A 57,671-nucleotide genomic window follows, 5' to 3' on the forward strand; every position below is an offset into this window, starting at 1 on the left:
TGAAGCGTCGGCTGGCCGATCACATCTGGAAGGTCATGCTCGCCGACGAACGGAGAGCCCATCCCACACCTTGACAAGACACAGAGGCACCCCCGGGAAACTTCAGCTGTGGTCCTCGCGCCCGCGCCGGACGACGTACCTGCTCCTTTGACATCCTCCCCCTCTTAAAGGAGGGGGATTCCAACCCGGGTGGGTTGAGGTTCACGGGCGCTCGAACGGCCGGTGGCCGCTGTCACCCCTCCGGCACCGGCTGATCGCCGGGGGGGAAACCCGCCCTGTCCTGCCGCGACATTGTTTGCTGCGTTCTCGTCGGCGTTGCAGGTGAACCCGCAGGACACGCAGACGAAGTCGGCTTGGCTCTTGCGCGACTTCTTCTCGATCCACCCGCAGGCGGAGCACCGCAGAGAGGTAAAGGGTGCCGGGACGTCCTCGACCCGGCCTGGGGCCTTGTGCTCCGTGCGTTGCCGCAGCAGGCCCCAGCCCTGAGCGAGGATCGCTCGGTTCAGCCCGGCCTTCTGCCTGACGTTCCTGCCGGGCTGTTCGACCGTCCCCTTCGCGGAGCGGGTCATGTTCTGGATGTTCAGCTTTTCGAATCGCATCAGGTCATAGGTACGGGCGAGCATCGTGCTGGTCTTCTCACACCAGTCCTTACGCCGGTCGGCCTCCCGTGCCCTGAGCCTGGCGACCCTGGCACACTCGGCGGTCCTGGCCTCGCTGCCCCTGGGGGCGCGGGCAGCCCGGCGCTGATGCTTACGGATCTGCGCCCGTTCCTTGACGGTGAGCTGCGGGCAGTTCAGCTTCCGCCCGTCCGAGAGGGCCGCAGTGATTTTCACGCCCCGGTCGATACCGACGGCCTCACCCGTGCCGGGCGCGTCGACCGGGGCGGGGATGACGGTGAACGCGATGTGCCACTGGCCGCTGTGGTAGGTGACACGGAATGTCTTCGCCTTCGGCGGCTCAGAGCCCTTGCCCTTACGGCTGAGCCGGAACCGGACCCAGCCGCAGCCGGGCACCTTCACCTGCGCCCACCGGCGGTTGAGTTTCCGGACGACGACCGAGCGGCCTATGACCTGCCTGCCCCTGGCGTTCAGTCTCGGTGAACCGTCCACCTCGAACTCCGCAATGCGGTTCGTGCCGATGACGCGGAAGCCCTCGTGCACGTACTTTCTGCGCCAGGTCGGCTCGCCGAAGCCCGAAGTGAACATGGCGTTCTTGGCCTTGGTGAAGTCCTTCAGAGCCTGCTGCTGCACATCAGCGTTGCCTGCGCGCAGCCATGCGTTGTCACGCCGGGCCTCGGTGAGCTGGCGGCATTGCTCGGCAAAGCCGGGCGCGGACGTGCGGCCCGGCTTCCAGTGCGCGTGCTGCTCGACGGCGAGGTTCCAGACGTACCGGGCGTGCGCGCAGTGGTCGAGCATGATGCCCGCTTGCTCGCTCGTCGGGTACATCCGAAACCGCGCCATGCCGTGAACGTAGCCCATACGTTCTCCGATCGCGCACGCCATCGATCAACATCACCTGTGTGAGTGGCCATCCCCGGCTTCCGAACCGGTCGGCACCGGCCACATGACCCTCAACCTCCCGTCACCACCGGCTTTTTTGCTCCCGTCACCACCGGCTTTTTTGCGGCCACCCTCAGCGCCATGGCGGCGACGCCGAATCGCCCTGACCGCGATTCGGCTTCCCCTGCCCCGCTCCGCGCGAGCGGGCATCCACCCCGGCCCTGAAGGACCGGGCACCCTGCCCGAAAGCAGGGTGGATCCCGAACGGTCTGATCGTCGGCTGCGAGTCCCTGTACGTGTCGTACGCCCCGGACCGGGCGGGTCTGCTCTTCGCCTTCGCGGCGTTCGGCATGTTCGTGGGCGATGTGACGACGGGCCGTTTCATCCCGCCCGCGGTCCGCGGGCGCCTGGGCATCCCGTTCCTGCTGCTCCTGGCGACGCCCTATCTGCTGTTCGCGCTGCGGCCGGGGGTGGCGGTGGCGGCGGGCGCGGTCGCCCTCGCTTCGATCGGCTTCGGGGCGAGTCTGATCCAGCAGGAACGCCTGATGGCCCTGACCCCGGACGAGTTGAGCGGGCACGCCCTGGGGCTGCACTCCTCGGGCATGCTCACGATGCAGGGGGTGAGCGCGGCGCTGGCGGGGTCGGTCGCCCAACTCACCTCGCCCGCAACGGCGATGACGGTGATGGCGATCACATCGGTCGCCGCGACGCTGCTGTTTTCGGGCCCCCGCCAACGCCAGGAAGTATCCACACCACAACAGAAGCAACCAGAAGTGAACGCCCTCTGAACGCCAAAAAGTTGTACGACCGGAGCCACAACTCCCCCGCGGAGGATGCCGTCGAACGGGGTGACCACACGCGCACAGACCTACGCGCGGACCTCATCGGCCCTCAGGGCCCCGTTGGGCCCATCGGGCCCCGTGGAGGAGAACCAACCATGTTCAGTCGCCGCATCACCGCGCTTCCGAGGGCGCTGGCGCTCGCCACCGCCGCCGTGGCCGTCACCCTCGCCGCCCCCGCGGCACACGCCGCGCCCGCCAAGAGCGCGACCGCGGTCGTCGTAGGCCAGAAGCTGTTCTACACGGCGGCCGCGGGTCAGACGAACCACCTGTCCGTCTCCTGGGCGCTCGGCGCGTTCGACCCGGATTCCCAGCTGAGCGACTTCATCTACACCTTCGACGACACCGTCAAGATCTCCCTCGGCGCGGGCTGTGTCCGCCCGGCCGGCGGCGACGACACCAAGGCCGTCTGCACGGTGACCGAGCCCAACACCTCGGCGTCCGACCTCGACTCCCTGATCGTCGACCTCGGTGACGGCAACGACACCGCGACGACCAGCAACACCAGCGGCGGGTACACGAGGATCTACGGCGGGCCGGGCAACGACACCCTGACCGGCCACGGCGTCGACGTCCTCTACGGCCAGGGCGGCAACGACCGTCTCTCCGGCGGCGGCGGGGTCTACGACGAGGGCGCGAACGGCGGCGCGGGCAACGACACCCTCGTCAACTGCAGCGCCGAGTGCCACGGTGGCGCGGGCAACGACAGCCTGTCGGGCACGAGCGGCGACAACTCGCTGTTCGGCGACGACGGCAACGACAAGCTGTACGGCAACGCGGGCCGCGACCTGCTCCAGGGCGGCCGGGGCGACGACACCCTGTACGGCGGCGCGGGCGACGACAAGCTGTACGGCAACAGCGGCAACGACGTCCTGCACGGAGGCGCCGGCAAGGACTTCCTGTCCGGCGGCCCCGGCCGCAACAAGACGTACCAGAACTGACCCGTTCGCGGGGTGGTCGGGCGGGCGTGCGGAACGCCGGCCCGACAGGCTCTCGGTCTCCCCTGGAGCCGAGAGCCTGACCCTCCCTGAGGTTCAGGCCTTGCCCGTCCCGGACCCCTCGACGGCGCGCAGGGCCTCGATGACGCTGGCCACATGAGCACGGGCGGCCGCCTCGGCGCGCTGCGGATCACGTGCGGCGATGGCCTCGACGAGGGCGAGGTGTTCGCCCAGGGAGACCTGAGGGCGCCCGGACTGCAGGGCCAGCCGGAACTGGTGGCGGACGATCTGCGCGTTCAGACGGGTGAGGAGTTCGGCGGCGGTGTCCTGGCCGGAGATGTCCCGGACGAAGTCGTGCAGTTGGCGGTTGAGCTCGGAGTACTTCAGGGGCTCGGCGGCCTGGACGGCGGCGTGCAACTGCTCGCCGAGTGCGAGGAGTTGCGTGATCTGCGCATCGGTGACCCGTTCGGCGGCCTTGGCCGCGCACAGCCCCTCGAGCACCATGCGGCACTCGTAGATCTCCACCGCCTCGCTCACGGACACGGTCCGGACCCGGGCCCCGCGGTTGCGGATCCGCTCCACAAGGCCGTCGGCGGCGAGATCGACCAGCGCGGCCCGCACGCTGGCCCGGGTGACGTCGAACTGCTCGGCCAACTCGGCCTCGACCAGGCGCTGTCCTGGCACCATGTCACCGGCGAGGATGGCCCCGCGCAGCGCGACGAGGGCCTGCTCCTTGGCCGCGGCGCCGCTGCCTTTGGCACTGCCGGTAGCTGGGGACACGTACGTACTCCTTCGGTCTCGAGCTCCTGGAGCGCCTCGGGCTTCCTCGAGCTCTCCGCTCTCCTGGGAGATGGTTACCGACCGTAGGATGGGTACACAAAATCGTCAACAATCTGGTCCCGACCGTGGGGATCCGGGCCCGGTGACTGCTGGCATCCTGGGGGTGCGGTCGTGGAGCGGATGCGGATCCGCCGGGGAGGGGAGCGTGCCATGGGCGGGGCGGAACGGGAACGGGTCGCTACGGGGCCGGTGGGTCCCGAGCAGATGATCGCGGAGGCGCGGAAGGCGTTCTTCGTGATGTTCGGGTTCCTGGCCCTGGTCTGGCTGGCGCAGCTCGCGAACTTCGCCGACCACTACGCACTCTCGCGGGACTACGGAGTGGTGTCCGGCGACATCGGCACGCTGCCCGACATCCTCACCGCACCCTTCCTGCACTGGAACTGGGCACACATCGAGAGCAACTCGGGACCGCTGTTCGTCTTCGGATTCCTCGCCGCCTACCGAGGGGTGGTCCGCTTCCTCGGGCTGAGCCTGCTCATCGTGGTGACCAGCGGCCTCACGGTCTGGTTCCTCGAGCGGGGTGACGTGGACACGGTCGGCGCCAGCGGCCTGATCTTCGGGTACTTCGGCTATGTCGTGGTGCGCGGGCTCTTCGACCGGCATCTGATCGACACCCTGATCGGTGTCGTCATGGCGGCCTCCTTCGCCTACATGCTCACCGTGGCGGTGCCCGGGACGCCGGGGGTGAGCTGGCTGGGACACCTCGGGGGCCTGATCGGCGGCCTGGTCGGGGCCTGGCTCTTCCGGGACCGACGCCCCCGGCCCGCCAAGGACACCCACGCCGGCGGCGGCACCGGCCTGACCACCCGCGGCACCCTTCAGCCCCGCCCCGACAACCCCCGCGCCGACCTCCACAAGGAACTCGGCGACCTGGGCCTGCTCTAACGCCCAGGGTCGGTGAAGCAGGTGCACGCCTTTGTGTACCTGCGTTGGTGGCGTGTGCGGCCTGGATCACACCGATAGACCCGTATCGCACGGTGGACAGTGGGTACGCGCCATCCGTGGGCCTCGGCGGCGCCGTCATCCAACCCCGAAGGGTGCATATCCGGCAACCTTGTGATTTGACCGTCGGGCACGTGATCGGGGGCTTCCGCGGCCTGTCCGAAAAAGAAGGACGACCCTGGAACGGGGGACGCATGACCCAGGCGGACGATCGCAGGGGACTGGCCGGCGTGGCCACGAGACAGGGGCTCGAGGGGGCGCTCGTAGAGGAAGCGCCGTTGCCGCAGGCGGCCCCCGGGCCACGGGTGATCCCGGCCAGACGGGGCGCCCGCGCGGACCGGCTCGCCGCGTTGGACGGGCTGCGATTCCTGGCGGCGCTGTCGGTGGTCCTCTTCCATTTCGTCGGCCAGACCCCCGGGGCGATGGTCGTCGTCTGGGGTCGCTCGTACCAGAGCACCTTCCCGCAGGCGCACGCCTACTTCGCCTTCGGACGGCTCGGCGTCGACCTGTTCTTCCTGATCAGTGGCTTCGTCATCTGCATGAGCGCGTGGGGGCGCACCCCGCGTGACTTCTTCATCTCACGCGTCACCCGCCTGTACCCGATGTACTGGATCGCGATCGTCGTGTCGGCGTGCGTCATCTACTTCGTCGACACCCCGTTCGGGCACCCCAACCCACGGGTGCTCTTCGCGAACTTCACGATGTTGCAGACCCCGCTCGGTGTGTCCAACCTGGACCCGGTCTACTGGACGCTCTGGCCGGAACTCTGCTTCTACCTCACGTTCGCGGTCGTGGTGTGGAAGGGCCTCACCCACCAGCGGGTGGTGATCTTCTGCGGGTTGTGGACGGTCGCCGCGGTGCTGGCGCCCAGCGCCCACATCCCGCTGCTCACGCAGATCGTGAACCCGACGTCCGCTCCGTACTTCATCGCGGGCATGGCCTTCTACCTCATGTACCGCTTCCGGCCGTCGCCGCTGCTGTGGGGGATCGTCGCCATGTCGTGGCTGCTGGCGCTGCACTTCCTGCTGGCACCCCACGGCGGCCGCGTCAACTGGGCCACGTGGGCGCCGTGGCGCGGCTGGCTGATCCTCGTGACCACGCTGTTCTTCCTGGCGATGGGCGCCATCGCGCTCGGCGGCACCCGCCGGATCCGCTGGCGCGGGCTGACCGTCGCGGGTGCGATGACCTTCCCGCTGTACCTGTTGCACGACACGATCGGAATGACCGTCGCCCACCACTACGGCGACCGGATCGACCCCTCGGCGCTGGTCGTGGCCACGGTGACCGCTTTGATCGTCCTGTCGTACTTCGTGCACCGCTTCGTCGAGCGGCCGATCGCGCTCGCCATGCGGCGCTCGCTGAACACGGCCGCGTTCGACCTGCAGCCGCCGACGCCGCGCTCTTGACGGGCGGTGGTACGACGGCGCCCCCCGCGCGCCATGAACGTGCTGGCCAAGCAGGCTGTTCCGCCGCAGGTGCTGTTTGGGTAAAGGGTTCGGCATCGAGTGTTCAATGGTCTTGTCCTGTGCATGTCTCACTCGATGGGATGCACGGAGACCACTCCGTGCAACTCAGGACCACCCAGGGGGATTCATGCACATATCCCGGACCGGGCGCGGCGTCGCGGCCTCCACGGCCGCCACCGCCGCCCTCGCCGTCGCCGCGCTGGCGACCGCTCCGCTGGCCGGCGTCACCACCGCCGCGCCTGCCGCCGTACCGCACACCAAGGCCGTCCCGGCCATCGCCGGGCACACCCTGGTCCGCGACGTGGCCAGCCCGCTCTCCAGTGAGCAGTGCCAGGCCAAGTGGCACATCGCCTGTTACAACCCGCTCCAGTACCGCACCGCGTACGACCTCAACGCGCTGTACCGGAAGGGCATCACGGGCAAGGGGCGCACCATCGTCATCGTCGACTCGTACGGCTCCCCGACCGTCCAGCACGATCTCGACGTCTACAGCAAGCAGTTCGGCCTGCGCAGCACCAAGGTCAACGTGGTCAAGTGGGGCAAGGTTCCCGTCTTCGATCCCAAGAACGCCGACATGACCGGCTGGGCGGGGGAGACCACCCTGGACGTCGAGATGGCCCACGCCGTGGCGCCCGACGCCAAGATCGTCCTGGTGGAGACGGCGGTCGCCGAGACCGAGGGCACCACCGGTCTGCCGGAGATGATGGACGCCGAGAAGCACCTGATCGACCACGGCGTCGGCGACGTCATCAGCCAGAGCTTCGGCGCCACCGAGGACACCTTCCCCGGCTTCGACAAGGGCGACTTCTCCAGCATCAAGAAGCTGCGCTACGCCTTCGAGGCCGCGAACCGCAAGCACGTGACCGTCCTCGCCTCCTCCGGTGACGGCGGCGCCACCGACCTGAAGGCGGACGGCAAGACCTACTACGACAAGCGCGTCAACTCCTGGCCCTCCTCGGACCCGCTGGTCACCTCCATCGGCGGCACCCAGCTCCACCTGAACGACAAGGGCCGGCGCGTCAAGCCCGACAGCGTCTACAACGACTACGGCTCGGGCGGCGGCGGCCAGTCCCACGTCTTCTCCCGCCCGGCCTTCCAGTACGGCGTGAAGAACGTCGTGGGCGCCCGCCGCGGCACCCCGGACGTGTCGCTGGCCGCCGCGGTCAACGGCGGTGCCTGGATCTACTCCAGCTTCGACCCGACCGCCACCGGTTGGGACGTCACCGGCGGCACCAGTGAGGCCAGCCCGCTCTTCTCGGGCATCGTCGCCCTCGCCGACCAGGCGGCCGGCCACCGGGTGGGCAACATCAACGAGGCGCTGTACGCCCTCTCCAAGCGTTCCGCCCACCACGACAAGAGCGCCGGCGTCGTCGACGTGAACGACGGCACGAACAACAGCTACGAAGGCGTCACCGGCTACAAGGCCGTCAACGGCTACGACATGGCCACCGGCGTGGGCACCGTCGACGCCCTCCGCTTCGTGCCCGCGCTCGCCCGAGCGAGCCACCGCGGCTGAGTCGCCCCTGCGAGTCGGCCCCTGAGAGGTGCCCCTGAGACGGCCCGGGTTCCACACCCGGGCCGTCCGTCTGTGCATCTGCAGAAATCAAGTCCGTGGATTCAGGCTGAGAGGATCGAAATACTCGAAATCGACGGCAGACTGATTCATGTCCGCTTACACATGTCCTCCTTCGGTATGCCGCCCTCTTCCTCGATTAGCGTGTCGGACAAAAGGCCACGGTCACCCTTGTTACTGTGCGGGCCCCAAGGGCTGCTCATGCAAGGGCCGTCCATACAGGGGCTGTCCATAAAAGATGTCACGCGCCGCCCTGCGGACAAGATTCGCCTTGGTCGAATTCTGGCGCAGTCCGGTCGAGAGGAAACGGACCATGCACGACTATTCTCGTCGCGGCCTGCTCAAGGCGACGGCGGCCGCCGGCGCCGGGGCGGTGGTTCTCCCGGGTGTCGCGGCAGGGGAGGCCCCGGGCGCGAGCGCCGCGACCGAAGAGGCCGAACACGCGAAATGCAAGCCGGCGAAGCTGACCGGCCGCATCGTCCGTCCCGACGACCCCGGGTACGCGAGTGCGAGCCTGGGCTGGGACGAGCTCTTCGCTCACTATCCGCTGGTCATCGTCTTCGCCCAGAACACCCAGGACGTGGTCAACGCGCTGACGTGGGCGCGGCAGAACGACGTCGCGCTGCGGGTGCGCAGCGGCCGCCACAGCCTCGAGGGCTGGTCGAACGTGGACAACGGCATCGTGATCGACATCAGCGAGTTGAAGTCGGTCCACATCGACACCGACTCGCGTATCGCGACGGTCGGCGCCGGACTCAGCCAGTTGGAGGCCGTGACCACCCTCGCGAAGAAGGACCTCGCGGTGACCACCGGGACGGAGGGCACCGTGGGTCTGTCCGGTGCGACGCTCGGCGGCGGATTCGGCTTCCTCACCCGCTACCTCGGCATGGCCTGCGACAGCCTGGTGGGGGCTGAGGTCGTCGTCGCGTCGGGTGCCGAGTGCGCCAAGGTGGTCAAGGCGGACCTGAACCACCACTCGGACCTGCTCTGGGCGCTGCGCGGGGCGGGGAACGGCAACTTCGGGATCGTCACGTCACTCACCTACAAAGCGGCTCGGCTGAAGAGCGTCACTTATGTGCAGGCGACGTGGGCGGGAATCGGGGACCTGCACGGGGTCTTCGACGCATGGCAGCGTACGGCGCCGACCTCCGACAACCGCCTCGGAACCCAGGTCGAGATCCACAAGAACCAGATCCTGCTGTTCGCGGTCCTCGCTGAAGGATCGCCGGAAGAGGCGAACGCGTTGCTGGCCCCGATTCTGTCGGTCGGCAACCCCCAGCTCTCGGTGCAGGTGGGTAACTGGGGCGACGTGTACGCGAAATTCCAGATTCCGACCGGGGACGAGCCCGCGAACTGGAAGTTCTTCTCGCAGTTCACCAGAAAGCCGTTCCCGGAGGAAGCGATCAGCCTGATCGCCTCATTCATGCAGGACGCTCCCACGGATGACAGCAACTTCTTCACCCAGGCCTTCGGCGGGACGGTCAGGAGGAGTCCCCGCGGCGGCGCGGCGTTCCCGCATCGCGACGCGCTCTTCTACTCCGAACCGGGCGCCGGCTGGGGAACGCGTACAGGACAGCCAGGTGTCTGCGACCCTCTCACCCCGCAGGCCCAGGCCTGGATCGCCGAGTTCAGCCAGGCACTGCGGCCGTACGTGAACGGCGCCTACGTTAACGTGCCGAACATCGGAATGCAGGATTGGGAGACCGCCTACTGGGGATCCAACTTCGACCGGCTGCGCAAGATCAAGGCGAAGTACGACCCCCGCAACGTCTTCCAGTACGAGCAGAGCATCCCGCCCGCGTTCTGCTGACCGAACCAACACAAAGGGCCGGCCCGGGAGAGAACCTCTCCCGGGCCGGCCCTTCTCGGGCGTCGTACGTGCCATGTCGCCGCACTGCGTCATCTACCTGTCCGCGGGCGTCCCTTCAGAAGGCGCACTGCCACCAACGATGTGGTGGATCGCCGTACGGCACAGCGTCAGGACGCTCGAGGATCTTCAGATCGAGAGGCTGCACGATGCTGTGGAGCTCGCGCGAGCTCTTCTTGGGGAGAGCACAGATCGCCAGCTCCAGTAGATCCCGTTCGTCCGCCGGTTCGGGGCAGCAGTCCGGGATGCCGCACCGGTCGCTGAACGGGGAAGGGAGTTGATCTCTTGGTGCCCTTGCGATGGCAGCCCACCGGGTGAGCGCCTGCTCGATCAGACCGGGCTGGAGCCGCGTCCGTTCCAGCAGAATGATCCGTGCTTGAGCTGGGCCGGAGAGCCGACCGACCTTCGAGTAGCTTCGATGTGCAGGAAAGTGCCTGTTGTCCGCCCTGAGGCGTGAGGGGCGCCTACGCGGCATAGCCCTTTCGGCTGTGCGTCATGGGCAGCAGTCTGACGCGCGGCTGGATTGGTGCGAAGGTAGCCCGTCGGCGTTGAGCGGGTCCGGCGCGCGCCTGGCGCGAGGCCACACGAAGTGGCGTACGCGGGTCACTCCAGGAATGGCGGGCTCCCCGGTCATGAAGTGATGGCGCCTGCGACCAGCTGTCGTCGGCCGTGACCGACCGCACGATGCGGCACGGCAGCGACAGCCGGTCCTCGCCCAAGGACGCAGGCCCGCCGGACGCAGGCCCGTCAGTGTCCCAGCGAGGGATCGCGACCCCGCACCGCCGGCTGGTAGCGGCGCGGCATCCGCCGTAGAAGCCCGGCCCGCGTCCACTCGGCGGTGGTCGGCAGATCGGAGACACCGACGGCGTCACTGGCGTCGCGTGTCATCCGTATGCCGCAACGGAAACCGATTCACCCGTCCGGCCGACCTGGCGTGCCGTCGGCTGACATGCCGGGAAGCCTAGGATCCGCCACTAGAGAGAGGGGCGTCGCCCACCCCTGTCTGGCATCGGCGAGCCCACGTCATGACCGGAAGGAGACGGGATGCTGCACCGCGGCAGAACCTCCTGGAAGCGCTTTGCCGCCGTCCTCGCGCCGAGTGTCATGGCCGCCGCTGCCCTCGGAGTCGGCATGGCCCAAGGAGCACTGGCCGCGTCGTTCCTCATCTCCGGCCAGAAGTTCCAGGTGGCCCTGGACACGCTGGACGTCCGTGGTCTGAGCATCTACGGCATGGTGGACGTGACCAGGAAGGGCACCCTGGTGCCCGTCTTCGTCACCGGGGCCAGCCGTGCGGAGATCAGCGGGCTGTGCCAGTCCGTGGTGGTTTCGGTCCCGGTTCTGGGCCCGTACACGCTGAGGATCACCGGCGGCGACCGCAGGCGGGTCGAGGCGAAGAACCTGTTCCTCGACGCGACCTCCTTGTCGAGCACGCAGGCGAACTTCGATGACCTCGACATCGGTGTGGCGGCGGGAGCGGTCAGCAAGGGCCCGATCAACCGGGGGGACAGGAACTCCCGGTTCTTCGACCCCAACGGCTTCGCCCAGCAGGCGGATTCGGCCTTCCTGACCGACGTGCACTTCACCACGGTCGCGGTCTCGGCCGCCACGTTCAACGTCCCGGACCTCGATGTGCGGCTCAGACAGGGCCACCACGAGTGCTTCTGACCCATCGTCACGAAACACCCATCCTTCGCGCCCGCTCGCCCCGTACTCCCGCCCGCCGAACATCACGGAAAGCCCACGTGTTCTTCGAACGATTCGGCAGGCGCCAGAACGTGCGCGTCGCCGCCACCGCCGCCCGACGAGGATTCAAGACCTGGCGGGACGAACGCCCCTTCTGGGCAGGCCTGTTCACCTTCACGGCGGGCTTGCCCATCATCTACTTCCCGTACGCGCACCTGAAGTTCGGCGCCATCACGCTGGCACTGTCGACCTCGGCCGGCGCGGGGTCGCTGATCATCGGAGTTCTCCTCGTGGCCCTGGCCATCTCCCTCTGGTTCCACCAGCAGGTGCGCGTGTTCGCGGGGATCGCGGTCATTCTGCTCGCCCTCGTCTCCTTTCCCGTCGCCAACTTCGGAGGCCTCCTCATCGGGTTGACCTCCGGCCTGATCGGCGGATCCCTGGCCTGTGCCTGGATTCCTCCGACGGCCGCCGCCGAGTCGCAGCCCGCAGCGAACCCCGCGTCAACGACCATCCCCGCGGGTGAGGACCACGGTGGCACGTGACGCCCTGACCGGCTGTGCGGCAAGCGGGCCGGAGTCCGATCCCCGCCGTCCGAGCAGTGCGGTGAAGAACCGCCCGGCCGGCCAACTGCTGTGGCCCCTCGCCTGCGCGCTGGCCGTGGCCGGCCTGCCCTTGGTCCTGCAGCTCGCCACACCAGCGGCCTCGAAGGCGTTGCTCGCCCCCGGCGGCATCCGTACGTCCAAGGCACCAGCAGATGCCGGCACGTCGGTCGCCCGACTGCCGGGCCGTCCGGCGAACGTCCCCTGGGTGCTGCGCGCCGACAGACTCGTACTCCACGGCGGTGCCTTCCGCGGCGTGGTCACCGTCCGGACCGCGGCCGGGTCCACGCGGGTGCTGAAGTTCACCGCACGGTCGCTGGACTTCGGCGACCTCGACCTGACGGCGGGCCGCGGCCGGGCGGCGATGCGTCTGCGGACCAAGCCCGCGACCACATCCACGGTCAAAGGCAGGGACGTGGTGACTCTGTACACCCAGAAACTGTCCGGCACGCTCGTCGGACTGGGCGGCGCTCCGCTCCCGGCGGACCGCAGCGTCACCGTCACCCCCGACGCACTGCCCCCGTGGCTCTCCCATCCCGCTGTTCTCACCCGCACCATCACCTTCGAGAACGTGACCGTTTCACAGGTCGCCCAGCTCAGCGGCGACATGTCCATCGCCGGGCCGGCCCTCAGCGCGAGGCCATGAGTCCGGCCGTACCCCTGTCCGGCGATCCCGCCGACGGACCCCTTCCAGCGGGGTCCACCACTCAACCTCTGCCGTCGAGAGCCGCTGCCTCGCCTGTCGCCCATCCGAGCTCCCGGCTGATGTCCAGCGCGCGGGCGTGGTGATCCATCGCCTGCCCGGCGTGCCCCCAGTCCCACCGGACCACTCCAAGGCTGTTCTGCATGGCTGCCTTGCCGTACAGATCGGCCTCGGCCGTGGCCGCGTCCAGTGCCGTCTGCGCAGTGGCCAGCCAGGTCGCCCGAGGCAGATGGAGCCAGAAGTGGCCGAGGAGTACGGAGGTGAGGTGCCAGGCGACAGGGCGCGGTCCGTTCCGGGCGGCAGCTCTGGAAAGAGCCAGGTCCCCGAGGCGGCGCGAGCGGCGTGCAGGTACCAGATCAGGAGCCGTTCCAGCGAGGCGCCACGGTTCGCCTGCGTCTCTTGGACTCATCTCGTGGTGATTGAGGGTGCCGTCGTGTCATGCGGTAGTGACAGGGAGATGGAGTCGCCGCAGGCATCGATCTGTGCCGCTGCATGATGTGTGTCCATGACTGGGACGTTCGTGCGGTCACGGTCGGGGTTGTGCGGTGCCGAGACCAGCGCTTCGCCCTCCTTGACGCAGTAATCGCCGGCGCCTTTCGCACCGCGGGGCGTGTATTGAAGGTCGAATTTCACTCCTGCCCCCTTGTGCAGGGCGACTGGCTTGGGGTGTCCGTGGCCCACGCCCTCCATGCTGTTCGCCTTTCCGTTGTGGACGCTGAATCCCGGGTAACCGGCGAACACGCAGGTCTTGGGCCCCTTGTTGGCAGCGGTCAATAGCGCGTTGCGTCGACTACTGCTTTGCGTGGGGAGCAGGACCAGCGTCCACGTCAAAGAACCGGTTCGGCACTCGGTGGGGTTCGGCGCCTCGGAGGACGTGGCGGATGAAGTGACGGACGGACTCGCCGCGCCACTCGCGGAAGTGGCGGTCCCGTCCTCTCCGGCTGTGTGGCCACAGGCCGTTACGGCCAGGCCCACCATGAGCACACCCAACCCGGCGGTGAGACGTGTGGTCGCTCGCATCGTTCCCCCTGAATGCATGGTCTATCCGTTTGACGAACGGTTGGGCGCCGCGGTCGCAGGCAGCGCCCGGAAAAATCTGTGTACTCAGTACGCGCGAGCCGCCTCGCACGACAGCGACTACCTGGCCGGGGCGCACGTAACCGGCATGGTGCGAGGCGGCTGTTGGGTCCTGCGGAACTGCTGTACGTGTCAAGTGCCCGGGTAGACCAGCGTGTTCTCGGTACCGAGAGACGTGTGAGCAGTATCGGCGTACAGGGTGGTCTCGCCGTCGGACCAACGAACGATCAGGTCGTCGTTGACGCCATTGGGCGTGTAGTTGCCCGCCGTCATGACCAGGTCGTGCTTCCACAGGTCGTTGGGGTCGCGCATGCGGGCCTCGGCGCCGAGGCCCGCGGTCGAGGTGGCCACGTAGGTGTCGAGCTCGCCGTCCACCCAGCGTACGAGAACGTCCCAGTTGGCCTTGCCGCTGAAGTTCCCGCTGGTCAGCAAGGTGGCGTTCTTCCAGGTGTCGTTCGGAGCCAGAAGGCGCTTCTCGGTCCCGAAGGTGCCGGCACCGACATAGGTGTAGAGGGTCAGTTCGCCGTCGACCCAGCGCACCATCAGGTCCGTGGCGTACTTTCCGTTGTGGAACTGTCCGGCCGAGATCTGAATTGCGTTCTTCCAGACGGAGCCGGCGGGCGCCATCCGGACTTCATTGCTCATGCCCGAAGCGCTGACGTCCGGGTAGAGAGTGACCTCGCCGTCGGACCAGCGCACCATGAGGTCGGAAAGATCGGAGCCGGTGAAGTCCCCGCCTGTGATGGTCTCCGCGTGTGTCCAGGTGGAGTTGGGCGCCTGAAGCCGTTTCTCCGGCAGGAACGCGCCCTTGCCGTCACCGGGGTACAAGGTGACTTCGCCGTCGGACCAGACCACGATCATGTCGCTGCGGCGGTTGCCCGTGTAGTCGCCCGAGGCCAGCAGCTTCGCGTGCTGCCACAGCGCCGCTCCTCCGGGGAGCTTCGCCTGGATGCCCTGGTACGGGGGCAGGTTGGACGGAGGCTGCCGGTCGGCTATGGCGTCGGCGAGGAGGTTGGCGGCGTCGGAACCGAACGCCGGGGCGTAGCTGATGTAGTCGACGTTCGCGTCGTTGCCGCCGCCGTTGTAGCCGCCAAGGTTGCCGATGACGTGGCCGGAGCGGGCGTCGTCCTGGTAGTCGGTGATCCACGGGCTGCCGGAAACGCCACCGTAGTAGCCGCCACAGGTCATCGACATCTGACGGAACCCAGGCAACTGCTCCGTGGGTACGGTGCACTTGATGGCCTGTCCGGCTCCGTTGTGGTCCTTGCCCGGATAGCCCACGACCGTGATGTCTTTGTGGTTGTAGCCGGTCGGCCGGGTGAAGGTCAGCCCTCCACCCACGGCGTCCTGGAGCTGCTGGCCGCGCTGATTCGCCGAGACGCGAGCGAACGCGGTGTCCAGATCGGACCAGGGCTTCTTGGTCGACGAATGGCCACTGTCAGGTATGTAGCGGGGGTCGATGAAGGTGCGCTGGATGTGGAAGATGCCGTAGGGCTGCTGGTCGGGTCCCGCGCCTTTGATGAATTTCGGTACGAAGATGTAGTTGTTGCTGTAGCCGAGTCCGCAGTGTGCTGCGGTGAGGATCACGTTCCTGGCCGGGGTATCGATCACGCTGCCGGTGCACGACCAGTTCGTACCGGTGGGGCTGCTGGAGCCGAAGAACGTTCCTACGAGGCGGGTTCCGCCGAACAGGGTGCCGTTCCGAGAGACGTTTCCCGCCGCCGGCATCGCATGTTTGTGGGCGGACGGTGCTGACCGGAGGGCGTTCAGCGGCTGGGCGTTCGCCATGCGCTCTGCGGTCCAGTACTTGGCAGCCTCCTGGGCCTCATGGCCCGCAACTGCCCCCGGAGACGCCGACGGAGACGGAGGCGGGGACGAGGTCGTGGACGGGGATGAGACTGCGGGCGGAGAGACGACCGCGGAGGGGCTCCGCGTGGGCGCTGACGCTGACGCTGACGCGGATGGTCGAGGCGTGTTCGTGGCGGTCGGCGTGGCAGCGTCCGTGGCGGCGGACGGACGCGGTGACGGTGACACAGCCCATGTGGTCGGGGCCGCGGCGCCGAGTACGGCCGCGCACAGCACGGCGACGACTGGCAGGTGTCTTCGATACGACAACGTTCCACTCCTGTGGGCTTCACGGAATCTGAGCACGAAAAATCGGCCTACTGTCCCGAGTGGTTCCGCGGAAAGCCGGCGGTAACGTGAGGGATGGGGTGGCCAGTTGCACACAACGGCATGGGGCAGCACTACGGCCGCCATTCCCTTTGATGTCACGAGGTGGTACTGGTAGCGCGGCTCAGCCGTGCTACCGCCCTGGGAATGTGCCTGTCACGTACATCACGCTCACCGAAACTGGCCCCCACTGCGCAGAGTTGGGTCATATTTCGAGAGGTCTTCAGCGATCTCGCTGACGAGAACCACCTGGGAAAACAGGCAGGTTCGATCAGACTTGGCAGTGGTGTCCCGGCTGGGCCGGACGTTGCACCGCTTCGCACGACAAAGCCCGGATCGATGAAACGGGCGCCGCACCGACGGCTGCCAGTGCACGGTGGCCAGGGCGGTACGCTGGCGACTTCGGCGAAAAGAGCATGGAGATTCCCCCTGAATCATGCCCGCCACCTGGTCGGATGGCAGCAGACCACGCGATGTTGGCATGAGTTCCGCAATCAGGACCAGGGAGTTGAGCAAAGCTTGAGGGCTGGAGGCTGTGTCCTGAGACGTGGAACGCGAGACCCCTCACCCGCGGACACGTACACCTCGGCTCATGCCCCAGTTCGCGAAAGAGGCCGCCGATGCCCCGGTCGCGTCGGTGCCCCGCAGGGAAGCGGTGCAGGGACAGTAAGAGCCGTGACCAGGACGTCGCGTAGCGTTACGTCCCGTCCTGTCCCTGCCCGCACGGGTGATGCCAGCCGGACGATCTGGGCCCGCCGGGACCTGCCCGGTCCCGGCGGGGCGAGTGACCTGGTCGGCTAGCCGTTGACGCAGACGTTGCCCGTCGCCGGGTTGAGCAGTCCGATGACGTTCACGGAGTTGCCGCAAGCGTTGACCGGCATGTCCACCGGTACCTGCACCACATTGCCGGACAGCAGACCGCCCGAGCCCGTCGCGGTGCCCACTGCTGTTGCTCCCTTTTTCTTGACGATCAGGGTCGCGGGGTCCGGGAGATTCAGGCCAACCGTGGTGATCGCTTCGGGGCGGTTCACGTAGGTTCCCGCCTTGTCGGCGGTGACGTTCACCGTGACCGTGCAGGACTTCTCGCCGGCGGCCAGGTCGCCACCGTTCAGAGCGACGGACGTGCCCCCCGCCGTCGCGGACACCGTGCCGTCGCCGCAGGTCGTCGACGCGTTCGCGGTCGAGGCCACCTTCACTCCGGCGGGCAGGTTGTCGGTGAAGCTGAAGTCGTTCTTCGCCGCCAGTTCACTGGTGTTCGTCACCGTCATGGTGAGCGTCGACGTGTCACCCTTGTCCACGGTGGCAGGACTGAACGCCTTGTCCAGTTGCGGAGTCGCATCCAGGATCCGGATGTTGTCGAATGCGTGGTCATTACCGAACCATTCGCCTTGCTCATTGACCATCTTGATGCCCAACTGGCTGTCATTGAACAGTACAGCTCTGTTGCTGGCGAACGCCCCGGCTCTCAATCCGTTTCCTCCGGGATAGGGCTTGGAGTTGGGATCGGCGCAGGGATTGATGGGGGTGGTGAAGGTCGGGATGTCTGACCCGTTGCCGGTCAGATAGAACTTCAGCAGCGGACGAGCTTGGTCGCAATTCACGGCTGCTACATCCACTGCGAAGGTGATGTAGCGGTTCGGCTTCGCGATCGGAATCGGCCGCTCGGTCTGGAACTCCACCCGGTCGGCGCCAGGTGGTACCCAGTTGGTGTAGGCCGCGACCACGTGGTTGGTCGGCGGATTCGTTCCGCCCACCTGTCCCAGCGCATTGGCCATGTTCTTCAGTACCGCCGGGCAGTCAGGCTGATCAGCGCCGGTCTGATCGAGGATGATGCCGTTGCACTGTCCGTGGTCGAGCCATGGGGGGTCGGCTGTGTATGTCTCGTTGAGCGGTGGAGCGCCGACGTAGTCCTCAAGGAAGATCGGAGTCTCGCCTGCGGTTTCGAAGTCTTCGGCGAACACCGTGACCGGGGCCTGCGGGACCCCCGGAGTGCCAGGCGCATGCCGGGCGTTCACACCCAGCGGCATCACCAGGGCCTGGGCTTGAGGGGCCAGCGGAGCACTCGCGATCGCAAGTGCGACCAGGGACACCGGCGCAGTGCGCGTGCGCCAGGAAATCTTAACCGCGGAAATTTCCACCATCTCTTTTCCAATCGCCACGGCGTACCAGCAACAGCGGACATGGGAAGAAATGGCGCAGCCCAGACTATTAGCTATGCACCCCGATGGGCAGGTCGCCGACATTCCAGCACACGCCCTCAAAAGAAGACAACCAGCGAGCGCGGCGACTGCATGTTTCACCGCATTGGTCGCACTCGGACCAAAATCCTGTAGACGTGTATCAGAATTTGATCCGGTGATATGACTCGCGACGGCGGGGCAGGCCCCTCGGTTCGATCCGGGTCCGCTCCGGCTGCTGCTGTCGACTGCTGCGACGGCCGGACAGAGATGCTGGTGTACGCCCTCCGCCCGGCCTCGTTGATGCCGGCCGTGGATGTCAGAAGCCTTCTGACCCTCGCCGGCCGGACGGCCGAAGACTGCAAGGAACGGTCTTCGGCCCTCCGGCTGGGTAATGGCGGCCGTGCCGGCTATGACGACGGGTGGCAGAGGGTGTGGGCCTCCGCGTCACAGCACAGCCTCCAAGGCGGGCTAGTGGTGGCCGAGGTAGCGGTCCAGGTCCCAGCCCCGGCCCCGGTCCCGGTCGTGGCCCCGGTCCCAGCCCCGGTCGTGGCCCCGGCCCCGGTCCCAGCCCCGGCCCCGGTCCCGGTCGTGGCCCCGGTCCCAGCCCCGGTTGTGGCCCCGGTCCCAGCCCCAGCCCCGGTCCCGGTCGCCGAAGTGGCCGTCGCGGTCGTGGTCGCTCCTGTGGCTGTGCGAGTAACCCCTCCCGTTGTCGCGGTCGTGGCCCCCTCCGGCGCCCAGGGCCGGCATGGCGGCCGCGCCGACGAGTGCGCCCGAAGCCACACAGGTGGCGATCAGGCGGACCACCGTACGAGAAACAGACATGAATCTGTCACCTCACGTTCGTGCACACCGACCCTGGTCGGGGTCGGGCGTGCAATCCGAAGTTCCCGGCTCGGTGCCGAGGCCCCACACTGTGGCCCTCCATGGCGACACCAGACCAAGGAATCGATTCGCGTTACAAAGTGCAGATATATCCGTAACTCTCCCTTGTATGGGCCATTGACGTCGGGGAGGGATGTGGGTGTCGGCTCCGTCCTGGCTCGGAATCACGCTGAGAGCAGGAAAATGAGCAGCTGAGGGTCCGTGACACTCTTGGCTGCCTCGCTGCCTCAACTCCTTCGAACGGCCCAATGGCTTCAGTAACAACGGGGAGCCTCTGTTCGGGGGACCGTTGCGGTCCGCGGCGACCCGGTCGATCGGTAACAGGGTGTCGTCGTGATTGGGGGACGCCGTGGTGAAAGCAGCCTTCGCGGCCTGGAGGCCAGGGTCGCCGGTACCTCCACGGCGTTGGCGAGGCAGCCGGACCCGGGTCGACATCCGCTGGACCCCTGGCGCCCGTGTCGTATCCACCGGGTGAGCCGGTCGCCATACCTGAAGGCAAACGGGCACCTACGGCGATCCGTAGGTGCCCTTCTTGCTGTGCCCCCGGCGACCTCGTCCAGGCGCGCCGGAGGCCCGTGCGTGTGAGGGTGCGGAGTCCAGGTCTTGTTCGGCCCAGATGACTTTGCCGCCCGATGTCGTGCGGCAGCCCCATCTGCGGGACAGCTGGGCGACCAGGAAGAGGCCGCGGCCGCTCTCGTCGTTGGCGCGTGCGCGACGTAGACGTGGAGGGCAGTCGTCGGTGTCGAACACCTCGCAGGTCAGGACTTGATGCTGGATCAGGCACAGACGGATCGGGCCGGTGCTGTGGCGGACGGCGTTGGTGACCAGTTCACTGACGATCAGCTTCGTGGAGTCCTCAAGACCTTCCAGGCCCCATTCGGTCAGTCGGCGGGCTGCCAGGTGCCGGGCGCTGGGGACAGCGGTCCGGTCGTTCGGCAGCGTCCAGGAGGCGACCTGGGTGGGGCTGAGTGAGAGCGTCCGTGCCAGGAGCAGGGTGACGTCGTCGGATGGTGCCTGGCCCTGGAAGGTCTCCGTGGCTCGGGTGCACAGGTCTTCCAGGGAGCGACTGGGTTGTGCCAGGGCGGTGCCCAGGCGGCGCATTCCCACGTCGATGTCGTGGTCGCGGGTTTCGACCAGGCCGTCGGTGTACAGGGCGAGGAGACTTCCCTCGGGCAGTTCCAGCTCCACGGCCTCGAACGGGACCCCCAGCCCGATGCCGAGCGGGGTTCCGGTGGGAAGGTCGGGGAAGGTGACCCGGCCCTGCGGGTCGATGATCGCGGGCGGGGGATGCCCGGCCCGCGCCATGGTGCACCGGCGGGTGACCGGGTCGTAGACGGCGTACAGACAGGTGGCGCCTACGACCGTGGGGGTCTGGTCCGCGGCGTCGGCGTCTTGCTCGGCCAGTCGCTGGAACGTGTCATCGAGATGGGCCAGCAGTTCGTCGGGAGGCAGCTCCAAGTCGGCGAGCGTGCGTACGGCGGTGCGGAGCCTGCCCATGGTCGCGGCGGCGTTGATGCCGTGTCCGACGACATCACCGACGACGAGGGCCACCCGGGCGCCGGACAGCGGGATCACGTCGAACCAGTCGCCTCCGACGCCGGCTTCCGCGTCGGCCGGCAGGTAGCGCCAGGCCGCCTCGACCGCCGCGCCGCCCATCAAACGGCTGGGGAGCAGGTTGCGTTGGAGGGCGAGGGCCGTGGTGTGTTCGCGCGTGTATTGGCGGGCGTTGTCCAAGGACAGCGCGGCCCGGGTGACGAGCTCCTCGGCGAGGAGCAGGTCATCCTCGTGAAACGGAACGGGGTCCTCGGTGCGGAGGAACAGTGCGATACCCAGGACGGCGCGCCGCGCAATGATGGGCACGATCATCAGGGAGTGCATCCCGTACTCACGGATCTTTTGCGCCCGCGCTGGATCCTGGTCGACCCATGTCCCGGGGGAGGCGTCCAGCACCGGTTCCAGGTGGGACCTTCCCGTGCGTACAACGCCGGCGAGCGGCGAGGTCGGGGGGACGAAAACCGTCTCCCCTCGCGCAAAGGTCGATTCTGGGATTCCTGGGTGGATCGAGGCCTGACCGGCACGGAGGAAAGCGGTAGGGCGATGGCTCATCGTGTCGATTCGGGGCGAGGGCTCTTCGCCGAACGGGATGGAATCCCCCAGGTCGACGTAGGCGTAGTCGGCCAGCAGGGGCACGGCGAGGTCGGCCAGTTCCTGCCCGGTCTGCATGACGTCCAGGGTGCTGCCGATACGCGTGCTGGCCTGGCTGAGGATGGCAAGGCGCTCGCGCGCCCGCTGACTGCTGGTGACATCCACGCTGATGCCGCACAGCCCCAGTGTCTTGCCGTCCGCGTCCTGGAGGCAGAAGTACGAGGCCGAGAACGCATGCTCCCGGCGCGGATCTTCCGCCGGCCACGCCCGGTACTCGTGGACCGCGGTGGTGCCGTTCCGCAGCGCCTGCCGCATCACCGCTTCAAGGGCTTCGGCCTCGAAGCCGGGCCGTGAACCGGTGAGTCGCCGGCCCAACCGCCGGTCACGGGAGATGCCGTCCTGGCTCTCCATCGTGTCGTTCACCCAGACGCAACGTAGCTGCGGGTCACGAACGATGATGCCGATCGGCGCACGGGTGAGAAGCGACTCCCGCACCGATCCGTTTCTCGCTTCCTGGGAGAGCCTGCCGATGTCGGTGACGGACACAAGCCACCGGAATGTTCCGTCCTGCCCCCACACCATCGAGATCCGATGGTTGATGTCGAGCATGTGGCCGTCGCGGTGGCGCACCGTCATCGCGCCCGACCAGCTGTTGTGGGCACGCCACTGCTCGATGAACGCCGATATCGTCGGCGTTCCCCCGGAAGACGGCAGCACGAATGCGCCGGAGCGGCCCACCACGTCCCCGGCGGAGTACCCGAGAAGCTGCTCGGCGGCCTGCGTCCATGCGAACACCGTCCCACGCTCGTCGAGCATCGCGACCGCCGACTCGGATACCTCGCGCGTGTTCAATCGCTCACCAAGGGTCAGCTTGTCAGTGCTGGTCATCGAGCTGTCCTCCTCACCTAGGGGACTGTCGTTCTCGCGTAGGTCGGATGCGGCTGCGGCGACCAGGACCACGGCAGGGTGGACAGCTGGAGCAGCATGTGTCCGGGCAGGACGTGGACGGCCTCGGCCGGGTCCTGCTGAGATCAATCCGACCAGATTTGCCCCTTTTGGTAATGGACCGGACAGAGCTCCGATCTGTGACAGGGCTGCAGCCATGGCTGATACCAACGTGGTCCACCACGGCCGCCGCAGGGCCGCGGGAGGGGTGGACACGCGGGCGCCGCAGATCCGGCAGGGCGGCCGCCGACCTCCCGGCACAGGCAACCCCCGCGCTCCCGTAGGCCAGTGACCTGGAGTTTCCGGGGCCTTGGCCCTGATCGACGCTGTGCCCCCGGCAGGATGCGAACCTACGAGTCGGTGGGTACCCACTGACGCACACCGTGTCCGTTCGTGCCGTACCAGTAGTGGGACAGGCCTTTGATGCTGCTGGTGCGGAACGGGCGGCCGTGGTCGTCGATGCGGACCGTGCCGGTGCGGCCCTGGGAGGACCAGTCGAGTTCCAGGTACCACTTGCAGTCGTAGGTCTCGGTCGTCGCGGTGACCAGCAGCACCTCCGGGTCCTCGGCGGAGACGCGGTAGGGGAACTGCACGGCGGGCGCGTGGGGGATCGGGCGGTTGATGTCCAGGTTCACGGAGAAGTCACGGGGTGTCAGGCCGCCGCCGCATCCCTGGCCCATGGCGTACGCGGTGCCGGTGACCGGGGTGCCGCGGCTGACGATACGGACCCGGAGAGCCTCCAGGACCACGGCCGTGGACGACTTCCCCTGCACCGAGATCTGCACCATCGTCTGCCGCCCCGGCACCGCCCCCAGCGTCGCCGCCCACACTCCGGCGTCCTGCTCCACCGGCGGCGGGGGCACCTGGGTCGGCTCCTTGTCGATGACGTAGTCGTATCCGCAACCTCCGTCCCAGACCTGAGAGTCGACGGCCCAGGCGAGCGGCACACCGGTCGGCGCGGGGGCGCCGCTCTTCGTGCCCGCCGACGGTCCGCCCTTTGCCTCGGGACTCCCCGTAGCCCGTGCTCCTGCGGACGGCGAGGCCGACGCAGGGCTGGAGGAGGGGCTGGTCGCAGTGGCCGAGGGGTGGTGTGACGTACCGGTTTCTGTCGTACGGGACCGACCGGTGGCCTTTGCCGAGTTGTCGTGAGACCGGTCGGCCGACAGCGCCGACAGACTGCCCAGCGTCACCAGCAGCACGGTCGCCGTGGCGGCGCCGACGGCGGTGCGGCGATGGCGGTACCAGGGCCGTCCGGTCGAGCGGGTGGCATCCCGCTGGACCGTCGGCTCGGGACGGCCTGGTCCGGGAGCGTCGGAAGCGGGCAGCCCCGCGTCGGATGCGCTCGCGTCGGATGCGCTCGCGTCGAGTCGCCGTGGTGCACCGCTCGTGCCGTCCCCGTCACCACCGATGCCGTCCGTGCTGCCGCCCGCGCCCAGTGCCGTCCGGCTGTCCGGACCCGAAGCCCGCCGGCCACCTGCCGGCTCCGGCACCCCCTCGGCGTTCGTCGGCTCCGTTGCCTCCTCGGCCGTTGCCGGCTCTGCCGCCCTCTCACCCGTCCTCAACCGCTGTCGTGCCGTCACCGCGAGCAGCCACAGGCGGTGCAGTTCGAGGCGTTCCTCCGGTGTCGCTCCGCAGAAGGCGGCCAGGCGCTCCACCGGGGCATAGTCCTGCGGGACCGCCTCGCCCGCGCAGTAGCGGTGCAGCGTGGAGGTGTTCATGTTGAGGCGCCGGGCCAGGGAGCCGTAGCTCCGGTCCGTGCGGTCCTTCAGCCGGCGCAGCAGCGCCGCGAACTCCTCGACGTCGTCCCCGGTCGACATCGTTCCCCCGTCTACCCACGTATCCCCGTATCCCAGGCGGTCCATATACCTGCACGTCAGATGGGCTGGGATGGTTCCACCGTCGCCGGACGGGCGTCCGGCGTTGCGCCGGGCCGCCGTGACGGCCGATGCTCTTGGTGTCGCACCGACCAGGACCGGGCCGACCAGCCGGAGGCGGGCGACAGCCGACACCCATCCACTCATTCACGGGGGACACCCATGCCCAAGCGCACCAGAGCGGACGCGCTCCTCACACTCACCGTCACGGGCCTCGCCCCCGGTACGACGCTCGCCACACCGGCGAACGCCTCGGCCAAGGCGCCCGGCTTCCTCACGGCGGCCGATCTCCCGCCGCACCCGAGCTCCTCCTGAACGACCGGCAAGGTCGCCGCTGTCTCAGCATGCCGGGCGGCGACGGCTCGGCTCGCGGCTGACCAAGAACGGCCTTCTCGACATCCGTCTGCTCTCCGTCGGCTGGGACGGCAGGACCGTCACGGCCGCGAACAAGCTCCACTGACCACATGACCGGGGCCGCCCTCCGTCACGGGGGTGGGGAGGGCGGCCCATCGCCCACCGACAGCGCCATTCGGCGCGATTCGTCACGACTCGAAAAGCCACGACTCGAAAAGCAGGGAACACACATGAGCAGCAAGACCCGCACCGTCCTGACCGCCGGCGCTCTCGCCATTGCTCTCGGCCTCGGCGCCACCGCCCAGGCATCCGCCGGCGCCCCGCGCAGCGTCAGCGGCAAGCCGTCCGACAACATCACCCGCATCGCCGACTTCTACGGCGCCTACAGCGACGCGGTGCTCGGAGAGGACCGCGGCCACCTCGGACAGGCCCTGCGCAGCCACTACCTCACCCCCGCCTTCCAGAAGGAGCTGGCGGCCTGGGAGAAGAGGGAGCACGCCGACGGCGTCCTGCGCGCCCAGAACGTCCCGCTCGCCTGGAAGGTCACCGACAACGGCAGCACCCGCACTTACACGGAGGCCGTCGTCACCCTCACCTGGGGCAACACCACCACCAAGCTTGTCGTCGACATGGCCCGCGACAGCCACAGGATCTTCCACATCGGAGACAAGGGCGTGGGACGCAAGTAGTCACTCCGGGCGCAGGTCTGACACCTCGGCCCGGCCCACCGAGAACCCCGGACCCAGGTGGCCCGCGCCCGCCCCCCGAGGACTCGTACAGCCGCACCATCAGATTCCCTCCGCCGACTTCACCGACTCGACGGTCACGGCCGGCTGGTCAAGGCCACCTACGGAGATCCGTAGGTGGCCTTCTCCTTGGTGCCCCCGGCAGGATTCGAACTACCCGGGCTCTGTTTGGGCCGCTGAGCGCAGGCTGGCGGTTCGGGCTCACTATGGGACCAGCTCGTACAAGATGCTCGGTCGGGCCTTCGGCTTGTCGACCTGGCTAGGCCGTCCGTTCTGCGGTCCACAGGTCACGGGCAGGGGCAGTGCACGGTCGGAGATCGGGCGGTCCAGGTCGACTGCCCGCCACGGGACGTGGCCCGGCGTGCTGGCCGAAGTCGTTGAGTACCTGGGTGCTGGCGGGATGACCGGCATCATCGATGGCACCGAGATCCGGGTCCGGTGTCCCGCCATCGGGCGCAAGGACCGGGACACGTTCACCTCCGGAATGAGCAAGCAGAACGCCGGCTGGCTGCCAGGGTCGAGGTGCGCAGACCGGCGGGCGGGTGGTGACCCCGCCGCACTGCAAGTTCAAGTAGAGCGCGCCGGATTGGTACGAGGACATGCGCGAGCGTCAGTGCAAGGCGCACTCCTCGCGACGCGTCGGGATTGAGCACGGCATCGCTCGCCTTCGGAGCCGCGCTGGAACAGTCCTGTCAGCCAACCTGTAGCTGACTGCCTCGCCGTGTCCGCGGCGGCCCCGAGCCGCTGCGCCCCCTCCGACACGGATCGCCAGGAGTCGACGAAGGTCCGGCCCACGATGGGCGAGTGGGGGAAGATCTCGTACGACGCCTGAGGTGGAGGAGGGGCGGGCGGGCGGCGGCCCGGGCCGCGGGTCCGTGTGTCAGGCGTCCATGTGGAACTTGTCGATGTCCCAGTGCTGGTTGCCCCGCTCGGTGAAGACCAGGACGTTCAGCCGACCGCTGTTGAAGTTGAAGTCGCAGGTCTTGGACTTGCCCTTGCCGCCCACCTTGCACACGCGGACGTTGTCTGAGGCGGGCCCGAAGAGACTGACGGCGAAGGTGCGGCCGTCTGCCTTGAGGTCCTTGACCGTGACAGTGTCGGTGGCAGGGTTGTACGACATGGAGCCCTGGGCGTACCGCTCGTTGACATTGTGAGGGGCGGCCGAACTCGTGCCCGCGCCGATGGTGAAGGCGAGGCCGAGGCCGACGACGGCGGAAACGGGGGCGGTGATCAGTGCCCGGCGTAGGGACTTACGCATGCGTGTTGCTCTCTCCAGTTGAATGACCGCGAAACAGTGATTTCTGTGCAGATGCTAATCGCACGGGGTGACTTGGCCGCCCGGGGGGGACGTCCCGATGGCATGCATCACGCCGTCCAGTCACGGAGCCTGACACCTCGTCACCGAAGAAGGCATCGCACGACGGCAGTAGGCCTCCTGCTTTCCGCCCTGGCTGGATGTCGACGAGGTGGAGTACTCCAGATCCAGGCCGACGGCTTCGCACAACTCGGCGTGGAGCGAGGGTGGGAAGCGCAGGTCGAGAAGCAACCGGGCGAGTCTGCCGAGCAGTTGCGGCTCGCGTCGCAGCGCTGCTCTCAGGTCCGGCGTGAGCCGCCCGCGCGGCCCACCGCACCCCCTCCTTCCCCCTCGCCCTCCGCGGCGGCGGCTTGTGCGGAGCGCGGGTTCCGCTCCTGGTCCACTGCCTCGGCTTCGCGGTCCGCTCCAGCCAGTCCATGGCGGCCGATCGTGGACGGCCGTCCCGGACGGATGACGGTGCCGCCATGCTCCTGCGGCTCCTCCTTGAGGATCCCAGCCGTGTCGGCCACGCAGGAGTTCGTCACACCAGTTCGGAAGAACGGGCATGGCAGTCGGAGCCACCGGGCCGGGCGGTGGCAGCGTGGCGTGTACGGCGCACAGTACGACGTCGTAGGAGTGCGGCTCCGAGGGCCACCAGGACGACGACGGCTACGGCAGGGCCGCCCAGAGTGAGAATCTGCTGAAGCGACTTCGCGGCGGCGTAGCCGACGCCTGCTTCGGCTGTGGCCCACAGACAGGCGGCTGTGACGCTGTAGGGAGCGATGCGGCGGTACGGCAGGCGGGTGGCGCCTGCGAAGTGGGGGGGCGAGCGTGCGGATCACGGGCAGGAATCGGGCCAGGAGGACGGCCCGGCCGCCGTGGCGCGTCATCAGCGTCTCGGCCCGGTGCCAGGCGACTGGGGGGATACGACGGCCCACGCGGCCCGCGTGCAGCCGATCGCCGAGGAGCCTGCCGGTGCGGTGGGCGAGGAAGTCGCCTGCCACCACGGCGCCCGCTGCGACCGCGATGACGAGGGGAAGGCTCAGGTAACCGGTGCGGGCCAGGGCGCCGGCGGTCAGCAGCAGGGTGAGCGTGGGGATGAAGGCACCGACCAGGAGGATCGACTCGGCCAGGACGGCCAGGGCCAGCACCGTGTAAGCGGAGGCAGGGGGGAGATGGCCGAGGAGGTCGGACAGCGCGTTCACCGACTCGCTCCGTCGGCTGCGTGCTGTGAGCTGTGGGCGGCGGCGTGGGGCCGTTGCAGGTGCCAGACGTCGGCCGGGGGCAGGTTGGCCCAGACTGTCCAGCGGCCGATGGCGTACCTGCGCTGGTAGGCGGCCATGATCTTGTCCACCGCGGCGTGCCGACGTGCTTCCGCCCGTGACGCGGTCAAGGCGCGGGCCTGGCGCGTGCCGAGGTAGGCGAAGTAGGTCAGGATGCCGCCGGGGTGCAGCAGGGCCATGTAGCGGGCCATGATGCGCTCGACCTGTGCGGGGGCGAAGTTGGTCAGCGGCAGCCCGGAGACGATCACGTCGTAGCGTTCGGTGGTGTCGAGGTCCTCGACGTACGTCTGGTGCACGTCGACCTGCGTCGGACGGTCGGCCAGGTTCGGGTGCGCGGCGACGAGGGCGCGTAGCCGTGCGGCGAAGCGCGGGTTCGCCTCCACGATGTCCAGGCGGCTTCCCCGGGGCAGTCGGGGGATCAGGCTGCGGGTGACCGCGCCGGTGCCGGCGCACGCTGGTGCACCCCGCACAGACACTCCCGGCTCCGGATACGGGCTCGTCGGCCTGCGGGAACGCGTCACGGCCCTCGGCGGTCACCTTGCCGCCGGACCTGCCGGGGCGGGTGCCTGGCGGCTGACAGCCCGCATCCCCCATCCCCCCGCCGGCGACGGACAGAACGGCACCCCCACATGATCCGCACCATGATCGTCGACGACGACGCCCTGGTCCGCCTCGGCCTGGCCGACCTGCTCGACGGTGACGAGGACATCGAGGTGGTCGCCCAGGCTGCCGACGGCCTCCAGGCCATCGAGCAGGCCACCGCTCACCGCATCGACGTCGCCCTGGTCGATGTCCGCATGCCCCGCATGGACGGCATCACCGCCACCACCCGGCTGCGGGCCCTTCCCCACCCGCCGAAGGTGATCACTCTGACCACCTTCGATCTCGACGAGTACGTCTACAACGCCCTGGCCGCCGGAGCCGACGGGTTCCTGCTCAAGGACACCGACCCGGCCGAGATCCTGCGCGCAGTACACCTGGTCGCCGTCGGTTCGGCGATGCTCCACCCCACCGCGGCCCGTCGCCTCATCGACCGCTACCACGCGTCCAACCAGCCCCAGGCCATCGCGGCCCAGGCCCGGCTGGACCGGCTCACCCCCCGCGAACGCGACGTGCTCGCCCTCCTCTCCCGAGGCGACACCAACGCCGACATCGCCACCCGTCTCGCCATGCGTGAGAGCACCGTCAAGGCCCACGTCAGTCGCATCCTGACCGCGCTGGAGGTCACCAACCGCGTCCAGGCCGCCCTGCTGGCCCGCGACGCAGACGCGGCCCAGTGAGCATCAGGAGCGCTGCCCAGCGGCCCAGGTACGCGCGGCCCCCATGCCGCCTGTGCCGATGAAGCCGTAGCGGACCCAGATGTCCTGTCCGGCGGTGGTACCAGGGGCGGGTGCCGGAACAGGCCATGGGGAGGCCGGAGTTCGACGGTCTGGACGGTCTGGACGGTCTGGACGGTCGGGCGGCAGGTGGCCCGCTCGGTGTCATGGTCGAGTTCGGTGCTGCGCGTGCGACGGCCTTCCCATCCGCCGGACGGGAAGGCCGTCGACCAGGTGTTTCTCTGTGCCCCCGGCAGGATTCGAACCTGCGGCAGCCGCTTTAGGAGAGAGGTTTGAGACTCCCTCCGCCGGCCTGGGGCTTCGATACCTGGTGAGGCGGACCGGCAGCGCGGCTGCAGGACGCCCTCGTTGACCGTGGATGACCCCTGTATCTGGCACGGTTGTGGTACGAGCCTCAGCCGACGACAGCCAGCCACGATGGCGGGTGCGCCGTCCGCCCAGGCGCGCGCGTATGTCTCGCTGTACCCCCACCGGCCTTGGCCACGCCACCGGCTTGTGTCGTCGGCCGGATGCCACGGCCGTCCCGTGGGGAGTGCCGGAGCGCCGTGCCTCGGAACTCTCTGCTTGGGAATCTGCGGCCATTCGCGGCCAGTTCGGGCGCTTACCTGGGCGAACGGTGACGCGCGCGGTCAAAGATCAAACCGAGGTGGTGGGGAGGGGCTGTTCGGTCCAGATGGACTTGCCTGTGCGGGTGTGGCGGGTGCCCCAGCGTTGGCAGAGTGCGGAGATGAGCTGGAGGCCGCGGCCGCCCTCGTCGGTGGCGGAGGCGTGGCGGATGTGCGGTGTGGTCAGGCTGGTGTCGGAGACCTCGCAGATCAGTGCGCGGCTGCGGAGCATGCGCAGCCGGATGGGGCCGCAGGCGTGCCGGATGACGTTCCCGACCAGCTCGCTGACCAGGAGTTCGGTGGTCATGATCAGGTCCTCATCGGCCAGGTCCCAGTCGGTGAGCTGGGCGCGGACCAACTCCCGGGCCTGGCCCGCCGCCACCGGGTCCTCCGGCAACGGCCACTCGGCGACGTTCTCCGCGTCCAGCGGGTGGGTGCGGACCAGCAGCAGGGCGGCGTCGTCTATCAGCTCGCCGTGGGCGGGAAGGAGCGCGGAGGTGATGGTGGCGCAGAGGGCGTCCAGGTCGGACGCGTCCGCCGGTGAGGTGGGCATGGCGTTCACGGACTGAAAGAGGAGCTCGGCGAGGCGGCTCATGCCGGTGGTGACATCCCTGTCCTTGCTCTCGACCAGGCCGTCGCTGTAGAGGGCGAGCAGGCTGTCGGCGGGCAGGAGGGTCTCGAGGGCTTCGAAGGGCGGAGCGGCCACCCCCAGCGGAGGGTCCGGGGTCATGGACAGGAAGGTGACGGTGCCGTCGGGGTGGGCCACCGCCGGGGGCGGCTGACCTGCGCTGGCGTACGACAGACGCCGGGTCACCGGGTCGTAGATGCCGTACAGGCAGGTGACGAAGGCATCGGTGCCCAGTTCGCCGACGATGTCGTTGAGGTGGCCAAGGATTTCGTCGGGCGGCAGCTCCAGCTCCGAGAGGGTACGGACGGCCGTGCGGAGCCTGCCCATGGTGGCGGCCTCGGCCATGCCGTGGCCCATGACGTCTCCGATCACAAGCGCCACCCGGGCCGCGGAGAGCGGGATCACGTCGTACCAGTCGCCGCCGACGTCGGCTCCCTGCTTGGCCGACTGGTAGCGCGCCGCCGCCGTCACCTCGGGCAGCTTGGGCAATGCCTGCGGCAGCAGGCCGCGCTGGAGCGTACGGGCCCGGGTCGTCGCCTCGTCGTAGAGTCCGGCCCGCTCCAGGGCCTGCGCGATCAGTCCGCTGAGAGCGGTCAGCAGCGTTCGTTCGTCATCGTCCAGCACCCGCGGTCGGCCGAAGGAGATCACCGCCGCGCCGATGTCGCGCCCTGATGCGGTCAGCGGCAGAACGGCCCACGCCTGCTTGCCGCTCTCCCGGACCAGGATCTCGGTCTCCGGGTACCGCTGCAGGAACTCCTCCGGGGAGGAGATGAAGAGGGTGGTGCGGGTGCGCAGGGCGTCCCCCACCGGGTTGGCGGCGTCCCTCACTGTCCAGTGCCCGTCCAGCAGTCGGGTGAAGCGCTCCGAATACCCACGGGAGCCGACCACGGTCAGTCGGTCGCCGAACACGTCGAGCATGACGAGTCCGGTGGCCCCGAGGGGTGTCATCACGCCTTCGGCCACCGCCGCCATCACGTCCTGGGCCGTGACAGCCTCGGCCAGCTCCCGCGTGATCCGCTGCACCAGGGCCGCCCGCTTCCCGGCCGCCCGCTCCGCGGCGGCCCGCTCGACCTCCCGTAGATGTCGCTCGGTGGTGTCGGTGATGTAGAGCGTGAGGCCTTCCGGCACCGGTACCAGCCGCAGGTGGTACCAGGACATCCCGTCCGACCCCGGTACGTCGAATCCGGCCGGCCGGCCCTCGGCAGCCGTGGCCCGGCACCGTTGCTCCAGCCCCGGCACGGCACGTACCGCGGGAATGTCCCAGAGCAGGGCTCCGGCCACATCTCCCGCGGCACCGAAGTGCCGCTCGGCGGCCTGATTGAGAAATCCGATGCGCCAGTCCGTGTCCAGGGAGACGAAGCCGTCGCTCATGTGTCGCAGCGCCCGCCCCACCGATTCGGCGGCGGCGTGCGTTTCGCTGCTGTCCCGGAGGGTGCCGATCACCTTCACCGGCGTCCCCTCTTCGTCCGTGATCGTCCGGGCACGGGCCTCGATCCAGAGGTATGTGCCGTCCTGGCGCCGGATCCGGTACTCGTTCTGGAAGCCGCCGCGCATCTGGATACCGGTGTCGAAGCCGGCTACCGCCCCTGGCAGGTCGTCCGGGTGGATCAGCTCTGCCCACGCCTCGATGCCGCCGCTCATCACCTCCGGATCGATGCCGGCCAGTACCTCCACGACGGGCCGGTCGGAGGTCAGCTCGCCGGTGCGCAGGTCCCAGGTGTACGTGATGGAGGGCAACCCTTCCACGTCCCACAGGGGGGTGGCCTCCCGCGGTTCTGGCCCGTTCTCCAGGGCGCGCAGCAGGGTGGGGGACGGATTGAGGATCCCGGACGACTTGAGCCTCCCGGACATCCAGCCCGCCACCTCGTTCAGAAACGCGCGCTCCGCCGCGCCGGGCTCGGTGCCCGGGGCGAAGAGGACGGAGAGCGCGCCGCGTCGCCGGCCACCGCCCGGAATGGGGACGGCCAGGTGACCGATGCCGGCGGGGAGTCGGGAAGGCCACAGGGCGGCGGGGTCCCGGCCTGGCACCGGGTCAGGCGGGGCCAGGTCGGGCTGCCAGGTGATGGTGTCGTTGCGGGCGGCGCTGCTGGGCGGCGCCGTGCCCCGTACCGGGATGATCAGCCAGGGCCGGGTCATCGACTCCGGCAGGCCACTGTCGGCGACCAGGTAGAGGATGCCGCTCATGCCGCCGCCCGGGAGATGCACCATGCCGCCCAGGCCCTGCACCTCGGCTACCGCCTGCTGGAGCGCGGTCAGCAGCACTTCGACATCGCGCCGGTCCTCGTCCACGGCGTCGAGCAGCCGCATCCGCATGCGGTGTCGCTCCAAGGGCCGGGGTCGTACGGTCTTGGTCCGCAGGCCCTGAGGCTGGTGCAGTGGATGGGGGACGTGGGGTATGGACGGGCCGGTGTTGTCCGCTTCGCCGCCTCTGGTATTCACCACTGCCGACTGTCGCCTCCGCTCACCGCTTGGGTACCCGCTGGGCCGCATGTGATCGGATGTGGACCTGCAGCGATCTATACGCAGCCATTTCATGCTAATCGGAATAACTTAGGCGATTTCATCGCCATGGGGAACCTTTCGTATCCGATCAACCTTATGTGGCGTTGGCTCACCCTTAGTTACGGCTGAGGTCTTGTCCGCCGGCTTGGCGCGGCGGGGCTACTGGCAGTTCGTCAGACCCGGCAGGAGAGATCAAGGCCGTGTCCCGCAGTGACCGCGTCGATCAGGGCTTGGAGCGGCACGCATGTGGCACGGCGCCTGAAACGGTGAAGGGCCCGCCGGGGAGGGGGTACCTCCTGGACTGCCCCTGTGTTCTGTGCCCCGCCAGGATTCGAACCTGCGACTCGCGTGCTCACGGGGCTTCCCGGCCTCATGTGTGCCGAATCCGTTCGCGGAGCGTCTGCGCAGCAGCGCCACTGGTGATCGGTGCGGAATCGCGCATCGTTCCTGCGAACGCCTCTCGCGGGCTGTGGCTTTGGCCGGACGATGGGATCGCGGGTGCCGAGCAGAGACAGTTGGTCGAGGAGGGGGACGTTGACGGTCCTCGGCCGCCTGCTCGCCGGTGATCTCTTCGTCCGCGCGCCTTTCGAAGCCCCGCCACGCGTCGTCGTCGGCGAGCCTGCGTCAACCGTGAGTGATCTCGGCTCACCGTCTCGTCACGGGCCGCGTCGCCGCCTTCCTCTCCTCGCCGACCCGGATCGACCTGCCCGGGCAGATGAGGGAGGCGATGCTCCATGCGCGTGCTGTACCTGGTGAACATCTCCGACCTCGACCGGCTGTCGGCCGATTCGGTGGCGGGCCTGTCACGGTGTTTTCCGGCATGCAAGCGGTGGTCCGCCCCGGGTCGGACGGAGTGGGGTTACTGGACCGCGTGCAGGCCCGACGGGTGCGCAGGTGGGTCGAGGCAGGCCGTCTGAAGTTTGCCATCCCATGGTCCCAGGAGCACTGTGGATACTGCCTGCGACGAGAGATCAGAGACCACCATGCACACCAGGGGCAGGCGGAACACTCGCCAATTCACCGGTGCTCGCCTGGACGTGTCCGCTGCGGCAGGCGTGCTGGACCGGGACGGCTGCGTGACCCACTGGAGCAGTGGTGCGCAGGAACTGCTCGGATACGCCCCTGTTGAGATCATCGGCAGGCCGGTGGACGACCTGCTGACGGCAGAGGGAACGCTGCGGCACCGCGACGGCCTCCCGCTGCACGCGCAGGTGCACTTGTGCCCGCTGCAGGACACCGATCGGGATTGCGGCTTCCTGCTCCTGCTGACGGCCGTGCCCGAGGCCGAGACAGGCACACCACGGCATGCCTTGCTCCCGCAGTGGATATTCGAGCAGCAGCCGCTTGCCGTTGCCATTTGCGACCTCGACGCGCGCCTGCTGTGCGGGAACCAGCCGATGCTTGGAGTGGGGGGCCTTTCCGAGGAGGAGGCCCGCGGCCGGCGCCTGACCGAGATTCTCCAGGGCAACGCGATCGAGGAGGTGGAGCGGCGGGTCCTTCGAGTGGCCCGGACCGGAAAAGCGGAGACGGTGGAGCCCATCGTCAGGCTCCCCGGGGAATCCAAGGCTCACGCCTGGGCCATGGACGTCTTCCCGCTCAAGGACGCGGACGGCTCGGTGCGTGCGGTGGGCGTTGCGGCGTCCGACTACTCCCAGCAGTACGACTCCAGGGAGCGCATCGCCTTGATCAGCGAGGCCAGGACCCGCGTGGGTACGAGCCTGGACATCGTGGGAACCGCACGAGAATTCGCGGAACTCGCTGTCCCTCGCTTCGCCGACTTCGTCAGCGTGGACCTTCTGGAGCCCGTCTTCCAGGGGGAGCTGCCCGCGCCCGTTCTTCCTCGGGGTGTCACTGCCCTGCGCATGGCGGCATACCAGTGGGCCGCCGGGCACGCGCTCGATGCGGTGATCAGCGCTACGGAAGTACACACCCATCCATGGTCGTCGCCGGTCGCGCGGTGTCTGGCCGAGAACCGGGCCGTTCGTCACAGCACCAAGGATCCCGAGGTCATCCGTTGGCTGGCCGAGGATCCCGTTCAGGCGTCGCTCGCGGAGACGTTCGGCCCCCACTCGCTCATCGCTGTGCCGATCCGTGCGCAGGGCGTTTCCCTCGGGGTAGTCCTGTTCGTCAGGTACGAGGCCTCGCATGAAGAAGCCTTCGGCCCCGACTGCACGGCGATCAGCGAGGACCTCGTCGACCGGCTCGCGATCTGTTTGGACAACGCTCGCCGGTTCACGCGGGAGCGCGGCATCGCGCTCGCACTGCAGCGGGCCTTGCTTCCCCGGGAGTCGACCGTGCACCCCGCCGTGGAGACGGTCGCCCGTTATCTGCCTGCGGGCGGCGGCGCCCAGGCAGGCGGTGACTGGTTCGACGTGGTTCCCCTCCCCGGAGCACGAGTCGGCTTGGTGGTCGGCGACGTCGTCGGACACGGCATCAACGCCTCTGCGACCATGGGCCGCCTGCGTACCGCCGTGCGCACCCTCGCCGACATCGACCTGCCGCCCGAGGAACTCCTCACTCACCTCGACGACATCATCACCCACACCGCGGGTGAGCAAGGTGGCGAGCCCACCGGTGAGATCCCCGGCGACATCGGTGCCACCTGTCTGTACGCCGTCTACGACCCGGTCTCCGGCACCTGCTCCCTGGCCCGCGCTGGCCACCCCGCCCCCGTGCTGATCCACCCGGACGGCACCAGCAGTGTCATCGACATGCCCTGTGGCCCTCCGCTGGGACTCGGCAGTCTGCCGTTCGAGGCGGCGGACGTCATCGTGCCTGAAGGGGGCCTGCTGGCACTGTTCACCGACGGTCTCCTCACCACCCGGGATCGCGATGTCGACGAAGGGTGCTCCGACCTGTGCAGCGCCCTCGCCCTCCCGGCCACCTCGCTTGATGCTCTGTGCGACACCGTCCTGGACACCCTGTGCCCCGAACCGCATGCCGACGACGTCACCCTGCTCCTGGCACGCCCCTGCGTGTTCGGCGAGGACCGCCTCGCCAGCTGGGACCTGCCCAGCAATCCCGCGGTCGTCGCCGACGCTCGCCGGCTCGCAGCGGAGCAGCTCGCCCTGTGGGGACTGGCGGAGGCCGCGTTCGTCACGCAGCTGGTGGTGAGCGAGCTGGTCACCAACGCGATGCGGCACGCCGGCGGGCCGATCCGGCTGCGGCTCATCAAGGGTGAGACGCTGATTTGCGAGGTCAGCGACGGAAGCAGCGTCAGTCCTTATTTGCGCCGGGCCCGAGTATTCGACGAGGGCGGCCGCGGCCTGTTCATGGTCGCCCAGTTCACTAAGCGCTGGGGCACCCGCTACACCCGCACCGGCAAGACCATCTGGGGCGAGCAGGTGCTGCACATGCCGTAGGTACGGCAATCCGGCCCGGGAGGGCGTTCAGGATCGGCAGCGACATCAGGCTTGTAAGTTCAGACGCCGGTGCCGCTGGTCACAAACCTGTTCATAATGGAAAGGCAGCAGCTTGGAGCACTCGTGATGCCGGATCCCATGCAGGCCGGGGAGCGGACGGCTGCGGTCGGACAGGCCGCGGCATGGTGGAATCTGTTGCCCGTCGCCTTGATCGTCTCCGACGGCACCGGACGGATCAGACAGTGGGCGAAGGCAGCCCCCGAACTGCTCGGCTACGCCACCGGTGAGGTCATCGGCCGTGACCTCACCGATCTCGTCCTCCCCGACCATCGCCGGGAGGCACGCGCCGTGCACGATGCGGTTGCCGCTGGGCGCAGCGTGACCGGGCAATTTCCGATGCGGCACAAGAACGGCTCCACCATCGGGCTGGAGGTGTGGGCGTGCCCCGTGGCCGCACAGGGCGGGGAGGGGTGGGACGTACTGCTCCTGGCCGCCGATGCCCGTGAAGCGCGTCAGACCCGTGAAGCGCGTCAGCTCCGCGAAGTCGGTGGCCCGCTGGACGCGCTGTTCGCCCGCTCGCCGGTGGGACTGGCGATCTTCGACACCGAGCTGCGGTTCCAGCAGATCAATCGCGCCCTGGAGGCGATGAACGGGCTACCCGCCGCGGCGCACATAGGGCGCCGACCGTCGGAGGTGCTACCCGGGGTCAACAGCGAGCAGATGGAAGCGGCGATGCGTCGGGTGCTGGTCACCGGTGACCCCGTGGTGAACTTCCGCCGTATCGGCCGCACGCCCGCCAGCCCCGACCACGAGCGCGTGTGGTCCTGCTCCTACTTCCGCCTGGAGGACGCGGAAGGCGAACCGCTGGGGATCAACGCCTCGATCATCGATGTCACCACCCAGGAGAAGAGCGAGCGGGAGGCCGCCGCCGGCCGTCAACGCATGGCGCTGCTCAACGAGGCCACGCTGCGGATCGGCACCACCCTCGATGCGGCCCGAACGGGACAGGAACTGGCTGACATCGCCGTGCCCCGCCTCGCCGACATCGCCACCGTCGACGCCCTGGCCGACCTCACCGAAGCCACCGAGCCGATGACCAGCCTGTGGGGCGGCGCCGCTCTGCGCCGCCTCGGCAAGGCTCCCGCCCGAGATCACGCGGCCGCCGACATCCTCACCCCCGTCGGCCGCACCTTGCACTTCCCCGCCGACGCGCCCTACGCGCAGGCTGTCATCGACCGTCGGCCCTTCCTCCTGCGCCGCATCGACGCCCGTGCCGTCGCCCAGGCCGCACGCTACTCCTCGATTCCCGAACGGCTCCGGTCCCTGGGCGTGACGTCGATGATGATGGTGCCCCTCACGGCCCGCGGCCTGGTTCTCGGCGTCGCCACCTTCCTGCGGGATGGCGACCGGCCTGCCTTCGACGCCGCCGACCTAGCGCTCGCCGGCGATCTGGCCGCCCACGCCGCCGTCTGCATCGACAACGCCCGGCTGTATCACCGCGAGCACGACGTCGCGCTCACCTTGAAGCGCAGCATGCTTCCCAGCCTCCCGAAACCCCCGGCGGGCATCGAGATCGCCCACTGCTACCGGCCCGCCTCCGACGTCCACGAGGTCGGAGGGGACTGGTTCGACGTCGCCACCCTCGCCCCCGGTAAGGGCGCCCTGGTCATCGGCGACGTGATGGGCCACGGCATCCAAGCTGCCGCGATCATGGGGCAGATGCGCACCACCGTGCGGGCCTTCACACACCTCGACCTGCCCCCCGATCAGCTCCTGCACCATCTCGACGACGCGCTCCAGGAACTCGACAGCCCCCTCCTGGCCACCTGCCTGTACGGGATCTGTGACTGCACGGTCTGCCGCTGCTGGCTCGGCCGCGCCGGCCACCCCCCGCCCGCCCTCGTGACGCCCGACGGCAGCGCCCGCCTGCTCGACCTGCCCGCCGGCGCTCCCCTGGGTATCGGCGGTATTCGCTTTACCACCACCGAGGTCGTCCTGGACCCGGGCAGCATCGTCGTCTTCTACACCGACGGCCTCATCGAAACCCGCGGGATCGACCTGGACGAGCGTCTGGACGAACTCATCCGCCTTCTCTCCGGCGCGCACAACGACCTCAACCAGTTGTGCGACAGCCTCATGAACCACTTCGCCCCCAGCCCCGCCGAAGACGACATCACCATCCTCGCCGCCCGCATCGGCACCCCCACCGGTGCCACCGAACCCCCTCCTCAGCGGTCCTGCGCACCGCCGGTCCGCCCGCCTGACCCCGCTCGGTCCGGCCGAGGATCCGACGAAGGCCGGCACCGCAACCGGCAGCTCTGACTCGACCTCAGCCCGACAGGGCACTCTCGGACGCCGCACGTGGGGATCGTGCTGGTTGCCCCGCCCCTGCGGCCGCGACTGGACGACAAGCACCACGTCGCTGATCGCGTTCCGAGGTCTGCAACGAGGACGCCGGTCTCATCACCGTCGCCAAGCAACTCGTGGTGGACGGCTGGGAGGTGTACGAGGACGACCCCAAGACTGACACCGGCGCGCGGACCATCGCGCTGGACTCCGACACGGTCCAGGCCCTCATGCGGCACCGCGCCCAGCAGGACAAGGACCGCGAGGAATGGGGGAGTGCCTGGGCGGAGTCCGTATGCGTCTTCACCAATGAGAACGGGGAGATGCTTTCAGGAGATGCTCGGCCACTCCGCGATCACCATCACGGCCGACACGTACACAAGCCTGCTCCCCGAGGCTGATCTCGCCGTCGCTGAGGCCGCAGCCCGGCTCGTACCGCGCGCCCGCGCCGGCTCCGTGTCAGATGATGTTGATCCGTCGGGCGATATTCGGGAGATCAACTCCCCGTCCGCTCACGGATCGCCCACGCAAACGGCCCCTGACGAGACGTCCGAGGCCGAGTAGGAGCCCTCCCTGAGGGATAACCCCAGGTCAGGGCGGTAGCGCGTTGTGCCCCCGGCAGGATTCGAACCTGCGACACCCGCTTGAGGAGTTTCGCCTGGACGGGGCTCTGACCTGGCTAAATGTCAAGGTTGGCATGTCTGAGCTGGGAAAACACCCCTCCGTAGCTCTCGCGTGTTCGCGGTGTGTCCCGTCCTCATGTGTGCTGAATCCGTTCCACGGGGACTCCTCTGATGACCTTGGCTTTCTATGGGGCACCCGTGAGCGAGAGCGTGGTCCCTGCTGGTCGTCCGACAGGGTAAGCCGCCTATGGCTTGGGCACGGGTTGCTCCCCCGAGCCTCGGACGATCAGTCGTGTCGGAACGGTGATGGTGCGGGCGCGGGAGCGGTCGCCGTCGAGTCGTGCCAGCGCCATGGTCGCCGCTGTTCTGCCGAGTTCTTCCGCGTCCTGGGCGACGACGGTCAGGGCCGGTTCGAGTGCCTCGGCCAGCGATACGTCGTCGAAGGCGACGACGGCGACATCCTTGCGCTTGCTGCGGGCCAGTTCGGCGACGATGCCCAGCGCCATGATGTTGTTGCCGGCGAACAGGGCAGTGGGGGGATCGGCCAGGCCGAGGAGTTGGGCGGTCGCGGCCTCGGCGCCCTGCTGGTCGTGGGCGTTGGTGACAAGTGAGCGGTCGTAGGGGATGTCGGCTTCCTGCAGCGCGGAGCGGTAGCCGGCCAGACGTTCACGGCGGGTGTACAGCTTCGGGGGCAGGTCGCCGACGAAGCTGACGCGTCGGTGGCCGTGGGCGATGAGGTGGGCGACGCCGTCGTGGGCTCCGGCGCGGTTGGAGCTGACGATGCTGTCCGTGGCGAGGCCGGCTCCGGGGCGGTCGAGGAAGACGACGGGCAGTCCCGCCGTGCGGTGGGACTTGAGATGGGAGTGGTCGGCGCCGACGGACGGAACGACGATCAGGATGCTGACCCGCCGGGCGAGGAACTTGTCCGTCAGGGCGCGTTCGCGATCGGGGTCGTCCGCGGAGGAGCCCATGAGCAGGGTCAGTCCGCGGTCGCGGACGGTGTCCTCGATGGCGCGGGCCACGGCTCCGAAGAAGGGGTTGGCGAGGTCGGGAATGACCAGGCCGATGGTGGTGTCCGGGCCGCCGACGCGGATGTTGCGGGCCATCAGGTTCGGCTGGAAGCCGAGCTTGGCCACTGCGGCCAGCACCTGTTCCCTGGTCTGCGCGGAAGCGGGTCCGTCCTCGTTGAGGACTCGGGAGACCGTCTTGGCGCTGACGCCGACTTCGCGGGCGACGTCGGCCAGGGTGGGGCGGCGGTTCGCTGCCATGGAGAAACCGTCTCCTGAGGGCTCTCGGTTCCGGCCGCGGCCTCGGCCGGAAACTGCGAGAGCTGGGTTGTGCTGTCAGGTGGCCTGGACTCCGGCGGCCTTCGCGGCCTTGGAATCCGCTACGACAGTATCTCCGGCTTCGTCGACGGTGAGAGCGCCGGTCATGATGGCGACGACCTCGGCCATGGAGTAGTCGGAGGGCTTGATCACGGCAGCGCGCCGGCCCAGCCGGTGGACGTGGATCCGGTCGGCGATCTCGAAGACGTGGGGCATGTTGTGGCTGATCAGGACGACCGGCATGCCCTTGTCGCGGACCCGGCGGATGAGGTCGAGGACCTGGCCAGACTCCTTGACGCCGAGCGCTGCGGTGGGCTCGTCCATGACGACGACGGAGCGGGCCCAGGCGACGGAACGGGCGACCGCGACGGCCTGCCGCTGCCCGCCGGAGAGCGTCTCCACCGACTGCGTCAGCGAACGCAGGCCGATCTTCAGGTCGGCCATGTGCTCGGCGGCCTCCTGCCGCATGCGCTTCTTGTCCAGCATGCGGAAGACATTGCCGAGGACGCCGGGGCGACGCAGCTCGCGCCCGAGGAACATGTTCGAGGCGATGTCCATGGAGGCCGCCACGGCGAGGTCCTGATAGACCGTCTCTATGCCGTGGGCGCGTGCGCTCTGCGGGCCGGAGAAGGTGATGGGCTCGCCGTTGAGTCGTATCTCCCCCGCGTCGGGGGTCACCGCGCCGGTGAGGGCCTTGATCAGGCTGGTCTTGCCGGCGCCGTTGTCGCCGATGACGGCGAGGACCTCGCCGGGGAGCAGGTCGAAGTCGGCGCCGTCGATGGCGGTGACCTGGCCGTACCGCTTGACCAGACCGCGGGCCTGCAGCACGGGGGTGGGGGAGGAGGTGGCGGTCATCGGGCCTTCTTCCGGGAGAGCTGGTCGACGGTCACCGCGAGGATCACCAGGACGCCAGTGATCAGGGTCTGGTAGATGGAGGCGACGCCCATCAGCTGGAGACCGTTGCGGAAGACGCCGACGATGAGAACGCCGATGAAGGTACCCAGGACCGATCCGCGTCCGCCGAAGAGGCTGGTGCCGCCGAGAACCACGGCGGTGATGCTGTCGAGGTTGTCGGTCTGTCCCGCCTGGGGGTCGCCGACTCCGGTGCGGGAGATGAGCAGCAGGGCGGCGATCCCGTACAGCAGACCCGCCACGGTGTAGATGCCGATCGTCAGGCGGGAGGTGCGGATACCGTTCAGCCGCGCGGCTTCCTGGCTGTTGCCCAGGGCGTAGACGTGCCGGCCCCAGCCGGTGCTGCTCAGCGCGTAGGCGAGCAGGAGGAACAGGGCGATGGTGACCAGGGAACCGTAGGTGATGTCGGTGTGGCCGAGCGGGAAGGTCTGCCCGAGGGCCGTCAGCGGGCCGGGCAGGTTGGTGACCGTCTGCTCCTCGGAGTAGATGTGGGTCAGCGCGAACGCCACGTTGAGCATGCCGAGGGTGACGATGAACGGCGGCAGCGGGATCTTCTGCACCAGCAGCCCGTTGAGTAGCCCGAAGCCGCCGCAGACGACGATGCCCAGCGCGATGGCGACGAGCGGGGGCAGGGAGCCCTCGGCGGCCATCTTGGCGATCACGATGCTGCCGAACGCCATCACGGCTCCGCAGGACAGGTCGATGCCCGCGGTGAGGATGATCAGGGTCTGTCCGATGGCGAGGGTGCCCACGACCATGACCTGCTGCACGATCAGCGAGAAGTTCCCGCCGGTCAGGAACTGGTCGGTCGAGACGGAGAAGAAGGCGCAGGCCAGGAGGAGGGCGACCAGAGGGCCGGTGGTCGGCGCCGTGAGCAGTCTGCGGGCCGTGGTCGGCGCTTTGAGCTCGGCGTACGGCGTGGTCGTGGCTGTCATGCGAAGTCCTTGTCGGAAGACAGAAGTCCCGGTGGGAGGACAAGGGGGCGGCCGTCCCCGGTCGGGGAGGTGGGGCCGGCCACCCCGCTGAGGGGTTTGGAAATGGCGGCCAGGGGCGGGTGAGCGGCTCAGCCCCAGCAGTTGTCCAGGCCGTAGGCGGTGTCCTTCGACGTGACCCCGTCCTGCGCCTTGTCGGTGATCAGCGTGACGCCGGTGTCGGTGTAACCGGACGCTTTCTTGCCGTCCTTGGCGTACGTCACGACGGCCTTGACGCCCTCGGCGGCCATCTTCAGCGGGTACTGCTGCGAAGTCGCGGCGATCTTGCCGTCCTTGACGGCCTGGGTGCCGGTGCAGCCGCCGTCGACGGAGACGATCAGGACGTCCTTCTCCCGGCCCTTGGCCTTCAGCGCGGTGTACGCACCCAGGGCCGCCGGTTCGTTGATGGTGTAGACGACGTTGATGCCGGGCGCCTTCTGCAGGCAGTTCTCCATCGCGGTCTGGCCCTTGGCCTGGTCGCCACCCGTGTCCTGGGCGCACACGACGTCCTTGTCGGTGGCGCCGAAGCCCTTCAGGAATCCGTTGTGCCGCTGGACGCCGACGGAGACACCCGGCGCGAGGTCGAGGGCGGCTATCTTCGCCGTCTTGCCCTTCATGGCGGCCTTGGCGTACTCGCCGATCAGCTGGCCGGCCTTGAGGTTGTCGGTGGCGAAGAGGGCGTCGACCGCGCTCTCCGGCTCGGTCGGGGTGTCCAGGGCGATGACCAGGACACCCTTGGCGCGGGCTTTCTGGATCGCGGGCACGATCGCCTTGGAGTCGCTCGGGGTGATCAGGATGCCCTTCACACCGGCGGCGACCATGTTCTCGATGGCCGTGACCTGACCTGCGTTGTCCCCGTCGAACTTGCCCGCCGCGGTCGACAGTTGGGCGCCGTTCTCCTTGGCGGCCTTCTCCGCGCCCTCCTTCATCTTCACGAAGAACGGGTTGGTGTCGGTCTTGGTGATCAGACCGACCTTGACGCTGCCCGATCCGGTGCTCGCGGTGCCCGATCCCGATCCGGATCCACAGGCGGTCAGGGCGAGGGCTGCGACACCCGTGCAGGCAGCGGCTCTGAGCAAGGGGGAGGGCAGACGAGAGATGCGTGACATGAACGACTCCTGCGGGATTGCGGGCGAACGGCCGGCATCGGGGCATGCCGTCCCTCGGTGTCATCGTTGACTTATGTCATCGTTGACACTGCTTGGCGAGGATGATGGACTCCGTTCCCAGGCAACGTCAATGCCTTGCACCCGTCACAAATCGGCAACGCACGCCGCCGTCGTCCGCCCGAAGCCGTTCACCGGCTGCCCGGGACGTGCTTGTTTCTGTCCGCGCATCCCGAGAGAAGAGCAGCCCATGAACCGGCGCCAGATCACCGTCCTGGGGGAGTGCGTCGCGGACGCCTTCAGTGAACCCGCAAGCGTCCCGCACGAGCTCGCCCTGCGGGTGCTGCCCGGTGGCGGACCTGCGAACACGGCGGTGGCCCTGGCCAGGCTGGGTACCCCGGCCCGCTTCCTGGCACGCCTGTCCGGCGATGTGTTCGGCCGCCTGTTCCGGGCCCATCTCGAGGCGTCCGGCGTGGACCTGTCGTACGCCGTCGCGGCCGCCGAGCCCAGCACGCTGGCTGTTGCCGAACTGGACGCCGAGGGTCAGGCTGCGTTCTCCTTCCACGCGCAGGCCACTGCCGACTGGCAGTGGACCAGTGCGGAGCTGGTCGGCGTTGACCTGGCCGGCACCGCCTGTGTGCACACCGGCTCGCTGGCCCTGGTCAAGGAGCCCGGAGCGGCCGTGCTGGAGGACTTCCTGGCTGCCGCCGCGCCTCGGGCCACGATCAGCATCGACCCCAACGTCCGCCCGCTCCTGGTGCACCCCGAGATCTACCGTGCCCGGCTGGCGCACTGGTGTGCCCTCGCGGACGTACTGCGGCTGAGCGAGGACGACCTGGAACTCCTCCTGCCCGGAACACCGCCCGAGCAGGCGTGCGACATCTGGCATGCCGCCGGTGCGCGGCTCGTCGTGATCACGCGCGGTGCCGACGGCGCCCTGGCCTCACTCGACGGGGAGCGCGTGCAGGTGCCCGCGGTGGCGACGCCGGTTGTCGACACGGTCGGTGCGGGTGACTCTTTCACCGCGGGGCTGCTGCACCACCTCGGCACCCATGGACTCCTCGGCGGCAGGCTGACGGACCTGCGTCTCGGCGATGTCGAGGCAGCCTGCCTGTTCGCCGCGCAGGTCGCGGCCCTGACCTGCGCGGTTGCCGGCCCCAACCCGCCGTGGCCGAACCAGTTGGCGCAGTTCGCGACCGTCGGCGACGCCTGATGGTCTGTCGGTCCGCACCGGAGCAATCCCGCCCGAACCGTTGACGCGCTGGCCGGATTGCGCTTCATAATCGGACACTCGATGTCATCGATGACACAAGTCGACGATGACACCCCTGGTCGGCGGCGTGGACGCCGGCCTCGGCCCGGGGGCTTTCGGTCCGTCCGCGCCGGGGCCGCAGTCGCCGCTGCGCGGATAGCCGGGGGACAAGGAGACATCCTGAGCCCTGTACGCGTAACCCGGCATGCCCGCATGCGAGGGATCGGCTCGGTGAATCTGGACAAGGCCGTTGCCTGGCACCTCGACTTCGCTCACTGACAAGGACACGAAACCGTGAAGAAGACCCTGCTTGCCGAGTTCACCGCCCGAGAGGGAGCGGAGGACGAGGTCGCCCGCCTGATTCGGGACTACGCCCTGAAGGTGCGGGAAGAGGAAGGCAACCTGGCCTTCGACGTCTACACCAAGGCGGCAAACCCGCGCGGATACTGGATCTTCGAGGTCTACCGGGACGAGGACGCCTTCAAGACACACCTGGACGCCCCGTACGGTGCCCCGTTCAACGCCGCCCTCACCCCGCTGATCGAGGAGGACGCCTCCGTGCTGACGTTCCTCGATCCGCTGGCCACGCATCCGTAACGGGCGCTGAACACCGGCGGCGCCCTGGAGCTGGAGCGCAGAAAGATCGAACTGCTGCTCCAACTCCGGGTCGACGGGGTCTGTACGCGTGCATGTACCACCGGGTCGTGGAGGTGCCGGAGCAGTTGTGACGGAACGGCCCGCCGCGCTCTGCTTTGCTGGTCAGCCGTGCTCTGCCGCGCCTGGCTGGCGCGGCAGAGCAGGACAGGGCCTGCGGTCAGCTGATCGCGTCGGCGAAGATGCGCATCCGCTCGATGTTGGGGAGACCGGCGAAGGCGACCTGCTTGCCCTCGGTCAGCGGGACCGTCGTCGCGTAGAGGCTCACGTTGACGAACCACGGTGCCGGCCCATCGCACATCCGCCTCGTCGGGTGGCACGGGCGCCGGAAACGGTGAAGGGCCAGCCTGGGAGGTAAATCCTCCTGAGCCGGCCCTTCTCTCTGTGCCCCCGGCAGGAGTCGAACCTGCGACACCCGCTTTAGGAGTGGGATCGAATCCTTGCCGGGTGGTGCCTGGCGCTGCCGCACGGTGCTGCTTTCCCTGGTCAGAACCGCACGGCGAGCCACTTGATCCGACTTATGCCGCCCTGTATCGGGCCGTCCGCTCACGCATCGCTCACGCGCTGCCGGCTGCTGAGCAGCGCGTGGTCAGACCTGGCCGAGGTCGATCTCCACCGGGAAGGGGGCAGCTACCTTGAGGACGCCGGTGAACACGTCTCCGTCCCGGTAGGTCTTCGTCGCGGGGTCGAGAACGTAGGTGTACACGAGAGGAACGCCTGTCGCGGCCTGCTCGATCCGCCAGTAGAAGCCGATGCCCGCCTTGGCGTACTGGTCGACCTTCACGATCCGGTCGGTGGTCTCCGAGCCCGGCGACACCACCTCCGCGACCAGCAGCACGTGCTCAGGGCGGGTAGGGGTGATGTCGATCGTGTCCGCGCGGTACACGACCACGTCCGGGCGGCGATTGGTGAGAGGGACGTCCTGAAGCCGGACGTCGAAGTCCGTGTCGGCGTTCCATGCCGGGCCCGCGGCGGCGTCCAGGGCGTTCGCCAGAATCCGGGCCAGCCGGTTGTGCCGCTTGGACGCGCTCGGACTCACGACGACCATCCCGTCCACGACCTCGATGCCCGCGCACTGCTCCTCGGACCAGGACTCGTACTCATCCGCCGTGATCTGCTCATGCATCCACGCCGGGGCCACCATCTCGGCCGTCATGAAGCACCTCCCGGACACTGTGCTGCGGGCCCGATCCCGCTGGATTCAGCGTACTGTCTGCCATCCGTCCGGCACGCTGATCTCGCTCAGGTCCCCTCCCCGGCGGCCGGCATCCGACCAGCGAGCCCACGACAAGTGAGGAACCGGCGCGGTGGACTCGTCACCAGACGATCGGAACGGGCGACGCCCCGCCGTCCGGCCCGAGCAGCCTGCACCGGCTGGTCTTCGACATCACCGAACGCGACCTGTACGTCTGCAGCCCGCCCGCCATGACCAGGGCCGTGCTCGCCGGCCCGCGAGACCTGCGGATCCCCGCGCGACAGGTGCACGCCGAGAAGTTCGGCCTGGCCTGAACCGGAAAGGGGTCCGACGTCCAGACCCGCGCGGAGAGACCCGCTGCAGGCCCAGCAGTAACCGTCGCTCACGCAAAACGGCCCCGGACGAGCGGCCCGAGGCCGAACAGAGCGCCTCCCTGGGAGAGAAGCCCAGGCCAGAGCGGCAATGCGCTGTGCCCCCGGCAGGATTCGCACCTGCGACACCCGCTTTAGGAGGGCGGACGTGGTCACCACGGGTATAGCGGTTGCCCGGCTCAGCGACGCATCTGGACTACGGCAAGCCGTCGTTGACCGTGGCTGACCGCACGATGTGGCACGACTGTGGCACGCGACCTTCTGATCCGTAGCTCTAGGCGGATCGGCCTGAGGACCACACCGGTTGCGCTACGTCCTTACGAGGTCGCTGTCGGACGGGGCGGGTTGCTGTACCTCACCACGGGTGCCGCCTCTGGGTCAGGACAGTGGATGCTCCTGTGGCAGCGGCTCCCGAACAAACTGGGTGCGCCGCTCGTCGCAGGCGCCCATGGCGTGGAAGTTCCGACGGGCCTGAGTCAGACTCAGCCGGCCGTTCGGTCCGCCGCGTACCCTGTCGGCGTCGTGATCGTCCTGGCCGTCGTCCTCCCAGAAGCACACGGGGCAGATCTCATAGAGGCCACGCTCGGCAAGCGTCAGGTAGCCGCAGCACGGACACCGATAGGGCCCGGTCTCAGAGCTGAGGTTCACGTTGATGAAGGGTTCAGTCACGGCCGTATCCTGGCGAAGCCTTGCCGCCGACGCACCTGGATATCCAGCCCGATCTACAGACCCAGCCTGGAAAATCGCGCGAAAGCGGTGCTTCGCAGTATTGACATGCAATCTGTATGCGGCGCCGACTACGTCGTCCTCCCCGCCCTCCGCTGGGCCCGCCGCGGCGGTGCTGTGATGATGGTCGGGTGAAAGAAGAGTCGCCCGTACCGACGCCCGTCATCCTTGGCGTTGACGACCTCCGGCCGCTGCCCTGGGCCACGCGGATCGCGCGCACCAGCGGCGAGGGTGTCAAGCTCCTGCAAGAGCACCGCGACAGCTTCATCGACGAACTCTGGCTCGACCACGACCTCGGCGGCGACGACAGCATCTTGCCCGTGGTGACCCTCATGGAAGAAGCCGCTTTCAATGGACGGCCTTTCCGAATCGGAACGGTCTTCGTACACAGCGCCAACCCCATTGGCGCCGAGACCGTTGTCCGGTCGCTCACACGCTGGAACTACCAGGTTCGGCGAGCGGCGGCCTAGGAATCTGATTTTGGAGTCTGGCCTCATCCTTATCAGGTCGATCGCGAGGGACCATCGACGTCGGCCCATCGGTCCTACGCTTCGGCTGATCGTCCGTTGCGATCCGGCGGCGACCGCCACTGTTCGCGCTTGTTGGTGTCAGCCGCTGATGTCAGAAGGCGTCCATGTCCCCTGGGCCTGCGACGCATTTCCCGGTCTCGTCCACTACGTAGATGACGTCACGCGTGCCCACGTTGTCTGGGTCCTCCGTCTTGCCGGGCTCGGGGTCGATGACCGGGCAAATCGCCCATGCCGGATCAAAGGCGCGGACAGCTACGCCGGGTCGTGATCCGACGGGCACAGGCCGAGTTGCAGAACGGTCGGCTCTTCGACAAGGCGCCCAAGTCGGCCGCGGGCGTCCGGACTGTTTCCTTCCCCGCTGAGCTGGCCGGCGGGATCAGCCAGCACCTGAAGAGCTACGCCGTCGAAGGACAGGAGGGTCACCTGTTCGTTGGTCCGCAGGGCGGGCAGCTTCGGCGGAGCAACTTCCGGGATGACTGGATCAAGGCCAGGAAGGCGGCGGGCATCTTAGCCGAGCTGCACTTTCACGACCTGAGGCACCGGCAATACGTTGGCTTCGACGGCTGGCGCCAGCACCCGGGAGCTGATGACGAGGATGGGGCACAGCAGCTCGCACGCGGCGTTGATCTATCAGCACATGGCGAGTTGACCGTGATCGGGCGATCGCTGATCGGCTGGGCTCGATGATCCGGGAGACAGAAGGGAAACGGGCTCCTTAAGGATACTTACAGCCCTCACCACGCTCAATGACGTCGCCGCCGTCGGGCCGTCGACTTCGGTCACGACCGATCGAAGCGCCCTGCCCTCGGCCGACTCGTGTGTACCGCCGGCCTGCCTCTGGCTCTCGTCAGCCGCCGGTTTGCCTGAGCAGTTCAGCCGCGATGGAGAAGGGCGGCGCCGCATTCGGAGACTTTCGGGCGTGCTTGACGATGGCCACCTGGAGCGAGCGGTCATCAGGCGACCGCGGGTAGGCGAGACGCACGGGCTCCTGCAGCTCGGGGGAAAGCTCGGTGAAGCGGCCGCCATCGGTGAAGACGCCCTTGTGGGTCAGGTAGGTCAGCAGGCCCATGCGGTCGGCGAGGCCGAGCGAGCTGTGCAGGGCGATGGCTTCCCAGACCCGGCTGATGTCGCCGTCAGGGACCCCGTGCTCAGCCAGCAGCTTTGCGGCGATGTCCGCGCCTTCGACCTCGAATCGAGCATTGCCCTCGGCAAGCGTCCCCAGCCCGAGGTCGTGCATGACCGTGGCTGCGAACAGCAGGCCCTCGTCGTATGCCGCATCGGTTAGCAGGCTTTCTTGCTGAGCAGTCAGCCGTGCGAAGTAGAAACTGCGCAGGCTGTGGTCGGCGATCTGCTTGTCCACCGTCTCGTGCATGATCGCGAGGGCTGCGTCGGCGATGTCGCCAGTTGGTAGAACCAGATGATCGTTCATGGTCCGAACCTAAGCAACCACAGCCGTCCTCAACAGTGGCCCGCGGGCCTACTGCCGCCATAATTGGGCCATGATCTCCAATGATATGGCCGTGCCCCTGCGCCATCACGTTGTCGTACTGAGCCTGCCCGGCGTGCTGCCGCTTGAGCTCGGCATCGCGGCGCAGATCTTCTCGACAGACCCGAACTACGAGCTGACGGTCGCGACGTATGAGCAGGTCGTGCCCGTGGCCCGCTCAGGGTTCTCCGTCACCGGCGCAGCCGGCCTTGATGCGCTCGAAAAAGCAGACACGGTTATCGTCCCGGGGTACGACGACGTTGACGCCGACGTCCCGAGCGCGGTCCTGGCCGCTCTCCGCGCGGCGCACGGCCGCGGCGCACGAATCGTGTCCATCTGCTCCGGAGCCTTCGCCTTGGCGGCGACAGGTCTTCTCGACGGAAGACCCGCCACGACCCATTGGCAGGTGTCTGACCAGCTTCAAAGGCGCTACCCAAGCATCGAGGTCCAACCGAACCGCATGTTCGTCGACGACGGCGACATCCTCACGTCGGCAGGCGTGACCGCCGGAATCGACCTGTGCCTCCACCTCATCCGGATTGACCACGGAGCCGCTGCCTCGAACGCGAGGGCGCGGTCCCTGGTGGCGCCGCCCCAACGACCCGGCGGCCAGGCGCAATACATTGACCGGCTCCGCAGCCAGCCGAGCGGCCAGGAACTCGCCACCGTCCGGGACTGGATGCTCGACAACATGGCAGCGACGATTACCGTCGACGATCTCGCCGCACGCGTCCACATGGCTCGGCGCACCTTCGTCCGCCGCTTTCGCAACGAGACCGGGACCTCACCCATGGCATGGCTGACCGACGCACGCATCGACCGCGCGCGCGAACTACTGGAAGCCACCACGGAGCCCATCGAGCGGATCGGGCGACTGACCGGACTCGGGAACCCGACGTCTGTGCGCGCAGCCTTCCACAGGCGTGTCGGGACCTCGCCCCAGGAGTACCGCGCTCTGTTCCGGCAGAAGGCGCGAGCGGACGTGACCGCCTGAGCGCGGGGGAGGGCTGTACCGCCATCGTCGGCCGGTGGCGCAGCGATCCCCACCGGCCCTCACGGGCGTGGCGGCAGCATGGATGACCTTCAACGACCGAGCTACGGATCGGAAGGCCTACATCGCGGCAAAACCGCAGGTCAAGCGTGCCCCCGGCAGGATTCGAACCTGCGACACCCGCTTTAAGAGTTCGGCGGGCTCGTTTCCCGGAGGGAATGGGAACGCCGTGGGAACGGAATCTGGCAGCCCATCAGGGCCGAGCGAAGCACAGCAACCCAGCAACGTCCGCGGAACTCTCTCGGGCGGGCCGAGCACAGGCAGCGGCCTGCCTACGACTCCATGCCTGTGCCGTGGGGCTACGAGCGCTGCGAGGCAGTTAGCTTGGCGTTTAACGCCGCAGGTCACCGCGCTCCGGCTGAAATATGGTCATTCGTGTGGTGGAGTGCGGCGCGCGTCGGCTTGTGTGAACAGGCCGCGCCCGATTGTCTGCGTCACGTCAGCCAGCATGTCCGCTGTCAGCCAGGATGTCCGCTGGCGGGCGGCTACTTCGGGAGTTACCGTGCGCGCACGAAGCCTATCTGTCGCGGCCGCAGCCGCTGCTCTCGTCCTGATCCAGCCGGGCCTCGCCGTCGCGGCGGACGACCCGAGCACCACGGTCACGTACACCGTCACGTCCGGCGCATTGACGCTGTCGGTACCGGCCAGCGCCGCCCTCGGCTCGGGAGCGCCCGGCACCACGATCAGCGCGCCGATCGGCCCCATGACTGTCACCGACGATCGCGCCCTCCTCTCGGCCTCCTGGACGGTGACCGCGGCGGAGACGGACTTCACGAGCGGCGGGTCGACGATCCCCGCCACCAGCGCTGCCTACGATCCCGGGTCGATCACGACGACCGGTACCATTACCGCCACCGGAACGCCCGTGACGCTGAGCAACTCCGGGCAGACGGTAGTCACCGGGAGCGCCGGTGTCGGAGACAACACCGCGACCTGGAACCCGACAGTCGCCGTTAGCGTGCCCGCCAGCGCCGTCGGCGGGGCCTACACGGGAACGCTGACCCAATCCGTTGCCTGACGGAATGAAGGGTGCGCGCCGGTACTGGGTTCTGCTGCTGGTGCTGGCCTTCGTACAGGCGGCCGGGGTGATGCCGGCGGCGGGGCACGGGGCGCCCGGGGTGTCCTCCCCCCAGCACCCGGCTGCGGGCAGGATCATCAGTATCAAGCTGCTCGACGCTCCGGAAAGCCGCCGTGCCGATCCCAGGGCGCAGGCCTACATCGTCGACCACGTCGCGCCCGGCTCGACCATCGAGCGGCGGGTGGAGGTCACCAACGAGTCGTCCACACCGATGCACGTCAACGTCTACGCCGCGGCGGCCACCATCGCGAAGGGTAAGTTCACCTTCGCGCCGGAGCGCACCTCCAACGAGCTGACCGGCTGGACGTCACTCGATACGGCGGACCTTGACCTGGCGACCTCCGGAACGGCGCGAGTACGCACCACCATCCGGGTGCCCAGGGATGCCGCCGCCGGGGAGCGATACGGCGTCATCTGGGCGCAGACGGGCACCCCCACGGACCGCTCGCACAATGTAGCGATGCTGGGCCGGGTGGGCGTCCGCATGTACATCGACGTCGGTCCCGGTGGTGAGCCACCCTCGGACTTCAAGATCGAGCGGCTCTATCCGACCCGAGCCCGCGACGGGCGGGGGGAGGTTCGCGCCCGGATCCACAACACGGGGGGCCGTGCCCTGGACATCAGCGGGGCACTCTCCCTCTTCGACGGGCCGGGCGGACTGCGCGCTGGACCGTTCTCGGCCAAGACGGGCACCACACTGGCTCCGGGCGACCTTGCGGAGGCGGTCGTCCCGCTGGACGCACGGCTGCCGGACGGCCCGTGGACCGTGAAGCTCACGCTCAAAAGCGGCCTGGTCGAGCGCACCACGCGCGCCACCATCACCTTCCCGACGACTCTCGGTAGCGTCGGAGCGGTCGCCGCGTCGGTCGCCCAGCAAGGGCACTTCCCCACCCCTGTGGTCGCCGGGCTTTCAGCCCTCGTCCTCACCGCTCTGTGCCTTCTGCACTTCAAGTTCCTCCGGCGCCGCCGGTGACCACTCCGACGGAGCCCCGCCCCCGTAGCCGGCGCTCCGGCCCAGGTGCGCCACTCGCCCACCCGCTGTGTTTGTCGAGTCTCGTGTGCTCGCCGCGATCACCGTCGTGTCGTATCCGCGAGCCCACTCACGGAAGCGTAAAGTGATGTTCATGTCACGATGAGTATCTATGGCTTGTTGTCGACGGTTTGGAAGCGGAGATGTCGGTGTTCAGGCATGGGAGAGGGCGGGCTGAAGCAAGCCGCGGCACGGGAGGCATGTTTCGACTGTGGCTGAGGGTGTGGCCCCGCAAGACGGGGGCGGTCGTGACAGTCGGGCTGGCCGTCCTGTCGATCGTCCTGGCCACAGCCTGGACCGCCACGGTTCAGCGCGCCTACGTCGCCCAGGTCAACGACGGGACGGGGCCGGTGAACGACACCTTCACCACCACCGGCCTCACCGAACCCAGTGGCACCGCAACCACTGACCCCAGCAACACCGACAGCACCGGCAATACCGGCCTCACCTTTACGGTCATCCCAGTCGGCCACCCCTCCCTGACCATCGCCAAGAGTCACGCGGACACCTTCACCCGGGGCGACGACGGCGTTTACAGCATCACTGTGGGTAACGTCACCGCAGCCGGCCCGACCAATGGCACCAAGGTCACCGTCCACGACATCCTCCCCGCAGGTCTTCGGGCCGACAGGATCACCGGCAGGGGATGGCACTGCATTCTGGCCACCCTCACCTGTACCCGCAGCGACGTCCTGCCTGCCGGGCACAGCTACCCGCCCGTCACCCTGAAGGTCGACGTCTCCTGCAACGCCCGTGGACGGGTCACCAACACCGCCACCGTCACTGGAGGCGGTGACACCACCACTCACACCGCCACCGACACCACCACGATCGAGCACCACGGGCACGACGGCGACGGGCACGACGGCCACGACGGGCGTCATGACCACTGCGATCGCCACGACCACTGACAACACTCAACCCGCGTGGGCGTAGTAGCGGAAGGTGTGCAGGTCCATGAGTCACACTGCCTGGTCGGTAACGTCGCGGTCGGCAGAGCGACTTTGGCCGGGAGCTGTGTTGGCGGCTCTAAAACTGCCGATCATCGTTGACACCTGGGTCTCTGATCAGTACGGAGATCCCCATGTCGCGACGGTGGCCGCGCCGACTCCAGCGGTGTAGTACGCCTGTCGGCTGATCCCGAAGTACCGGCAGGACAACGCGACGTTCCCGGTGACCTCTTCGACGTGCCGGGTCAAAGGCGCGGGGACGGTCACCCACACCGAGCGGCCGTTCCTCTCCGCGCCCGAGGTGTACCGGCTCGCCGACGCCGTTCCACCTCACTGCCGCGCCCTGATCCTCCTCGCCGCCTTCACGGCGCTCCGCTTCGGTGAACTGGCCGCTCTCCAGCGCCGGGACATCGACCTGGAGGCCCGCACCGTGTCCGTCCGCCGCTCATACGCCGAGACTCGGACAGACAGCGCCCAAGAGCGCGGCCGGTGTCCGCACCGTCGCCTTCCCGGCCTCGCTCGTGCCCGAGCTGGCACACCACCTGGCCGAGCATGCCTCCGCCGGCCGAACCGGGCTCGTCTTCGTCGGCGCCCGCGGTGGTGTCCTGCGCCGGAACAACTTCCGGCGGATCTGGCTCCGCGCGCTCGACTCGACCGGTCTCGGTGACGTCCACTTCCACGATCTCCGACACACCGGGAACACGCTCGCCGCGACCGGCGGCGCCACCACCCGCGAGTTGATGCACCAGATGGGCCACTCGTCGCTGCGGACACGTAAGTGGCACGGCCCCCCGGCGGCCGGAAACGACAGAGGCCCAGATCACCGGATTCTCACCGGCTGACCTGGGCCTTGTTCGTGTCCCGAGACTGGTGGGCGCGGACGGTTTCGAACCGCCGACATCCGCCTTGTAAGTTCGATCCGGCGACTCTTCTCGGCCTGCATAGTGGCTTCGTAGAGACGTTGGCGAGTACGCCCTCAGCTGCACTGATACGCCGACGTTCGCGCCCGTTGATGTCAGGCGTAGATGTCAGCCGCCTCGCCCGACGCCTTGACCCGCGGATCATGGGGTAAGGCGTTTGCGGGGTCACAGGTCGTATCGCCCCAGACCGTGTGGGGGCGATACGACCTACCGCTCCGCTGGCTAACCCATGGTCTTGGCGCCGTCCAGGGACTCGCGGATAATGTCGGCGTGGCCGGCGTGCTGGGCGGTCTCGGCGATGATGTGCATCAGCACCCGGCGGGCCGACCATCGCGCACCCGACTCGGACCACGGGGCCTTCGGCAGCGGTTGTGTGGCGTCCAGGTCGGGCAGGGTGACGACCAACTCGTTGGTCCGACGGGCTACCTCGGCGTAGTCGGCGAGCACGCCGGCCAGCGTCTCGCCTGGCAGCATCCGGAACTCGTCGGCCCGCCGGGCCCAGTCGGCCTCGGTCATGGTGGTGAAGTCGGGCATCGCCGACGGGCCGTCCAGGATGAACTGCACCCAGGTCCGCTCGACCGCAGCGACATGCTTGATCAGACCGCCCAGGCACAGCTGGCTGGCGGTGGTCCGGCGCCCGGCCTGCTCGTCGGTGAGGTCGCGGGTGGTGAAACGCAGGAAGCGCCGATGCGTGGCCAGCACCTCCAGCAAGTCTGCGCGCTCCCCGCTGGCGGTCGGCTCATCGGCCGGGTCGTGGGTCGCCAGTTCGTTGACAGTCACGGTCTCGCTCATGGTCGCTGCCTTCCGTGGTTTGTGTTCCGCCGGGCAAGGAGGACGCTAGAGGCCGTAGAGGTCAGATTCTGACCTAAATTAGGGGAGAGGCGAGATTTTCGTGATCCACTCCCCGGCGCCTCCCAAGAACGCACCAGGCTCGGTCCCCTGAGATAGAGACCGGGCCTGACCTGGTGTTTCACCTGTCGGGGGCGGCGGGATTTGAACCCACGACCTCTTCGTCCCGAAGCAACTTGGGCGGGCGTCTGACCTTGAGTCGCTGTGCCTCCTACCTGCCGCGATGGTCCACAAGTGTGCGCGCCTGTCCGGCGCTGTTCGTGGGCGTTGTCACGCAGTCAGACACGCACGCCGGGTCTAGGCACCGGCTCCGCTCAATCGACCCCAGTGCGCTGCAATGCCTCCCGAAGAGGTACGCCCAGTCGTACCGCGGCGATCCGTCTGGCGCGTACTTCCGCAGGTGTGCGTGGCCGGAACCCTGGACCACCACAGCCGCACGAATGAAAGGTCAGTCCCGCTTTCAGCACGACGCCGAGGGCCTTCCATCCGGCGGCGTCGCGGCGGCGTGGAACAGCGAGATCGTGCCCAGCATCGATCATGGCGGCACCGCAACGCGGGCAAGGCTGCTCACGCTCGTTTGGCCAGTCGCGTTTGAACGATGACCGGCACGCAAGACACACGAAGTGGCGCTTGTAGTGGGCCATCCCATAGCGGCACATGTGCGCAGGGTATGAGGCGGAGCCTGCTGGTACCACCGCTTTGTAAGGGCGGACGTGGTCGGCGGCGCACTTCCCCAGGTCGCTCCGGCTGTAGCCGCTGCTGCCCAGGTGAACGGCGCATCTCGACTGTGGCGAGCCGTCGTTGACCCTGGTTGACCGCACGATGTGGCACGGCTGTGGCACGCGCCCTTCTGATCCATGGCTCTAGAGAGATCGGTCAGTGTGGCACGGCCAGCCGGTCTACCGAAGCTCTCGCCGGGCATCTGGAATGCCGGGCGGTGTTTGAACGTCAGTGCTTACCTGGCCACCCAAGGTCATCACGTTGAGGGTCGCAGAGTTCTCGTTGGCGATTGCGCTCTCTACACGGGCGACCAGAGTCGTGAATGCTTCGGTCTCCGAGAGTAAGGCCCTACCTTGGTTTCGAAGCAGATCCGCTCGTGCCCAAGGAGCTGTTCGGTCGACCTGTAGTTCTTCCACTGTTCGCGGTAGCGGTACACGCTCTCCAAGGAGACGGAGCCGACAACGATCAAGCTCAGCACCGTAGCGGTAAGTTTGGCGAAGGACAGGTCAAGGTTGACTAACACGGGTACCAAGGCTCCCCCGACGACGGATATCGTCCTCATCCGGAGATGCATGGCCTTCGTCTTACTGACTTCGGCTCGTCAAGGTGACGCTGGATTGCCGAGGGTTAGGCCGGTGCCTGCTATGAAGCCGTCGAGGGTGTCGGGCCGGTACTGGAGGCGTTTGAGCCGGTTGCGGACCAGGGTTTCGAGCCGGTCGAGAGCAACCACGGCGAGGTTGGCCAGGCTGCGCTTGACGTGGGCCCATACCCACTCGACGGGGTTCAGGTCCGGCGAGTACGCGGGCAGCAGAAACACCGTCAGCCACTCACGCTCGGCGATCAACTCACGCATGGCATGGGAGACATGAGTGTTGAGCCGGTCCCAGACCAGCACGATCGGCGCCTTGACGAGGTGATGGGTGCCGTCGATCAACGCGATGAAGTCGCGCTCGCCCATACTGCGGCGCTTGCCCTTGCCCGCAGGGTGAGTGCGCAGACGGTGGCACAGCCGGGTCCGGGAGCCGGGCCGCATGGCGATCAGCCCGGCCACCGACAGCCGTCCCGAGCGGCGTCCGCTGATGGTCACGACCGGGGTGCGGCCGCGTCGGCCCCAGGTCCGTCCTTGGGGCGGCCGCCGCGTGAACCCGGCCTCGTCCTCGAAGCAGACGTAGCCTCCGCAGGCCGCCCGGGCCCTTTTACCTCCGCCCAGGTCGCCTCCTTCCAGACGGTGACGGCCTCCT

At 68.3% G+C, this 57,671-nt stretch carries 43 protein-coding genes and 7 pseudogenes (1 of these 50 running past the window's edge); 24 read left to right on the forward strand and 26 right to left on the reverse strand.

Annotation, left to right across the window (positions count from 1 at the left end; translation table 11 throughout):
- Positions 1–164: 164 nt before the first annotated feature.
- Positions 165–1,460: an RNA-guided endonuclease InsQ/TnpB family protein gene (locus ACZ7M3_RS40210; RefSeq protein WP_472070295.1), complete on the reverse strand. Its 1,296-nt coding sequence runs from the start codon at positions 1,458–1,460 to the stop codon at positions 165–167.
- A gap of 293 nt (positions 1,461–1,753) precedes the next feature.
- On the opposite strand from ACZ7M3_RS40210, the pseudogene ACZ7M3_RS40215 reads away from it, so the two are divergent.
- Both ACZ7M3_RS40215 and ACZ7M3_RS40220 read left to right on the forward strand, forming a co-directional pair.
- Positions 1,754–2,287, forward strand: a pseudogene (locus ACZ7M3_RS40215) (MFS transporter); the annotation flags it as partial.
- Positions 2,288–2,436: 149 nt separating this feature from the next.
- Positions 2,437–3,279 carry a calcium-binding protein gene (locus ACZ7M3_RS40220; RefSeq protein ID WP_472070297.1) on the forward strand — a complete coding sequence of 281 codons (843 nt, stop codon included), beginning with the start codon at positions 2,437–2,439 and terminating at the stop codon, positions 3,277–3,279.
- Positions 3,280–3,372: 93 nt separating this feature from the next.
- Here the strand turns inward: ACZ7M3_RS40220 and ACZ7M3_RS40225 are convergent, their stop codons facing one another.
- Positions 3,373–4,056: a GntR family transcriptional regulator gene (locus tag ACZ7M3_RS40225; protein ID WP_393017657.1), complete on the reverse strand. Its 684-nt coding sequence runs from the start codon at positions 4,054–4,056 to the stop codon at positions 3,373–3,375.
- 210 nt (positions 4,057–4,266) lie between these two features.
- Here ACZ7M3_RS40225 and ACZ7M3_RS40230 point away from each other — a divergent pair, with 210 nt between their 5' ends.
- From ACZ7M3_RS40230 to ACZ7M3_RS40245, 4 genes are all read left to right on the forward strand, one after another.
- Complete coding sequence (locus tag ACZ7M3_RS40230) at positions 4,267–5,001, forward strand: rhomboid family intramembrane serine protease (protein WP_472070299.1); 735 nt, start codon at positions 4,267–4,269, stop codon at positions 4,999–5,001.
- Positions 5,002–5,252: 251 nt separating this feature from the next.
- Positions 5,253–6,464 carry an acyltransferase family protein gene (locus ACZ7M3_RS40235; protein WP_472070301.1) on the forward strand — a complete coding sequence of 404 codons (1,212 nt, stop codon included), beginning with the start codon at positions 5,253–5,255 and terminating at the stop codon, positions 6,462–6,464.
- A gap of 187 nt (positions 6,465–6,651) precedes the next feature.
- Complete coding sequence (locus ACZ7M3_RS40240; protein WP_472070303.1) at positions 6,652–8,040, forward strand: S53 family peptidase; 1,389 nt, start codon at positions 6,652–6,654, stop codon at positions 8,038–8,040.
- Positions 8,041–8,368: 328 nt separating this feature from the next.
- Complete coding sequence (locus tag ACZ7M3_RS40245; protein ID WP_472070305.1) at positions 8,369–9,907, forward strand: FAD-binding oxidoreductase; 1,539 nt, start codon at positions 8,369–8,371, stop codon at positions 9,905–9,907.
- A gap of 804 nt (positions 9,908–10,711) precedes the next feature.
- On the opposite strand, the gene ACZ7M3_RS40250 is transcribed toward ACZ7M3_RS40245, so the two are convergent.
- Positions 10,712–10,852, reverse strand: a complete 141-nt coding sequence (locus ACZ7M3_RS40250; RefSeq protein ID WP_472070307.1) for a hypothetical protein — start codon at positions 10,850–10,852, stop codon at positions 10,712–10,714.
- Between the two features lie 156 nt (positions 10,853–11,008).
- Here ACZ7M3_RS40250 and ACZ7M3_RS40255 point away from each other — a divergent pair, with 156 nt between their 5' ends.
- The 3 genes from ACZ7M3_RS40255 (at position 11,009) to ACZ7M3_RS40265 (ending at position 12,892) form a co-directional block, all read left to right on the forward strand.
- Entirely contained in the window at positions 11,009–11,629 is a 621-nt protein-coding gene (locus ACZ7M3_RS40255) for a DUF6230 family protein (protein WP_472070309.1), read from the forward strand.
- Between the two features lie 77 nt (positions 11,630–11,706).
- A complete protein-coding gene (locus ACZ7M3_RS40260) occupies positions 11,707–12,189 on the forward strand; it encodes a DUF6114 domain-containing protein (RefSeq protein ID WP_472070311.1) in 483 nt (160 codons plus the stop codon).
- Positions 12,179–12,892, forward strand: coding sequence for a hypothetical protein (locus tag ACZ7M3_RS40265; protein ID WP_472070313.1), 714 nt, complete (start codon positions 12,179–12,181; stop codon positions 12,890–12,892). Before ACZ7M3_RS40260 ends, ACZ7M3_RS40265 begins: the two co-directional genes overlap by 11 nt.
- A 61-nt stretch (positions 12,893–12,953) precedes the next feature.
- Here ACZ7M3_RS40265 and ACZ7M3_RS40270 read toward each other — a convergent pair whose 3' ends face one another.
- From ACZ7M3_RS40270 to ACZ7M3_RS40310, 9 genes and pseudogenes are all read right to left on the reverse strand, one after another.
- Positions 12,954–13,358, reverse strand: coding sequence for a hypothetical protein (locus ACZ7M3_RS40270; RefSeq protein WP_472070315.1), 405 nt, complete (start codon positions 13,356–13,358; stop codon positions 12,954–12,956).
- Positions 13,355–13,987, reverse strand: coding sequence for a DUF4232 domain-containing protein (locus ACZ7M3_RS40275; RefSeq protein ID WP_472070317.1), 633 nt, complete (start codon positions 13,985–13,987; stop codon positions 13,355–13,357). Before ACZ7M3_RS40275 ends, ACZ7M3_RS40270 begins: the two co-directional genes overlap by 4 nt.
- A gap of 171 nt (positions 13,988–14,158) precedes the next feature.
- A complete protein-coding gene (locus ACZ7M3_RS40280) occupies positions 14,159–15,754 on the reverse strand; it encodes a trypsin-like serine peptidase (RefSeq protein WP_472070319.1) in 1,596 nt (531 codons plus the stop codon).
- A 97-nt stretch (positions 15,755–15,851) separates the two neighbouring features.
- Positions 15,852–16,103: a hypothetical protein gene (locus ACZ7M3_RS40285; protein ID WP_472070321.1), complete on the reverse strand. Its 252-nt coding sequence runs from the start codon at positions 16,101–16,103 to the stop codon at positions 15,852–15,854.
- An 898-nt stretch (positions 16,104–17,001) separates the two neighbouring features.
- Positions 17,002–17,211: pseudogene (locus tag ACZ7M3_RS40290) on the reverse strand (chaplin); the annotation flags it as partial.
- Positions 17,212–18,441, reverse strand: a pseudogene (locus tag ACZ7M3_RS40295) (DUF7933 domain-containing protein); the annotation flags it as partial.
- Between the two features lie 405 nt (positions 18,442–18,846).
- Positions 18,847–19,200, reverse strand: coding sequence for a hypothetical protein (locus tag ACZ7M3_RS40300; protein ID WP_472070323.1), 354 nt, complete (start codon positions 19,198–19,200; stop codon positions 18,847–18,849).
- Positions 19,201–19,767: 567 nt separating this feature from the next.
- Positions 19,768–22,293, reverse strand: a complete 2,526-nt coding sequence (locus tag ACZ7M3_RS40305) for a SpoIIE family protein phosphatase (RefSeq protein WP_472070325.1) — start codon at positions 22,291–22,293, stop codon at positions 19,768–19,770.
- 407 nt (positions 22,294–22,700) lie between these two features.
- Positions 22,701–24,167 (reverse strand): helix-turn-helix domain-containing protein, encoded by a 1,467-nt coding sequence (locus ACZ7M3_RS40310; RefSeq protein WP_472070327.1) that lies wholly within the window; start codon positions 24,165–24,167, stop codon positions 22,701–22,703.
- Between the two features lie 219 nt (positions 24,168–24,386).
- Here ACZ7M3_RS40310 and ACZ7M3_RS40315 point away from each other — a divergent pair, with 219 nt between their 5' ends.
- Together ACZ7M3_RS40315 and ACZ7M3_RS40320 are read left to right on the forward strand one after the other, a co-directional pair.
- Positions 24,387–24,539, forward strand: coding sequence for a hypothetical protein (locus ACZ7M3_RS40315; protein ID WP_472070329.1), 153 nt, complete (start codon positions 24,387–24,389; stop codon positions 24,537–24,539).
- 269 nt (positions 24,540–24,808) lie between these two features.
- Positions 24,809–25,267, forward strand: coding sequence for a hypothetical protein (locus ACZ7M3_RS40320; protein ID WP_472070330.1), 459 nt, complete (start codon positions 24,809–24,811; stop codon positions 25,265–25,267).
- A gap of 937 nt (positions 25,268–26,204) precedes the next feature.
- On the opposite strand, the gene ACZ7M3_RS40325 is transcribed toward ACZ7M3_RS40320, so the two are convergent.
- The 3 genes and pseudogenes from ACZ7M3_RS40325 to ACZ7M3_RS40335 form a co-directional block, all read right to left on the reverse strand.
- The gene (locus ACZ7M3_RS40325) at positions 26,205–26,582 is read right to left on the reverse strand and encodes a hypothetical protein (protein ID WP_472070332.1); all 378 of its coding nucleotides are present in this window, start codon (positions 26,580–26,582) and stop codon (positions 26,205–26,207) included.
- 216 nt (positions 26,583–26,798) lie between these two features.
- Positions 26,799–27,057, reverse strand: a pseudogene (locus tag ACZ7M3_RS40330) (phosphorothioated DNA-binding restriction endonuclease); the annotation flags it as partial.
- Positions 27,058–27,819: 762 nt separating this feature from the next.
- Positions 27,820–28,356, reverse strand: a pseudogene (locus ACZ7M3_RS40335) (methyltransferase domain-containing protein); the annotation flags it as partial.
- A 22-nt stretch (positions 28,357–28,378) separates the two neighbouring features.
- On the opposite strand from ACZ7M3_RS40335, the pseudogene ACZ7M3_RS40340 reads away from it, so the two are divergent.
- Together ACZ7M3_RS40340 and ACZ7M3_RS40345 are read left to right on the forward strand one after the other, a co-directional pair.
- Positions 28,379–28,534: pseudogene (locus ACZ7M3_RS40340) on the forward strand (ATP-binding protein); the annotation flags it as partial.
- On the forward strand, positions 28,531–29,181 hold the full coding sequence (locus ACZ7M3_RS40345) for a response regulator transcription factor (RefSeq protein WP_472070334.1): 651 nt from the start codon (positions 28,531–28,533) through the stop codon (positions 29,179–29,181). The pseudogene ACZ7M3_RS40340 and the gene ACZ7M3_RS40345, both read left to right, overlap by 4 nt.
- Before the next feature lie 693 nt (positions 29,182–29,874).
- Here ACZ7M3_RS40345 and ACZ7M3_RS40350 read toward each other — a convergent pair.
- Positions 29,875–32,799 (reverse strand): SpoIIE family protein phosphatase, encoded by a 2,925-nt coding sequence (locus ACZ7M3_RS40350; RefSeq protein ID WP_472070336.1) that lies wholly within the window; start codon positions 32,797–32,799, stop codon positions 29,875–29,877.
- Positions 32,800–34,010: 1,211 nt separating this feature from the next.
- On the opposite strand from ACZ7M3_RS40350, the gene ACZ7M3_RS40355 reads away from it, so the two are divergent.
- Both ACZ7M3_RS40355 and ACZ7M3_RS40360 read left to right on the forward strand, forming a co-directional pair.
- Positions 34,011–36,335 (forward strand): SpoIIE family protein phosphatase, encoded by a 2,325-nt coding sequence (locus tag ACZ7M3_RS40355; protein WP_472070338.1) that lies wholly within the window; start codon positions 34,011–34,013, stop codon positions 36,333–36,335.
- Positions 36,336–36,461: 126 nt separating this feature from the next.
- Positions 36,462–38,657: a SpoIIE family protein phosphatase gene (locus ACZ7M3_RS40360; protein WP_472070340.1), complete on the forward strand. Its 2,196-nt coding sequence runs from the start codon at positions 36,462–36,464 to the stop codon at positions 38,655–38,657.
- Positions 38,658–39,549: 892 nt separating this feature from the next.
- Here the strand turns inward: ACZ7M3_RS40360 and ACZ7M3_RS40365 are convergent.
- The 4 genes from ACZ7M3_RS40365 to ACZ7M3_RS40380 form a co-directional block, all read right to left on the reverse strand.
- Complete coding sequence (locus ACZ7M3_RS40365) at positions 39,550–40,572, reverse strand: LacI family DNA-binding transcriptional regulator (RefSeq protein ID WP_472070342.1); 1,023 nt, start codon at positions 40,570–40,572, stop codon at positions 39,550–39,552.
- Positions 40,573–40,647: 75 nt separating this feature from the next.
- A complete protein-coding gene (locus ACZ7M3_RS40370) occupies positions 40,648–41,484 on the reverse strand; it encodes an ATP-binding cassette domain-containing protein (protein ID WP_472070344.1) in 837 nt (278 codons plus the stop codon).
- A complete protein-coding gene (locus tag ACZ7M3_RS40375; RefSeq protein WP_472070346.1) occupies positions 41,481–42,476 on the reverse strand; it encodes an ABC transporter permease in 996 nt (331 codons plus the stop codon). The genes ACZ7M3_RS40370 and ACZ7M3_RS40375 overlap by 4 nt, the downstream gene beginning before the upstream one ends.
- Positions 42,477–42,604: 128 nt before the next feature.
- Positions 42,605–43,621 carry a sugar ABC transporter substrate-binding protein gene (locus ACZ7M3_RS40380; protein WP_190171813.1) on the reverse strand — a complete coding sequence of 339 codons (1,017 nt, stop codon included), beginning with the start codon at positions 43,619–43,621 and terminating at the stop codon, positions 42,605–42,607.
- 247 nt (positions 43,622–43,868) lie between these two features.
- On the opposite strand from ACZ7M3_RS40380, the gene ACZ7M3_RS40385 reads away from it, so the two are divergent.
- Together ACZ7M3_RS40385 and ACZ7M3_RS40390 are read left to right on the forward strand one after the other, a co-directional pair.
- The gene (locus ACZ7M3_RS40385; RefSeq protein ID WP_472070348.1) at positions 43,869–44,831 is read left to right on the forward strand and encodes a carbohydrate kinase family protein; all 963 of its coding nucleotides are present in this window, start codon (positions 43,869–43,871) and stop codon (positions 44,829–44,831) included.
- 333 nt (positions 44,832–45,164) lie between these two features.
- The gene (locus ACZ7M3_RS40390; RefSeq protein ID WP_101404512.1) at positions 45,165–45,467 is read left to right on the forward strand and encodes a putative quinol monooxygenase; all 303 of its coding nucleotides are present in this window, start codon (positions 45,165–45,167) and stop codon (positions 45,465–45,467) included.
- Positions 45,468–46,113: 646 nt separating this feature from the next.
- Here the strand turns inward: ACZ7M3_RS40390 and ACZ7M3_RS40395 are convergent.
- Together ACZ7M3_RS40395 and ACZ7M3_RS40400 are read right to left on the reverse strand one after the other, a co-directional pair.
- Complete coding sequence (locus ACZ7M3_RS40395; RefSeq protein WP_472070350.1) at positions 46,114–46,680, reverse strand: Uma2 family endonuclease; 567 nt, start codon at positions 46,678–46,680, stop codon at positions 46,114–46,116.
- A 788-nt stretch (positions 46,681–47,468) separates the two neighbouring features.
- Entirely contained in the window at positions 47,469–47,759 is a 291-nt protein-coding gene (locus ACZ7M3_RS40400) for a CPCC family cysteine-rich protein (protein WP_472070352.1), read from the reverse strand.
- A gap of 188 nt (positions 47,760–47,947) precedes the next feature.
- Here ACZ7M3_RS40400 and ACZ7M3_RS40405 point away from each other — a divergent pair, with 188 nt between their 5' ends.
- Both ACZ7M3_RS40405 and ACZ7M3_RS40410 read left to right on the forward strand, forming a co-directional pair.
- Complete coding sequence (locus ACZ7M3_RS40405) at positions 47,948–48,286, forward strand: cyclic-phosphate processing receiver domain-containing protein (protein ID WP_472070354.1); 339 nt, start codon at positions 47,948–47,950, stop codon at positions 48,284–48,286.
- A gap of 321 nt (positions 48,287–48,607) precedes the next feature.
- Positions 48,608–49,065, forward strand: a pseudogene (locus tag ACZ7M3_RS40410) (tyrosine-type recombinase/integrase); the annotation flags it as partial.
- Positions 49,066–49,193: 128 nt separating this feature from the next.
- Here ACZ7M3_RS40410 and ACZ7M3_RS40415 read toward each other — a convergent pair.
- A complete protein-coding gene (locus tag ACZ7M3_RS40415) occupies positions 49,194–49,775 on the reverse strand; it encodes an HD domain-containing protein (RefSeq protein ID WP_472070358.1) in 582 nt (193 codons plus the stop codon).
- 70 nt (positions 49,776–49,845) lie between these two features.
- On the opposite strand from ACZ7M3_RS40415, the gene ACZ7M3_RS40420 reads away from it, so the two are divergent.
- The 5 genes from ACZ7M3_RS40420 to ACZ7M3_RS40440 all read left to right on the forward strand — a co-directional run bounded on the left by ACZ7M3_RS40420 (position 49,846) and on the right by ACZ7M3_RS40440 (position 54,783).
- Positions 49,846–50,826 (forward strand): GlxA family transcriptional regulator, encoded by a 981-nt coding sequence (locus tag ACZ7M3_RS40420; protein WP_472070360.1) that lies wholly within the window; start codon positions 49,846–49,848, stop codon positions 50,824–50,826.
- 505 nt (positions 50,827–51,331) lie between these two features.
- Positions 51,332–51,901, forward strand: a complete 570-nt coding sequence (locus ACZ7M3_RS40425; protein ID WP_472070362.1) for a hypothetical protein — start codon at positions 51,332–51,334, stop codon at positions 51,899–51,901.
- A gap of 4 nt (positions 51,902–51,905) precedes the next feature.
- Positions 51,906–52,934, forward strand: coding sequence for a COG1470 family protein (locus tag ACZ7M3_RS40430; RefSeq protein ID WP_472070364.1), 1,029 nt, complete (start codon positions 51,906–51,908; stop codon positions 52,932–52,934).
- Between the two features lie 305 nt (positions 52,935–53,239).
- Complete coding sequence (locus ACZ7M3_RS40435; RefSeq protein ID WP_472070366.1) at positions 53,240–53,902, forward strand: hypothetical protein; 663 nt, start codon at positions 53,240–53,242, stop codon at positions 53,900–53,902.
- 560 nt (positions 53,903–54,462) lie between these two features.
- Complete coding sequence (locus ACZ7M3_RS40440; protein WP_472070368.1) at positions 54,463–54,783, forward strand: tyrosine-type recombinase/integrase; 321 nt, start codon at positions 54,463–54,465, stop codon at positions 54,781–54,783.
- A gap of 300 nt (positions 54,784–55,083) precedes the next feature.
- On the opposite strand, the gene ACZ7M3_RS40445 is transcribed toward ACZ7M3_RS40440, so the two are convergent.
- The 3 genes from ACZ7M3_RS40445 to ACZ7M3_RS40455 all read right to left on the reverse strand — a co-directional run.
- Positions 55,084–55,653, reverse strand: a complete 570-nt coding sequence (locus ACZ7M3_RS40445; protein WP_472070370.1) for a DinB family protein — start codon at positions 55,651–55,653, stop codon at positions 55,084–55,086.
- 1,075 nt (positions 55,654–56,728) lie between these two features.
- Positions 56,729–57,004: a DUF4231 domain-containing protein gene (locus ACZ7M3_RS40450; protein ID WP_472070372.1), complete on the reverse strand. Its 276-nt coding sequence runs from the start codon at positions 57,002–57,004 to the stop codon at positions 56,729–56,731.
- 27 nt (positions 57,005–57,031) lie between these two features.
- A protein-coding gene (locus tag ACZ7M3_RS40455; protein WP_472070374.1) for an IS630 family transposase occupies positions 57,032–57,671 on the reverse strand; the annotation gives its coding sequence in 2 pieces (ribosomal slippage) (positions 57,032–57,609 and positions 57,609–57,671; 1,080 coding nt in all); it runs 439 nt beyond the window's last position.

The sequence above is a fragment of the Streptomyces sp. NPDC111656 genome (assembly GCF_055656965.1).

What these genes read in the sequence shown, in the direction of transcription:
- ACZ7M3_RS40370 (WP_472070344.1), bottom strand. Translation starts at nt 41,484, where the DNA reads ATGACCGCCACCTCCTCCCCCACCCCCGTGCTGCAGGCCCGCGGTCTG.
- ACZ7M3_RS40450 (WP_472070372.1), bottom strand. Translation starts at nt 57,004, where the DNA reads ATGCATCTCCGGATGAGGACGATATCCGTCGTCGGGGGAGCCTTGGTA.
- ACZ7M3_RS40310 (WP_472070327.1), bottom strand. Translation starts at nt 24,167, where the DNA reads ATGTCGACCGGGGACGACGTCGAGGAGTTCGCGGCGCTGCTGCGCCGG.
- ACZ7M3_RS40270 (WP_472070315.1), bottom strand. Translation starts at nt 13,358, where the DNA reads ATGAGTCCAAGAGACGCAGGCGAACCGTGGCGCCTCGCTGGAACGGCT.
- ACZ7M3_RS40385 (WP_472070348.1), top strand. Translation starts at nt 43,869, where the DNA reads ATGAACCGGCGCCAGATCACCGTCCTGGGGGAGTGCGTCGCGGACGCC.
- ACZ7M3_RS40420 (WP_472070360.1), top strand. Translation starts at nt 49,846, where the DNA reads ATGATCTCCAATGATATGGCCGTGCCCCTGCGCCATCACGTTGTCGTA.
- ACZ7M3_RS40240 (WP_472070303.1), top strand. Translation starts at nt 6,652, where the DNA reads ATGCACATATCCCGGACCGGGCGCGGCGTCGCGGCCTCCACGGCCGCC.
- ACZ7M3_RS40305 (WP_472070325.1), bottom strand. Translation starts at nt 22,293, where the DNA reads ATGACCAGCACTGACAAGCTGACCCTTGGTGAGCGATTGAACACGCGC.
- ACZ7M3_RS40230 (WP_472070299.1), top strand. Translation starts at nt 4,267, where the DNA reads ATGGGCGGGGCGGAACGGGAACGGGTCGCTACGGGGCCGGTGGGTCCC.
- ACZ7M3_RS40380 (WP_190171813.1), bottom strand. Translation starts at nt 43,621, where the DNA reads ATGTCACGCATCTCTCGTCTGCCCTCCCCCTTGCTCAGAGCCGCTGCC.
- ACZ7M3_RS40315 (WP_472070329.1), top strand. Translation starts at nt 24,387, where the DNA reads ATGCCCAAGCGCACCAGAGCGGACGCGCTCCTCACACTCACCGTCACG.
- ACZ7M3_RS40360 (WP_472070340.1), top strand. Translation starts at nt 36,462, where the DNA reads ATGCCGGATCCCATGCAGGCCGGGGAGCGGACGGCTGCGGTCGGACAG.
- ACZ7M3_RS40255 (WP_472070309.1), top strand. Translation starts at nt 11,009, where the DNA reads ATGCTGCACCGCGGCAGAACCTCCTGGAAGCGCTTTGCCGCCGTCCTC.
- ACZ7M3_RS40415 (WP_472070358.1), bottom strand. Translation starts at nt 49,775, where the DNA reads ATGAACGATCATCTGGTTCTACCAACTGGCGACATCGCCGACGCAGCC.
- ACZ7M3_RS40325 (WP_472070332.1), bottom strand. Translation starts at nt 26,582, where the DNA reads ATGCGTAAGTCCCTACGCCGGGCACTGATCACCGCCCCCGTTTCCGCC.
- ACZ7M3_RS40375 (WP_472070346.1), bottom strand. Translation starts at nt 42,476, where the DNA reads ATGACAGCCACGACCACGCCGTACGCCGAGCTCAAAGCGCCGACCACG.
- ACZ7M3_RS40425 (WP_472070362.1), top strand. Translation starts at nt 51,332, where the DNA reads ATGTCCGCTGTCAGCCAGGATGTCCGCTGGCGGGCGGCTACTTCGGGA.
- ACZ7M3_RS40395 (WP_472070350.1), bottom strand. Translation starts at nt 46,680, where the DNA reads ATGACGGCCGAGATGGTGGCCCCGGCGTGGATGCATGAGCAGATCACG.
- ACZ7M3_RS40250 (WP_472070307.1), bottom strand. Translation starts at nt 10,852, where the DNA reads ATGACACGCGACGCCAGTGACGCCGTCGGTGTCTCCGATCTGCCGACC.
- ACZ7M3_RS40365 (WP_472070342.1), bottom strand. Translation starts at nt 40,572, where the DNA reads ATGGCAGCGAACCGCCGCCCCACCCTGGCCGACGTCGCCCGCGAAGTC.
- ACZ7M3_RS40300 (WP_472070323.1), bottom strand. Translation starts at nt 19,200, where the DNA reads ATGTCTGTTTCTCGTACGGTGGTCCGCCTGATCGCCACCTGTGTGGCT.
- ACZ7M3_RS40445 (WP_472070370.1), bottom strand. Translation starts at nt 55,653, where the DNA reads ATGAGCGAGACCGTGACTGTCAACGAACTGGCGACCCACGACCCGGCC.
- ACZ7M3_RS40210 (WP_472070295.1), bottom strand. Translation starts at nt 1,460, where the DNA reads ATGGCGCGGTTTCGGATGTACCCGACGAGCGAGCAAGCGGGCATCATG.
- ACZ7M3_RS40275 (WP_472070317.1), bottom strand. Translation starts at nt 13,987, where the DNA reads ATGCATTCAGGGGGAACGATGCGAGCGACCACACGTCTCACCGCCGGG.
- ACZ7M3_RS40220 (WP_472070297.1), top strand. Translation starts at nt 2,437, where the DNA reads ATGTTCAGTCGCCGCATCACCGCGCTTCCGAGGGCGCTGGCGCTCGCC.
- ACZ7M3_RS40235 (WP_472070301.1), top strand. Translation starts at nt 5,253, where the DNA reads ATGACCCAGGCGGACGATCGCAGGGGACTGGCCGGCGTGGCCACGAGA.
- ACZ7M3_RS40430 (WP_472070364.1), top strand. Translation starts at nt 51,906, where the DNA reads ATGAAGGGTGCGCGCCGGTACTGGGTTCTGCTGCTGGTGCTGGCCTTC.
- ACZ7M3_RS40320 (WP_472070330.1), top strand. Translation starts at nt 24,809, where the DNA reads ATGAGCAGCAAGACCCGCACCGTCCTGACCGCCGGCGCTCTCGCCATT.
- ACZ7M3_RS40345 (WP_472070334.1), top strand. Translation starts at nt 28,531, where the DNA reads ATGATCCGCACCATGATCGTCGACGACGACGCCCTGGTCCGCCTCGGC.
- ACZ7M3_RS40280 (WP_472070319.1), bottom strand. Translation starts at nt 15,754, where the DNA reads ATGCCGGCGGCGGGAAACGTCTCTCGGAACGGCACCCTGTTCGGCGGA.